The sequence below is a fragment of the Amycolatopsis thermalba genome, assembly GCF_003385215.1.
GTDB lineage: Bacteria > Actinomycetota > Actinomycetes > Mycobacteriales > Pseudonocardiaceae > Amycolatopsis_E > Amycolatopsis_E thermalba.
Map to the genome: position 1 here is coordinate 1 of NZ_PQHW01000023.1, position 57,450 is coordinate 57,450.

General features: G+C 73.2%; 52 protein-coding genes (1 of these 52 only partly in view). 20 read left to right on the top strand and 32 right to left on the bottom strand.

Annotation, left to right across the window (positions count from 1 at the left end):
* Positions 1–285 precede the first annotated feature (285 nt).
* Entirely contained in the window at positions 286–624 is a 339-nt protein-coding gene (locus tag D0D15_RS12275) for a cupin domain-containing protein (RefSeq protein ID WP_094008646.1), read from the top strand.
* A gap of 182 nt (positions 625–806) precedes the next feature.
* Here the strand turns inward: D0D15_RS12275 and D0D15_RS12280 are convergent, their stop codons facing one another.
* Positions 807–1,211 (bottom strand): winged helix-turn-helix domain-containing protein, encoded by a 405-nt coding sequence (locus tag D0D15_RS12280; protein ID WP_094008647.1) that lies wholly within the window; start codon positions 1,209–1,211, stop codon positions 807–809.
* Positions 1,212–1,302: 91 nt separating this feature from the next.
* On the opposite strand from D0D15_RS12280, the gene D0D15_RS12285 reads away from it, so the two are divergent.
* The 3 genes from D0D15_RS12285 to D0D15_RS12295 all read left to right on the top strand — a co-directional run bounded on the left by D0D15_RS12285 (position 1,303) and on the right by D0D15_RS12295 (position 4,280).
* A complete protein-coding gene (locus D0D15_RS12285) occupies positions 1,303–2,064 on the top strand; it encodes an IclR family transcriptional regulator (protein ID WP_162830561.1) in 762 nt (253 codons plus the stop codon).
* 72 nt (positions 2,065–2,136) lie between these two features.
* Complete coding sequence (locus tag D0D15_RS12290; RefSeq protein ID WP_476726861.1) at positions 2,137–3,078, top strand: PDR/VanB family oxidoreductase; 942 nt, start codon at positions 2,137–2,139, stop codon at positions 3,076–3,078.
* Positions 3,079–3,092: 14 nt separating this feature from the next.
* A complete protein-coding gene (locus tag D0D15_RS12295) occupies positions 3,093–4,280 on the top strand; it encodes a cytochrome P450 (protein WP_094008650.1) in 1,188 nt (395 codons plus the stop codon).
* On the opposite strand, the gene D0D15_RS12300 is transcribed toward D0D15_RS12295, so the two are convergent.
* The 3 genes from D0D15_RS12300 to D0D15_RS12310 form a co-directional block, all read right to left on the bottom strand.
* On the bottom strand, positions 4,261–6,105 hold the full coding sequence (locus D0D15_RS12300) for an FtsX-like permease family protein (protein WP_094008651.1): 1,845 nt from the start codon (positions 6,103–6,105) through the stop codon (positions 4,261–4,263). The two genes, D0D15_RS12295 and D0D15_RS12300, sit on opposite strands and share 20 nt — an antisense overlap.
* Positions 6,106–6,107: 2 nt before the next feature.
* Positions 6,108–6,878: an ABC transporter ATP-binding protein gene (locus D0D15_RS12305; RefSeq protein ID WP_094008652.1), complete on the bottom strand. Its 771-nt coding sequence runs from the start codon at positions 6,876–6,878 to the stop codon at positions 6,108–6,110.
* Positions 6,879–6,962: 84 nt separating this feature from the next.
* Positions 6,963–7,817, bottom strand: a complete 855-nt coding sequence (locus D0D15_RS12310) for a universal stress protein (RefSeq protein WP_115944437.1) — start codon at positions 7,815–7,817, stop codon at positions 6,963–6,965.
* Positions 7,818–7,874: 57 nt separating this feature from the next.
* On the opposite strand from D0D15_RS12310, the gene D0D15_RS12315 reads away from it, so the two are divergent.
* Positions 7,875–8,816: a zinc-binding dehydrogenase gene (locus D0D15_RS12315; RefSeq protein WP_115944438.1), complete on the top strand. Its 942-nt coding sequence runs from the start codon at positions 7,875–7,877 to the stop codon at positions 8,814–8,816.
* Positions 8,817–8,846: 30 nt separating this feature from the next.
* Here the strand turns inward: D0D15_RS12315 and D0D15_RS12320 are convergent, their stop codons facing one another.
* From D0D15_RS12320 to D0D15_RS12335, 4 genes are read right to left on the bottom strand one after another with little or no spacing between them, the layout of a single operon-like run.
* Positions 8,847–9,881 carry a DNA polymerase IV gene (locus D0D15_RS12320; protein ID WP_115944439.1) on the bottom strand — a complete coding sequence of 345 codons (1,035 nt, stop codon included), beginning with the start codon at positions 9,879–9,881 and terminating at the stop codon, positions 8,847–8,849.
* Between the two features lie 10 nt (positions 9,882–9,891).
* A complete protein-coding gene (locus D0D15_RS12325; RefSeq protein WP_233157519.1) occupies positions 9,892–10,200 on the bottom strand; it encodes an AtuA-related protein in 309 nt (102 codons plus the stop codon).
* Positions 10,200–11,498: an acyclic terpene utilization AtuA family protein gene (locus D0D15_RS12330; protein ID WP_094008657.1), complete on the bottom strand. Its 1,299-nt coding sequence runs from the start codon at positions 11,496–11,498 to the stop codon at positions 10,200–10,202. Before D0D15_RS12330 ends, D0D15_RS12325 begins: the two co-directional genes overlap by 1 nt.
* Positions 11,495–12,787 (bottom strand): CitMHS family transporter, encoded by a 1,293-nt coding sequence (locus D0D15_RS12335; protein WP_094008658.1) that lies wholly within the window; start codon positions 12,785–12,787, stop codon positions 11,495–11,497. The genes D0D15_RS12330 and D0D15_RS12335 overlap by 4 nt, the downstream gene beginning before the upstream one ends.
* Before the next feature lie 99 nt (positions 12,788–12,886).
* Here D0D15_RS12335 and D0D15_RS12340 point away from each other — a divergent pair, with 99 nt between their 5' ends.
* The gene (locus D0D15_RS12340; RefSeq protein ID WP_094008659.1) at positions 12,887–13,897 is read left to right on the top strand and encodes a LysR family transcriptional regulator; all 1,011 of its coding nucleotides are present in this window, start codon (positions 12,887–12,889) and stop codon (positions 13,895–13,897) included.
* Here the strand turns inward: D0D15_RS12340 and D0D15_RS12345 are convergent.
* Positions 13,812–15,728 carry a primary-amine oxidase gene (locus D0D15_RS12345; RefSeq protein ID WP_094008660.1) on the bottom strand — a complete coding sequence of 639 codons (1,917 nt, stop codon included), beginning with the start codon at positions 15,726–15,728 and terminating at the stop codon, positions 13,812–13,814. The genes D0D15_RS12340 and D0D15_RS12345 overlap by 86 nt on opposite strands.
* Positions 15,729–15,739: 11 nt before the next feature.
* Entirely contained in the window at positions 15,740–17,140 is a 1,401-nt protein-coding gene (locus D0D15_RS12350; RefSeq protein ID WP_094008661.1) for an APC family permease, read from the bottom strand.
* A 242-nt stretch (positions 17,141–17,382) separates the two neighbouring features.
* On the opposite strand from D0D15_RS12350, the gene D0D15_RS12355 reads away from it, so the two are divergent.
* The 4 genes from D0D15_RS12355 (at position 17,383) to D0D15_RS12370 (ending at position 21,051) form a co-directional block, all read left to right on the top strand.
* Entirely contained in the window at positions 17,383–18,822 is a 1,440-nt protein-coding gene (locus D0D15_RS12355; protein ID WP_094008662.1) for an APC family permease, read from the top strand.
* Complete coding sequence (locus tag D0D15_RS12360; protein WP_094008663.1) at positions 18,819–19,565, top strand: IclR family transcriptional regulator; 747 nt, start codon at positions 18,819–18,821, stop codon at positions 19,563–19,565. The genes D0D15_RS12355 and D0D15_RS12360 overlap by 4 nt, the downstream gene beginning before the upstream one ends.
* Before the next feature lie 67 nt (positions 19,566–19,632).
* Complete coding sequence (locus tag D0D15_RS12365; RefSeq protein WP_094008664.1) at positions 19,633–20,121, top strand: pyridoxamine 5'-phosphate oxidase family protein; 489 nt, start codon at positions 19,633–19,635, stop codon at positions 20,119–20,121.
* 9 nt (positions 20,122–20,130) lie between these two features.
* Positions 20,131–21,051 carry a cobalamin-binding protein gene (locus D0D15_RS12370; RefSeq protein ID WP_094008665.1) on the top strand — a complete coding sequence of 307 codons (921 nt, stop codon included), beginning with the start codon at positions 20,131–20,133 and terminating at the stop codon, positions 21,049–21,051.
* Here D0D15_RS12370 and D0D15_RS12375 read toward each other — a convergent pair.
* Positions 21,006–21,509 carry an OsmC family protein gene (locus D0D15_RS12375; RefSeq protein WP_094008666.1) on the bottom strand — a complete coding sequence of 168 codons (504 nt, stop codon included), beginning with the start codon at positions 21,507–21,509 and terminating at the stop codon, positions 21,006–21,008. The genes D0D15_RS12370 and D0D15_RS12375 overlap by 46 nt on opposite strands.
* A 144-nt stretch (positions 21,510–21,653) precedes the next feature.
* Here D0D15_RS12375 and lysA point away from each other — a divergent pair, with 144 nt between their 5' ends.
* Together lysA and D0D15_RS12385 are read left to right on the top strand one after the other, a co-directional pair.
* Positions 21,654–22,970 (top strand): diaminopimelate decarboxylase, encoded by a 1,317-nt coding sequence (lysA, locus tag D0D15_RS12380; protein WP_115944440.1) that lies wholly within the window; start codon positions 21,654–21,656, stop codon positions 22,968–22,970.
* Between the two features lie 17 nt (positions 22,971–22,987).
* Positions 22,988–23,371: a VOC family protein gene (locus D0D15_RS12385; protein ID WP_094008668.1), complete on the top strand. Its 384-nt coding sequence runs from the start codon at positions 22,988–22,990 to the stop codon at positions 23,369–23,371.
* A 9-nt stretch (positions 23,372–23,380) separates the two neighbouring features.
* Here D0D15_RS12385 and D0D15_RS12390 read toward each other — a convergent pair whose 3' ends face one another.
* On the bottom strand, positions 23,381–24,262 hold the full coding sequence (locus D0D15_RS12390) for a LysR family transcriptional regulator (RefSeq protein ID WP_167481498.1): 882 nt from the start codon (positions 24,260–24,262) through the stop codon (positions 23,381–23,383).
* Between the two features lie 87 nt (positions 24,263–24,349).
* Between D0D15_RS12390 and D0D15_RS12395 the strand changes: the two genes are divergently transcribed.
* From D0D15_RS12395 to D0D15_RS12415, 5 genes are all read left to right on the top strand, one after another.
* The gene (locus D0D15_RS12395) at positions 24,350–26,137 is read left to right on the top strand and encodes a gamma-glutamyltransferase family protein (RefSeq protein ID WP_094008670.1); all 1,788 of its coding nucleotides are present in this window, start codon (positions 24,350–24,352) and stop codon (positions 26,135–26,137) included.
* Positions 26,138–26,314: 177 nt separating this feature from the next.
* Positions 26,315–27,955, top strand: a complete 1,641-nt coding sequence (locus tag D0D15_RS12400; protein ID WP_094008671.1) for an ABC transporter substrate-binding protein — start codon at positions 26,315–26,317, stop codon at positions 27,953–27,955.
* 5 nt (positions 27,956–27,960) lie between these two features.
* Positions 27,961–28,917: an ABC transporter permease gene (locus D0D15_RS12405; protein WP_094008672.1), complete on the top strand. Its 957-nt coding sequence runs from the start codon at positions 27,961–27,963 to the stop codon at positions 28,915–28,917.
* Complete coding sequence (locus D0D15_RS12410) at positions 28,914–29,795, top strand: ABC transporter permease (RefSeq protein ID WP_094008673.1); 882 nt, start codon at positions 28,914–28,916, stop codon at positions 29,793–29,795. Before D0D15_RS12405 ends, D0D15_RS12410 begins: the two co-directional genes overlap by 4 nt.
* The gene (locus D0D15_RS12415) at positions 29,792–31,375 is read left to right on the top strand and encodes an ABC transporter ATP-binding protein (protein WP_094008674.1); all 1,584 of its coding nucleotides are present in this window, start codon (positions 29,792–29,794) and stop codon (positions 31,373–31,375) included. The genes D0D15_RS12410 and D0D15_RS12415 overlap by 4 nt, the downstream gene beginning before the upstream one ends.
* A 111-nt stretch (positions 31,376–31,486) precedes the next feature.
* Here the strand turns inward: D0D15_RS12415 and D0D15_RS12420 are convergent, their stop codons facing one another.
* The 10 genes from D0D15_RS12420 to cmk all read right to left on the bottom strand — a co-directional run bounded on the left by D0D15_RS12420 (position 31,487) and on the right by cmk (position 44,627).
* Positions 31,487–32,662, bottom strand: a complete 1,176-nt coding sequence (locus tag D0D15_RS12420) for an ROK family transcriptional regulator (protein ID WP_094008675.1) — start codon at positions 32,660–32,662, stop codon at positions 31,487–31,489.
* 45 nt (positions 32,663–32,707) lie between these two features.
* Entirely contained in the window at positions 32,708–34,138 is a 1,431-nt protein-coding gene (locus tag D0D15_RS12425; protein ID WP_115944442.1) for a sugar ABC transporter permease, read from the bottom strand.
* Between the two features lie 14 nt (positions 34,139–34,152).
* Positions 34,153–34,926, bottom strand: coding sequence for an ATP-binding cassette domain-containing protein (locus D0D15_RS12430; protein ID WP_094008677.1), 774 nt, complete (start codon positions 34,924–34,926; stop codon positions 34,153–34,155).
* A 92-nt stretch (positions 34,927–35,018) separates the two neighbouring features.
* A complete protein-coding gene (locus D0D15_RS12435) occupies positions 35,019–36,137 on the bottom strand; it encodes a sugar ABC transporter substrate-binding protein (protein ID WP_094008678.1) in 1,119 nt (372 codons plus the stop codon).
* 125 nt (positions 36,138–36,262) lie between these two features.
* Complete coding sequence (locus D0D15_RS37690; protein ID WP_338024651.1) at positions 36,263–36,454, bottom strand: cupin domain-containing protein; 192 nt, start codon at positions 36,452–36,454, stop codon at positions 36,263–36,265.
* A gap of 136 nt (positions 36,455–36,590) precedes the next feature.
* On the bottom strand, positions 36,591–37,841 hold the full coding sequence (locus tag D0D15_RS12445) for a M1 family metallopeptidase (RefSeq protein WP_094008679.1): 1,251 nt from the start codon (positions 37,839–37,841) through the stop codon (positions 36,591–36,593).
* The gene (locus D0D15_RS12450) at positions 37,829–41,689 is read right to left on the bottom strand and encodes a Pls/PosA family non-ribosomal peptide synthetase (RefSeq protein WP_115944443.1); all 3,861 of its coding nucleotides are present in this window, start codon (positions 41,687–41,689) and stop codon (positions 37,829–37,831) included. The genes D0D15_RS12445 and D0D15_RS12450 overlap by 13 nt, the downstream gene beginning before the upstream one ends.
* Before the next feature lie 141 nt (positions 41,690–41,830).
* Positions 41,831–43,255 carry a ribosome biogenesis GTPase Der gene (der, locus tag D0D15_RS12455; RefSeq protein WP_094008681.1) on the bottom strand — a complete coding sequence of 475 codons (1,425 nt, stop codon included), beginning with the start codon at positions 43,253–43,255 and terminating at the stop codon, positions 41,831–41,833.
* Positions 43,252–43,929, bottom strand: coding sequence for a lysophospholipid acyltransferase family protein (locus tag D0D15_RS12460; protein WP_094008682.1), 678 nt, complete (start codon positions 43,927–43,929; stop codon positions 43,252–43,254). The genes der and D0D15_RS12460 overlap by 4 nt, the downstream gene beginning before the upstream one ends.
* Positions 43,926–44,627, bottom strand: a complete 702-nt coding sequence (gene cmk / locus D0D15_RS12465; RefSeq protein ID WP_115944444.1) for a (d)CMP kinase — start codon at positions 44,625–44,627, stop codon at positions 43,926–43,928. Before cmk ends, D0D15_RS12460 begins: the two co-directional genes overlap by 4 nt.
* A 115-nt stretch (positions 44,628–44,742) precedes the next feature.
* Here cmk and D0D15_RS12470 point away from each other — a divergent pair, with 115 nt between their 5' ends.
* Positions 44,743–45,225 (top strand): cation:proton antiporter regulatory subunit, encoded by a 483-nt coding sequence (locus D0D15_RS12470; protein WP_026153076.1) that lies wholly within the window; start codon positions 44,743–44,745, stop codon positions 45,223–45,225.
* 4 nt (positions 45,226–45,229) lie between these two features.
* Positions 45,230–46,426, top strand: a complete 1,197-nt coding sequence (locus D0D15_RS12475) for a cation:proton antiporter (RefSeq protein WP_094008684.1) — start codon at positions 45,230–45,232, stop codon at positions 46,424–46,426.
* Between the two features lie 321 nt (positions 46,427–46,747).
* On the opposite strand, the gene D0D15_RS12480 is transcribed toward D0D15_RS12475, so the two are convergent.
* The 10 genes from D0D15_RS12480 to D0D15_RS12530 all read right to left on the bottom strand — a co-directional run bounded on the left by D0D15_RS12480 (position 46,748) and on the right by D0D15_RS12530 (position 56,679).
* A complete protein-coding gene (locus tag D0D15_RS12480; protein ID WP_094008685.1) occupies positions 46,748–47,104 on the bottom strand; it encodes an arsenate reductase family protein in 357 nt (118 codons plus the stop codon).
* Positions 47,104–48,936 carry a DNA helicase RecQ gene (gene recQ, locus D0D15_RS12485; RefSeq protein ID WP_094008686.1) on the bottom strand — a complete coding sequence of 611 codons (1,833 nt, stop codon included), beginning with the start codon at positions 48,934–48,936 and terminating at the stop codon, positions 47,104–47,106. The genes D0D15_RS12480 and recQ overlap by 1 nt, the downstream gene beginning before the upstream one ends.
* A gap of 708 nt (positions 48,937–49,644) precedes the next feature.
* Entirely contained in the window at positions 49,645–50,388 is a 744-nt protein-coding gene (locus D0D15_RS12495; protein WP_094008687.1) for a pseudouridine synthase, read from the bottom strand.
* Positions 50,378–51,079 (bottom strand): SMC-Scp complex subunit ScpB, encoded by a 702-nt coding sequence (gene scpB / locus D0D15_RS12500; protein ID WP_094008688.1) that lies wholly within the window; start codon positions 51,077–51,079, stop codon positions 50,378–50,380. The genes D0D15_RS12495 and scpB overlap by 11 nt, the downstream gene beginning before the upstream one ends.
* Positions 51,076–51,930 carry a segregation and condensation protein A gene (locus D0D15_RS12505; protein ID WP_094008689.1) on the bottom strand — a complete coding sequence of 285 codons (855 nt, stop codon included), beginning with the start codon at positions 51,928–51,930 and terminating at the stop codon, positions 51,076–51,078. The genes scpB and D0D15_RS12505 overlap by 4 nt, the downstream gene beginning before the upstream one ends.
* The gene (locus D0D15_RS12510) at positions 51,927–52,352 is read right to left on the bottom strand and encodes a cobyrinic acid ac-diamide synthase (RefSeq protein ID WP_167481499.1); all 426 of its coding nucleotides are present in this window, start codon (positions 52,350–52,352) and stop codon (positions 51,927–51,929) included. The genes D0D15_RS12505 and D0D15_RS12510 overlap by 4 nt, the downstream gene beginning before the upstream one ends.
* Positions 52,349–53,320 (bottom strand): ParA family protein, encoded by a 972-nt coding sequence (locus D0D15_RS12515; RefSeq protein ID WP_094008690.1) that lies wholly within the window; start codon positions 53,318–53,320, stop codon positions 52,349–52,351. Before D0D15_RS12515 ends, D0D15_RS12510 begins: the two co-directional genes overlap by 4 nt.
* A gap of 86 nt (positions 53,321–53,406) precedes the next feature.
* Positions 53,407–54,309 carry a site-specific tyrosine recombinase XerD gene (xerD, locus tag D0D15_RS12520; RefSeq protein WP_094008704.1) on the bottom strand — a complete coding sequence of 301 codons (903 nt, stop codon included), beginning with the start codon at positions 54,307–54,309 and terminating at the stop codon, positions 53,407–53,409.
* Between the two features lie 46 nt (positions 54,310–54,355).
* Positions 54,356–54,982 (bottom strand): NUDIX domain-containing protein, encoded by a 627-nt coding sequence (locus D0D15_RS12525; protein WP_115944446.1) that lies wholly within the window; start codon positions 54,980–54,982, stop codon positions 54,356–54,358.
* Positions 54,979–56,679, bottom strand: coding sequence for a CTP synthase (locus D0D15_RS12530; RefSeq protein WP_094008692.1), 1,701 nt, complete (start codon positions 56,677–56,679; stop codon positions 54,979–54,981). The genes D0D15_RS12525 and D0D15_RS12530 overlap by 4 nt, the downstream gene beginning before the upstream one ends.
* Before the next feature lie 97 nt (positions 56,680–56,776).
* Between D0D15_RS12530 and aroA the strand changes: the two genes are divergently transcribed.
* Positions 56,777–57,450 carry the 5' portion of a 3-phosphoshikimate 1-carboxyvinyltransferase gene (gene aroA, locus D0D15_RS12535; protein WP_115944447.1) on the top strand. The gene runs 613 nt beyond the window's last position, so 674 of the gene's 1,287 nt are visible here — the first part of the coding sequence; the start codon lies at positions 56,777–56,779; the stop codon falls past the right edge of the window.

Here is a 57,450-nt window from a genome sequence, read left to right on the forward strand (position 1 = left end):
TGGCAGCGGGCACGTCGTTCTCCGTCTATCCGGTTTCTGTTCCTCGACAGCTCAGAAACCTAGACCCAGCAACGACGTGCCCCTCCGCTACCTGGGCAGACCCACCCACACATCAGTACAAAGAGCCATTTTTTGCGGGGGTTTCCCGGAAAATGCTTCCTCCCACGATCGGGTGGGTCAACGTCCTCCCGGATCGCGGAACCGGCGTCGCTGAGCAGGCCGGAGTTTCGTTCACCGCTTGGGGAAACGTTGACAGGACGGCGGATCGGCGGTCAGGCTGCCCGGGTGACCGACTTCCAGCCGCTGACTTCCGTCGAAGGCCTCCCGCTTCTCGGCGGCTCCGGCCGTTTCCGCGTCCTGCAGAACTCCGAGCGGGGGCTGTTGCTCGAACTGGAGTACCCGGCGGGGGTGGCCTCGCCGGAGCACTTCCACGACCACGACAGCTTCGTCTACGTGCTCTCGGGTGAGGTGACCGGCACGCTGGACGGGCAACCGGTGCGGCTGGGCCCCGGCGGCACGGTGGTGCACCCACGCGGCGTGCGGCACACGATCAGCGCGGTGACGGACAGCCGGTGGCTGGAGTTCAAGGCGCCGCCACCGGAGGTGGGGCGCGTGCTCAGGTGATGTCGGCGCCGACACCGGAGCAGTGCCAGCAGATTTAGTGTGCGCGCTCATCGCACCCACTCGGCTCCCTCCGGCAGGGAAATGCGGATGTCACCGCCGTCGTGGGCACGGGCCAACCACGCCGCGCCCGCCCCACGGCGCCGGCCATCACCCAGCCTGTCTTTTCGACCGCGGGCGCGTGCTCAGGTGATGTCGGCGCGGCCGTCGAACCGGTAGCCGATCCCGCGGACCGTCGTGATCGAGAAGCGGTCGATCTTGCTGCGCAGCTTGCGGACGTGCACGTCGATCGTGCGGCCGCGGCTCGGTCCGGGCAGGCGCCACACGTGTTCGGTCAGCGCCTCGCGGTCGAAGACCCGGCCGGGGTGGCTCGCCAGGAACAGCAGCAGCTCGTACTCCAGGCGGGTCAGCTCCACCTCGGCGCCGTGCGAGCGGACCCGCCGCGACGTGGTGTCGATGCACAGCGCGGCATCCAGGGCGTCCAGCGCTTCGCCGATCACCGCGCCGATGCGGTCCGGATCGCCGTGGACGACGATGTGCAGCTCGACCGCGCCGTCCGGCCGGTCGACCCGGGTGAGGGACTGCGTCATGGACCCATGCAAGCCACGGGGCCACCGGGGGGTCAATCGCGTCCCGGTGCGTGGGCGCGGGTTGCCGCGCGCCGCGTGGCAGACTCGGGCCGTGGCAAGGCAGCCGACCGGTGAGTCCGTTCTCTCCCGCGCCGTGCGGATCTTCGAGGCCTTCACGCCGGACGAACCGGTCCTGCAGGTCTCCGAGATCGCGCGGCGGACGGGTCTGCACCTGGCCACCGCGTCCCGCCTGGTGGCCGAGCTGACCAGCCACGGCCTGCTCACCCGCGACGACGACCGCCGGGTGCGGATCGGCGTGCGGATGTGGGAGCTGGCCCTGCGCGCCTCCCCCACGGCCACGCTCCGCGACGCCGCGATGCCGTTCATGGAGGACGTCCACGCCGTCGTCGGGCACCACGTGCAGCTCGGTGTCCGCGACGGCGACGAGGTGATCTTCCTCGAACGCCTCTCCGCCCCGAAGGCGGTGATCAACTACACCCGGGTCGCCGGCCGGCTGCTGCTGCACGCGTCCTCCTCCGGGCTCGTCCTGCTCGCCCACGGGCCCGCCGACCTGCGCGAACGCGTGCTCGCCAGGCCGCTGCGGGCCTACACCGCCAACACCATCACCACACCGGACCGCCTGCGGGCCACGCTGGCCGACATCCGCAAACAGGGTTTCGCCTGGTGCCCGGGTCACATCCACGAGGAGGCGCTCGGGGTCGCCGTCCCCGTGAAGGACGCGCGCGGCATCGTCGTCGCGGCCCTGTCGGTCATCGTGCCCAACACCGCCGAGAGCAGGGCGGTCACCGGAATCCTGATGGCCGCCGCCCGCGGCATCACCCGCTCGCTCCCGGCCTCGCCTCTCATTCAGTGAGAACCCCGTCGCCACCCGGCGCCGCGGAAACGCATCCTTCGTGCCAGCAACCCAGCCGCAAGGAGGCGTCCGGTGAGCCAAGTCGTGACCCTGCAGGTCACCGCACGAGAACAACGCGCCGAGGGGGTGCTGGCGCTGACCCTGTCCCGCCCGGACGGCGGCCGGCTGCCGGACTGGACCCCCGGCGCGCACATCGACCTCGTGCTCCCCAACGGGGAAACCCGTCAATACTCGCTGTGCGGCGACCGGTGGGACGCCCACCGCTACCGCATCGGCGTGCTGCGGGAACCCGCCGGACGCGGCGGTTCGGCGTACGTGCACGACCACCTGCGCGTCGGCGACCGCGTCGGCGTCGGCGGGCCGCGCAACAACTTCCCGCTCGTGCCCAGCGACCGCTACCTGTTCGTCGCGGGCGGCATCGGCATCACCCCGCTGCTGCCGATGATCCACCAGGCCGACCTGCTCGGCGCGGACTGGACACTGCTCTACGGCGGCCGCCGCCGCGCATCGATGGCCTTCACCGACGAGCTGGCCGGGTACGGCGACCGCGTCCACCTGGTGCCGGAGGACGAGCACGGCCTGCTCGACCTCGCGTCCTGGCTGGGCACCCCGCGCCCGGGCACCAGGGTCTACTGCTGCGGGCCCGCTCCCCTGCTGGCCGCCGTGGAAACCGCTTGCCAGAGCTGGCCGCCGCACTCGCTGCACGTCGAACGCTTCACCGCGCGTGAGCAGGCCCCGGTGCGGGACGAGCCGTTCGAGGTCGAGCTGCGGCGGACCGGCGCGACCGTCACCGTCACCCCGGAGGTCTCGGTGCTGGACGCGGTGCGCGGCGCGGGCGTGGACGTGCTGTCCTCGTGCCGGCAGGGCACCTGCGGCACGTGCGAAACCGGTGTGCTGGCGGGGATTCCGGACCACCGCGACTCGATCCTCGCCGACCACGAGCGCGCGGACGGCGATTGCATGTTCGTGTGCGTGTCCCGTTCCCGCACCGACCGCCTGGTCCTCGACCTGTGACCCGGAGGCCCCCAATGATCACCGACGACACCGACCCGTTCGCGCCCGAGGTCCTGGCCGAACCGGAACCCCTGCACGCGAAGCTGCGTGACGCCGGCCCGGTCGTGTACCTGAGCCGCTACGACGTCTACGCCCTCGCCCGCTACGAACACGTGCACGCCGCGCTGGTGAACTGGCAGGACTTCTCCTCCGCCGCGGGCGTCGGACTGGCCAACTTCCGCGTGGAGAAGCCGTGGCGCCCGCCGAGCCTGCTGCTCGAGGCCGACCCGCCGCACCACGACGCCCCGCGTCGTGTGCTGTCCGGGATCCTCGGCCCGCGCGCGCTGCGGAAGCTGCGTCAGGACTGGTTCGCCGCGGCCGACGACCTGGTCGACAGCGTGCTGGACACCGAACTGGACGTCGTCCCCGCGCTCGCCGAGGCGTTCCCGCTGCGCGTCTTCCCGGACGCGGTCGGCATCGGCCGCGAGGGACGCGAGAACCTGTTGCCCTACGGCAACTTCGCCTTCAACGCGTTCGGCCCGCGCAACGAGCTGGTCACCGCACTGGCCGCCGACATGCCGAAGTGGTCGGCGTGGGTGAACGAGCAGTGCGCCCGCGACCGGCTCACCGGCGACGGGTTCGGCGCGGCGATCTGGGCCGCCGCCGACCGCGGCGAGATCACCCACGAGCAGGCTCCGCTGGTGGTCCGGTCGCTGCTCACGGCCGGGGTGGACACGACGGTGCACGGGCTGGCCGCCGCGCTCTACGCCTTCGCCACGCACCCCGGCCAGTGGGACCGGCTGCGCGCGCAGCCCCAGCTGGCCCGGGCCGCCTTCGACGAGGCGGTGCGGTGGCAGTCGCCGGTGCAGACGTTCTTCCGCACCGCCACGCGGGACATGCCCATCGCGGACGTGACCGTCCCGGCCGGGCACAAGATCCTGATGTTCCTCGGCGCCGCCAACCGGGATCCGCGCCGCTGGGCCGATCCGGACGTGTTCGACCTCGGCCGCGACCCGTCCGGCCACGTGGGGTTCGGGATGGGCCTGCACCAGTGCGTCGGCCAGCACGTCGCCCGGCTGGAGGCCGAGGCGCTGCTGACCGCGCTGGCGAAGCGGGTGCGCCGGTTCGAACTGCTCGGCCCGGGCACCCGCCACCTGAACAACACGCTGCGCGCGTGGCGGTCGCTGCCGATGCGGCTGCACCTCAGTCCGCCGCGGCGGTGAGCGACACCGGGGTGGGCCGGGTCGCGGACAGCGCCGTCCACGCGCTGGTCACCCCGACCACCGCGAACGCGCCCAGCACCAGGACGGCGACCAGCGGCCACGGCACCACCAGGACGGACTGCCCGGTGATGCGGCCGGCCGCCGACGAGATGCCGATCAGCGTCGCCGACGCGGCCAGGCCGCCCAGCACCAGGCCGATGCCGGTGACCGCGCCGGACTCGAGCACCGCGGCCCGCACCACCTGAGCGCGGGTCAGGCCGGTCACCCGCGCCACGGCGAACTCGCGGCGGCGGTCGGCGGCGGCGATCACCACGGCGTTGATCACCGCGATCAGCGCGTACAGCCCGGCCAGGCCCATGATCACGGTCATGATGCCGGTGCTGACGTCCTGCTGCCGCGAGCTGGCGACGGCGATCCAGTCGTCCACTGTGGTCAGTTCGCCGCGGCCGGCCAGTGCGCTCGCGTCGGCGCCGGGTTCCAGTCGCACGATGGACTCGGTGGGTGCGCCTGCCAGCAGCGCGGCGGGCACGATCTCGCGCGGCACCAGGAACTCGGCGCCGCCGCCGAGGGATTCCGGCAGCTCGGCCACGACCCGCAGGTCCAGTTCGGACTCGCCGATCCGGGCGGTGACGGTGCTGCCGACCGGGGCGAAGCCGTCGGCGACGGCGATGGCGGGTCCGGTCAGGTCGGCGAGCGAGCCGCTCGCCGGGCCGCGGGTGTGGGTCGCGGCGTAGGCGGCGGGGTCGACCACGGTCGCGACGCCCTGTTCGGTGTCGGTGTCGTCGTCGGAGTAGGTGACGACCGAGACCGGCACCCGGGCCTGCGGGGACACCACGGCCACCCCGGGAACGTCCAGATCGGACGGTCCGGTGGTGGTGACGACGAGGTCGCCGCGGATGTCGGCGCGCTGCTCGATCTCGGCGCCCTTCCCGATGGTGGCGAGCGTGCCCGCCTGGGCAACCAGCAGCGCGACCAGCACGATCAGCGGGGCGGCGGTGGAGGCGCTGCGGCGGACCCCGTCGCGCAGGTTCGCCTCGGCCAGCCGTCCCAGCGGGCCGCGCAGCACCAGCCCGGCCGCGCGTCCGGCCAGGGGCACGACCAACGGGCTGAACGCGGTCAGCGCGACCGCGGCGGCGATGGCGGTGTTGATCGACAGCGCGATGGCGCCGTCGGGCGGGGCGAACGCGGACACGATGGCCATGGCGACCGCCCCGGCCAGGAACAGCACCCCGAAGAACCAGCGGGCGCCGGTCATCACGCGGGCCGCGGCGCCGGTTTCGCGCAGGGCTTCCAGCGGGCGGACCTGCGCGGCCCGGCGGGAGGCGGCGAGCACCCCGGCGACCGAGACGCCGAGCCCGATGCCCGCGGAGACACCAAGGATCCAGTCCTGCCAGCGCGGGGTGAACGTGGGCGGGACGAACCCGAGGTCACGCAGCAGCCAGGTCTGGATCCGCATCACCAGCAGGCCGAGCGGCGCGCCGACGGCGGTGCCGAGCACCCCGAGCAGCAGGGCCTCGGACAGCAGCAGGCGGCGGACCTGGCCGCGGCCGCCGCCGACGAGCCGCAGCAGCGCCAGGTCGCGGCGGCGCTGGGCGACGGTGAAGGCGAAGGTCGAGCTGACGATGAACACCGCGAGGAACGCCGAGATGCCCAGGGTCAGCGCGAGCAGGGTGATCGCTTCGACGACCTCGCCGCCGGCGGTCGCCGCGGAAACCAGGATCAGCAGGGACGACTGGACGAGCGCGACCCCGAGGCACACGGTGAGGATCGCGCCGAGGAACAGCGTCCAGCGGTCGGTGAAGGTGTTCCAGGACAGGCGCAGCATCGTCAGGCCTCCAGGCGGGCGAGGCGGTCGGCGACCTCGCGGGCGGTCGGGGCGGCGGCGTGGTCGACGATGCGGCCGTCGCGCAGGAACACCACGGAGTCGGCGGCGGCCGCGGCGGCCGGGTCGTGGGTGACCATGACGATGCTCTGGCCCGCGGTGACGAGTTCGCGCAGCAGGCCGAGGACCTTGCGGGCCGCGGCCGAGTCGAGGGCGCCGGTGGGTTCGTCGGCGAACAGGACGCGGGGCCGGGTGACCATGGCCCGGGCGATCGCGACGCGCTGCTGCTGGCCGCCGGACAGCTCACGCGGCCGGTGCCGGCGGCGGTCGTCGAGCCCGACGGCGGTGAGCACCGCGCGGACGTCCTTCGTGGACGGTCGTGCCCCGGCGAGCTTGAGCGGGAGCGCGACGTTCTGCTCGGCGGTGAGGGAGCCGATGAGGTTGAAGCTCTGGAAGACGAAGCCGATCTCGCGGCGGCGCAGCGCGGTGAGGTCGGCGTCCCCGGCGGTGGTGATGTCCTGGCCGCCGAGCAGGACCTGCCCGCTGGTGACGCGTTCCAGGCCGGCGGCGCAGTGCAGCAAGGTGGACTTGCCGGAGCCGGAGGGCCCCATCACGGCGGTCCAGGACCCGGCCGGGAAGGCGACGCTCACGCCGTCCAGGGCGCGAACCTGCTGCGGCCCCGCGGCGTAGGTGCGGGTGACGGCGCGGAGTTCGACGGCGGGCAGCCCGTGCTGGTGATCCGCGGCGGTCAGCACGGATTCCCGAGGTGTTGTCATGGATCAAATCCCATCGCGGAACGCCTCGGCGGTCAGCGGTGCCGACCACCGGATCCGCGGTGGGGCTGGCCCTACCCCCGGCCGTCAGGCGGATCGCGGGCGCACCACCAGCACGGGACAGCCGGCGTGGTGGATCAGCGCCTGGCTCGTCGACCCCAGCACCAGCCCGCGGAACCCGCCGCGGCCGCGGCTGCCGACCACCACCAGCTGCGCGTTCCGGCTGCGGGCCAGCAACTCGTCCCGTGGGCGGTCCCGCACCACGACCCGCTCCACCCGCACGTCCGGGTACCGCTCGTGCCAGCCGGCCAACCGCTCGGCCAGCAGGCGCTGTTGCTCGCTCTCCACCTCGGCCCAGTCGAGGTCCGGGGCGGGCAGCGGGACGCCGTAGTCGGCGTCGCTCCAGGCGTGGACCGCCACCAGCGGCACCTCCCGCCACGCGGCCTCGTCGAACGCGACCGCCAGCGCCTGCTCGCTGGTCGGGCTGCCGTCGACGCCCGCGACCACCGGGCCGGTGGCGTCCGGGCGCCCGCGCACCACCGCGACCGGGCACGACGCGTGCGCGCTCACCGACACGGCCGTCGACCCGGCGAGCATCCCGGTGAACCCGCCCCGCCCGGACGAGCCGAGCACGATCATCCGGGCCGCGCGCGAGCACTCCAGCAGCAGCGACGCCGCCGGTTCCAGCGGCATCTCGGTGGACACCGGCACCTCGCCCGCCACCGCCGCCGCCTCGGCGAGCTGCTGCTGCCCGGCGCGCTGCAGCTCGTCGAAGAAGCTCTGCGGCACCGGCAGGCCGCCGTCGAACCGGCCGCCGGTGACGTCGGCCGCGTAGACCAGCCGCAGCGGCAGCTTGCGCAGTGCCGCCTCGCCCGCCGCCCACCGGACGGCGTCCAGCGCCGCCGGCGAACCGTCCACTCCGACCACGATCTCCTCCGCCATGCCTGCCACGCTACTCACGCTTGACCTCCAGCGCGGTGGAGGTTGCAGCCTGGGTCCATGCGAGTGATCGAGGTGGAGCGGTTCGGCGGTCCCGAGGTGCTGCGGGTGAAGACGGTGCCCGACCCGCACCCGGGGCCGGGGCAGGTCGTGATCGAGGTGAAGGTGGCGGGCGTGTTGTCGATCGACACGGTGATCCGCCGGGGTGAGGCCGGGCACCTGTTCCCGGTGACGCCGCCGTACGTGCCCGGGGTGGGGGCGGCCGGTCAGGTCACCGAGATCGGCGAGGGGGTCGACCCGTCGTGGTGCGGGGAGTGGGTGCTGGCCGACGTCGACGGCGGCGGGTACGCCGAACAGGTGGTGGCGACGCCGGATCAGCTGATCCGCATCCCCGCCGGGGTGGGGCTGCGGGAGGCGATGGCGCTGCTGCACGACGGGTCGACGGCGCTGGCGGTGTTCGAACGGGTGGCCGTCCAGCGCGATGAGCGGGTGCTGGTGCAGCCGGCCGGGGGTGGGCTGGGCAGCCTGCTGGTGCAGCTCGCGCACGCGGCGGGCGCGCGGGTGATCGGCGCGGCGCGGGGCGCGGAGAAGCTGGAGACGGTGCGGGCGCTGGGTGCGGACGCGGTGGTGGACTACAGCGAGCCGGGGTGGGCTTCGCGGGTCGGCCCGGTGGACGTGGCGTTCGACGGCGTGGGCGGCGACCTGGGCCGGGCAGCCGCGGAGCTGGTCGTGCCCGGTGGCCGGTACTCCAGCTACGGGTGGGCCGGGGGCGCGCCCGTCGCGGTGGACGAGGTGAAGCCGGACGTGACGGCCTACGGGCTGGAACAGCTGCACGACTACGCGCCCGGCCGCCACGACCGGGCGGAACGGATGCTGCGCCTGGCCGCCCGGGGCGCCGTGCGGACGGTCATCGGGCAGACCTTCCCGCTCACCCACGCCGCCGACGCGCACCGGGCGCTGGAAGACCGCGCCGCGAAGGGGAAGACGCTGCTGCTGATCTAGCCACGGCGGTGACGCCTGCACCGGCCGGGCTCACTCGTCGCGGTGGAACTCCGCTCGCACGCCCAGCAGCCGCACCGGGCGGGTCCACTCGAAACGGTCCAACAGGGACAGTGCGGCGCGCTCGATCTCGGCGTGGTCGCTCGTCGGCGCGGGCAGGGTGACGCTGCGGGTGTAGGTGAGGAACGGCTTGAACCGCACCTTGACCCCGATCCGCACCGCCGGGCGGCCCTCGGCCAGGACGTCCTCGGCGACCCGCGCCGCCAGCACCGACACCTGCGCCTCCACCGACGCGCGGTCCTCCAGATCCGTCTGGAAGGTCGTCTCCCGGCTGCGTGAGCGCGCCAGGTACGGCGTCGCCGTCACCTCGGTGTCGCCGGCGCCCTGGGCGAGCAGCCGGTACCACGGCCCCATCGTCGGCCCGAAGCGCGCCGCCAGCTCGTCCGGGTCGGCGGTGCCCAGGTGCCGCACGGTGGTCAGCCCCGCCGCCGCGAGCTTCTTCGCCGTCTTGCGCCCGATCCCCCACAGCGCGTCGGTCGGCCGGTCGGCCATCACCTCGACCCAGTTCGCGCGCGTCAGCCGGTAGATCCCGCCCGGCTTGGCGAACCCGGTCGCGATCTTGGCCCGCACCTTGTTGTCGCCGATCCCGACGGCGCAGGACATCCCGGTCCGCTCGGCCACCCGCTGCTTGACCTCCGCCGCCAGCGCCTCCGGATCGCCGGTCCGGGCCCCCAGGAACGCCTCGTCCCACCCGATCACCTCGACGACCACCGGGAAGGTCCGCAGCGTCGCCATCACGCGCTCCGAGACCTCTTCGTAGGCCTCCTTGTCGACCGGCAGGAACACCGCGTCCGGGCACCGCCAGGCCGCCAGCCGCAGCGGCATGCCCGACTGGATGCCGAACTCGCGGGCCTCGTACGAGGCGGTGGCCACCACGGCCCGCTCGGCCGGGTCGCCGGATCCGCCGACCACCACCGGCTTGCCGCGCAGCTCGGGGTGCCGCGCGACCTCGACCGCCGCGATGAACTGGTCCAGGTCCACGTGCAGGACCCAGTTGTCCGGGCACACGCGGTCCAGGCTAGCCGGACAGCTCGATCTCCAGCGACAGCAACCGCGAGCTCAGCCCCTTGCCGTGGGTGTCCAGCGCGAGCGACGTGGTGACCCCGCCGCCGAGCGCCTGCCGGCACCGGAACTGCAGCGCGCACAGCTTCGGCAGCGCGTACCGGACGACCTCGCCGCGCACCTGGCCGGCCAGGTGCTCCCGGACCCGCTCCGCGGTCACCTCGCGCGCCAGGTCCGCGAAGTGCCGGTCGTCGTAGGGGAACAGCGACAGGATCGACGTGTCGCCCTTGTCGCCCGCCCGGCAGTGCGCGATCTCGTGCAGCATCACCCGCACGGCGGACCTCCGAACACGGTCACCGCGGGCTCCACCCGGTCCCGGTCGATCAACGTGGACACGATCCCGATCACCTCCGTCACCGCCGTCCGGACGCCCCCGCCGCCGGCCGGCCCGTTCGTGTAGAGCGCCTCCACCTCGTGGCAGACGACCTCGGCCCCGGCCCGGTCCGCGGCCGACGCGGCGACCCGCAACCGGCACTCCGGCGACCCCTCCGCGCCGAGCACGTCGGCCCGGACCCGCACCGGCGCGCCCGCGAGCCGCCGCGCGACCACCTCCCCGGCCAGCTCGGCGCGGGCCCGGGCGCCCGGACCCTGGTAGGAGATCCCGGCCTCGGCCCGCCACCCGGCGCGGTAGCCGACGCTGACCTTCAACCGCTCGGGCCGCGCCCGGCCGGCCGCGCCGCGCACCGCCACCCGGTCCGGCCCGGTCTCGGTGACCGTCACCTCGCGCAGGTCGAGCGTGACGTCCGGGGTCAGGTAGGCGGTGGGGTCGGTGACCTCGTAGAGCAGCTGTTCCCGCACCGTCGCCCGCGACACCAGGCCGCCGGTGCCTGCCGGCTTGGACACCTCGACACCGCCGTCGGCACGCACGTCGGCGAACGGGAAACCCAGCTCGGCCAGGCCGGGCACGTTCTTGCGGCCGGGGTCGGCGAAGTAGCCGCCGGTGAGCTGGCCGGCGCACTCCAGCAGGTGCCCGGCCACGGTCCCGGCCGCCATCGCCGCCGGATCGCGCAGGTCCCAGCCGAGCCGCTGGGCCAGGGGCGCGGTGAACAGCGACGGATCGGCGACCCGGCCGGTGAGCACCACCTGGGCGCCGGTGTCCAGCGCGGGCAGGATCTGCTCGGCGCCGAGGTAGGCGTTGGCGGACACGAGCTCACCGTGCGCGGCGAGCGGACGGCCGGTCTCCAGGGCGGGGGCGGCCGGGTCGATCCGGTCGAGCACGTCGTCCCCGGTCAGCACCGCGACACCCAGCCCGAGCCCGAGGCGGTCCGCCAGATCCGCGGTCACCCGGCCGGCGGCGAGGGGGTTCGCCGCGCCCATGTTGGTGATCACCCGCACGCCGCGGGCGGCGGTGATCGGCAGCAGGCGTTCGAACCGGGCCACCAGCCGCGGATCGTAACCGGCTGACGGGTCGGCCAGCCGGCGCTGCTGGCCGAGCGCGATCGTCCGTTCCGCCAGGCACTCCAGCACGAGGTCGGCCAGGTCCCCGTCGCGGGCGAGCGCCTCCGCGGGCTCGAACCGGTCCCCGGCGAACCCCGCTCCCCCACCGATCCGCACGCAGTTCATGCACTCCCCTGGATCGCGCCCGTGGCGAGGGCGACGGCGGTCATGACGACAGTCGTGCCGAACGCCCACTTGAAGACGAACCGCTGGTGCTCGCCCAGATCCACGCCCGTCAAGCCGAGCAGGATGAACGTGGACGCGGTCAGCGGGCTGAGCGGGAACCCGGTGGTCATCTGCCCGAGCAGCGCGGCGCGGGCGATCTCCGCCGGATCGCCGCCGAGCGCCGCGCTCGTCTCGGCGAGCACCGGCATCACCCCGAAGTAGTAGGCGTCCGGGGTGAACACCAGGCTCAGCGGCATCCCGGTCAGCGCGGTGAGCACGGGCAGCGCGCCACCGGCCCAGTCCGGCACGACGCCCACCAGCGCACGCGCCATCGCCTCGATCATCCCGGTGCCGGACAGGACGCCGGTGAACACCCCGGCGGCGAAGATCATCGTGGTCACCAGCACCACGTTGTGCCCGTGCCGCTCGAACAGCTCCTGCTGCCGGCTCCGCTTCGGATGGTTGACCAGCAGGGCGAGCACGAACGCGCCGACGAACAGCACCTCCAGCTTCGCCACCTGGGCCAGCAGGGCGGCGACCAGGGCGAGGGTCAGCACGACGTTGGCCCAGTACCGCACGCGATCGGCGCGGGTGCGCTCCACCGAAGCGGCCGGGATCTCGCCGTCGAGGTCGAGCACGCCGATCCGCCTGCGCTCGGCGCGGCCGATCAGCCACGCGGCGAGGAGCACCCAGGCGATCCCGGCCAGCATCGCGGGCAGCAGCGGCAGGAAGATCCGCCCGCTGTCGGCGTTCAGCGCCGCCATCGCCCGCGCGGTCGGGCCGCCCCACGGGACCAGGTTCATCACGCCGGCGCCGAGGGCGACGACCCCGGCGAGCACCAGCCGCCGCATCCCGAGCCGCTGGTACAGCGGGAGCAGCGCGGACACGGTGATCAGGAACGTCGAGGCGCCGTCGCCGTCGAGGGCGACCAGCACGGTGAGCGCGGCGGTGCCGACCGTGATCTTCAGCGGATCACCCTTCGCCCACCGCAGGATCCGTCGCACGGCCGGGTCGAACAGGCCGGCGTCGATCATCAGGCAGAAGTACAGGACCGCGAAGGTGATCATGATCGCGACCGGGGCGACGGTGGTGAGCCCCTTGCCGATCAGCTCGCCCAGACGCGGGGCCGCGCCCACGGCGAGCGCGGCCACCACCGGGACCACGGTGAGCGCCAGCAGGACCGAGACGCGGCGCGAGAGCACCCCGGCGAGGAACACGCCGATCGTCAGAAAGCCCGCCAGGGCAAGCATCTCGGGGACCTCCAGTGCGCTGTCGACGATGACGCCTGCCGACTCTGCGGCATCACAGCTATCGAGGTCAAACAAGAGTTCCGCATAGACTCATGCGTCATGCGCATGGATCTGACGGTGCAGCAGCTCCGGGCCGTGGTCGAGGTGGCCGACGCCGGCGGGTTCACCACGGCCGCCCAGCGGCTGCACCTGGCCCAGTCGTCGCTGAGCCGCACGGTCGCCGAGGTCGAACGCAAGGTGGGCGTGCCGCTGTTCGAGCGCACCACCCGGCGGCTGGTGCCCACCGCCGAGGGCGTGGAGTTCACCCGGATCGCCCGGGAGGTCCTGGTCTCGTTCGACGCCGGGCTGCGGCACTTCACCGGATTCCTCGCCGGCACGCGCGGGCACGTCCGGGTGGCGACCCTGCCGTCGCTGGCCGCGATCCTGCTGCCGCCGGTGATCGCCCGCTACCGGCGGGAGCTGCCGGACGTCGAACTGTCCATCGAGGACTGCCTGTCCGACGAGGTGCTCACCCGGGTCCGCTCCGGCGCGGTGGACCTCGCGGTCACGGTCGCCGGCGAGCCGCCCGGCGACCTGGAGGTGCGGCCGCTGGCGGCCGACGAGTGCTGCTGCGTCTTCCCGCCCGGCCACCCCTTCGCGGACGCGGAAACGCTGACCTGGCAGGACATCTCCGGTGAGCCGTTCATCGCGTTCTCCCCCGGCAGCAGCATCCGGCCGCTGGTGGACCACGCGCTCGCCGGGGCCGGGGTCGTGCCCGGCCGCACCATCGAGGCACGCAACATCGCCGCCGTCGCCGGGCTCGCCGCGGCCGGGCTGGGCGTGTCCGCGATCCCCGGCCTGGTGCTGCCGCTGGTCGCCTTCGCCGGGCTGCGCCACCGGCCGCTGGACGGGCCGCGCGCCGAGCGCACGATCGCCCTGGTGCGCGACCCGTCCCGGCCGCGGCCGCCGGCCGTCGCCGCGTTCACCGAAGCCCTGCTGCGGGCCCGGGACCGCGGCGACGGCCTGCCGGATCACGCGTGCTGGCTCACCCGCCGTGGCAGTGGCCCTGCGCCGAGGGCGGCACGTCCAGCGTCGGGTTCCGGTCGAAGAAACCGACCGGCTTCAGCTTGAACCCGGTGTAGTCCACGGGCATCACCGGCCAGTCCTCCGGGCGCGGGAAGTGCGTCAGCCCGAAGGTGTGCCACAGCACGATGTCCTCGCCGTCGATGTCCCGGTCGGCCGCCGTCCACGCGGGCAGCCCGGCCCCGCCGGGGTTCTGGTTCACCAGGTCCCCGGCCGGATAGCGCTCGGCGGCGTCGTAGCGGGTCACCCACAGGTGCTTCGTCGCGAACGTCGCCCGCGCGTGCACCGACGACGACTCGTCCGCCAGCAGCGTCGGCTGCCCCTCCGGGTACAGCACGTACGCCGGGTTGCGGCCGAAGCGGTTCCGCCGCTCCGGGTTGACGATGTGCCACACCCGGCCACGGGTGTTGTCGGCCGCACGCGCCGCCTCGGACTCCCGGGCCAGCCGCGTGCGGGCCTCGCGGAAGGCGTTGCCGTACGGGTTGGCCTCGCTCACCGGCACCCGCACCGCGTCGACCTCGTCCACCGCGTTGCGGTCACCGTCGACGCTGACGTCCAGCCGCGCGCAGAACAGGTGCTGGTGGTAGGGCGCGCCCAGGCCGGGCGCCATCTCGGTCGCGTACTCGTGCCCCTCCGCCGGGTAGGCCGAGGTGAACGTGATGCCGGTGGCCTTCGCCTCCAGCTCGATCGTGCCGTCGAGGTAGAAGTACCAGTAGAAGCCGTAGTCGTAGTTGCCGATCGTGGTGAAGAACGACACCACCAGCCGCCGCTGCCGCCGCGTCTCGTGCGAGCCGGCGAACATGTCGCTGTGCTTCCACAGCACGCCGAAGTCCTCTTCGTGCATGCAGATCGCGTTGCGGATGGTGCGCGGCTCGCCGAGGTCGTCGGCCACCACGGCGTCGAAGTAGCGGATCTCGCCCAGGCAGTCGCAGCCCAGCTCCAGCGAGTTGGTGTAGCGGGCGAACATGTACTCGCCGCAGTCGAAGTAGTTCTGCCAGAACCGCACCGGCGACGGGTCGGCGTAGGGCACCACCATCTCGGCCACCGACGCCCGGTACAGCACCGGCCGCTCGTGGAACGCGATCTGGTGCAGGGTCAGGCCTTCCCGCTCGTTGAAGCCCAGCCGCAGGTCCCAGTTCTCCCACCGCACCCGGCTGCCCTCGACCGTGAAGCTCGGGCCCTCGGGCTGGGTGATCTCGATCGGCTTGAGCGTGGTGCGGTGCGGCCCGGTCTGCGCCGGGTCGTCGAAGTTGCCCGGCTCGGCCGGCACCGGCAGGTCCCGGTGGTCGATCACCCGCGTCACCGCGCGGGCGGTCAGGTCGACGTAGGCGACCAGCCCGTCCACCGGGTGCGCCCACGGGTGGTCCTTGGCGTGCAGCTGCTGGAAGCCCAGCGCCCGCACCACGCGCCGCCCGGTCTCCTCCGGGTGGTCGTAGGCGCCCGCGGACAGCGGCACCGCGCGCACCGTGGCGGGGTCGAGGCCGCGCCTGCGCAGCGCCTCGGTCCACCGCGGTTCGGCGTTCAGGATGTCCTCGATCAGCTCGAACTCGGTGTCGATGATCGGCGGCTGGCCGTCGGTGACCGGGTCGATCTCCCGCAGCTCGTCCACAGTGGACCGGGTGACCGACACGACCACGTCCGTCGACGTGCCGTCGGCCAGGTCGAGCAGGATCGCCCGGAACCGGCGGTCCACGTCGTCGCCCGGCTGGTGGGCGCGCACCGCCGCCTTGTCCGGCTCCTCCAGCGCGAGGAAGGCGAACCGGGCGGATTCGCCCAGCAGCCCGGCGGCGGCGAGGATCTCGCGGACGGCGCGCACCTCCCCGGCGGTCATCGGGTCCAGCGGGTGCGCGGTGGTGATGCGTTCTTCGGCGAGTGTCATCGGCGATCCTTTCAGGCGAGGGCGGGTTCGGTGGCGGGCGAGCGCAGGACGGCCGAGAGCACGGCGCCGAGGGCGAACGCTCCGGCGAGCACGGCGAAGATGACGGCGGCCAGGCCGGACGAGCCGCCGATGAGCGTCGGGAAGTTGAGCACGGTCAGCACCAGGCACGTGCCCAGCCCGGCCAGGCCGAGCACCGGCGCGGCGAACGTGTGCCAGGCGCGCCGGTCCACCCGCGTGCGGCGGAAGAACACCACCACAGCCAAGCACGTCAGCGTCATCAGCACGAGCACGCCGAGGGTCGCGGTGCCGGCCATCCACGAGAACACCTGGGTCACCGGGTCCATCCCGGCCAGGGCGAACACCGCGATCAGCGCGACCGCGCTCGCCGACTGCGCCAGCGACGCGACGTGCGGCGAACCGTGGCGGGCGTGGCTGCGGCCGCACGCGGCGGGCAGCGCCCCGGAGTTGCCGAGCGAGAACGCGTACCGGGCGAGGACGTTGTGGAACGACAGCAGCGCGGCGAACAGGCTCGTGACCAGCAGGACCTGCACCACGTCGGCGCCGGCGGTGCCCAGGCAGCGGCCGACCGTGGTGATCAGCATGCCGCCCGGGTCGGCACCGGCCTGCTCGACCGCGCCCGCATCCCCCCACGCGGACACGACCGCCCAGCTGGACAGCGTGTAGAACCCGGCGATGAGCAGCAGCGACAGGTAGGTGGCGCGCGGGATCGTGCGGGCCGGGTCGCGGGCCTCGTCCCGGAAGACCGCGGTGGCCTCGAACCCGATGAAGCTCGCGATGGCGAACATGATCGCGATGCCCACCGAGCCGGAACCGATCTGCGCGGGCTGCAGGAACGCCGTGGACAGCCCGCCGTCCCCGCCGCGCACGGTGACGACCGCGTCGAAGACCAGCACGATCCCGGCCTCGCACAGCAGCAGCACGCCGAGCACCTTGCTGCTCAGGTCGATGTGCCGGTAGCCGAGCACGCCGACCACCGCGAGCGGTGCCAGCGACCACACCCACCACGGCAGCGCGGGACCGCCGTAGTGCTGGACCAGGCCGTCCAGGGCGGCGCCGAGGTAGCCGTAGACGGCCAGCTGCACCGCGGTGTAGGTGACCAGGGCGAGGAACGCCGCGCCGAGGCCGGGCGCGCGGCCCAGGCCCTCGCGGATGTAGGCGTAGAACGCCCCGGCGTTGGGCACGTGACGGCTCATCGCGCAGAACCCCACCGCGAACAGCAGCAGGACCACGCAGCACAGCACGAAGGTGGCGGGGAAGGCGGCGCCGTTGCCGAGCGCGACGCCCAGCGGCACGCTGCCGGCGACGACGGTGAGCGGCGCGGCGGCCGCGACGACCATGAAGACGATGGAGCCGGCGCCCAGTGAACCGGTCAGCGACCGTGGCGTATCCATGAGACCTCCGGGGGCTCATCGGGGATTTCCGGTGACGGCTGCACAGCGTTGAGCAGCAACGTTGCGCAGCCGTCAGCCCCGGGTCAAACCCCGGTCTCCGGCACCGGGAACTCCCGCGGCGGCGTTCTCCCAACGCGGGAACGGGCCGGGGAAAATTCTCATTCGGCGTCACGAGGCGTGTGCCGCGGCGTGACCCCGGAGTTACAGTGCCAGGCTACCGTCCACAGAGGAGGAAGAGCCGGATGTCCCTGCCACCCCGGGTGCTGCCGCCGCTGCGGCGTGAGTCGCCGATGTCCGGGCTCGACCGCCGCAACCTCGGCCCGCTCCAGGTGTTCGCGCAGTCGATCTCGGCGGCGGCGCCGTCGGCGGCGATGGCGGCCGCGCCCGCGGTCGCCGCGGCCGGAGCCGGCACCGGGGTGCTGTGGTCGTTCGTCGTGGCGACCGTGCTCGCGCTGCTCATCGGCCTGGGCATCGCCCAGTTCACGCGCCGCATGGCCGCGGCCGGGTCGCTGTACAGCCTGACCGCGAAGGGGCTCGGCCCGATCGCGGCCTTCGCGTGCGGCTGCGCGCTGCTGGTCGGCTACGGCCTGCTGACCATGGCCGCGCTCACCGGGTCCGGCGTCTACCTGCAGGACCTGCTGCGGCGGGCCGGGGCGGACCCGGGCTGGGGCCTGGTGGCGGTGCTGGTACTCGTGCTGGGCGCGCTGGCCACGGCGTGCGTGCTGCGGGGCGTGCGGTTGTCGGCCACGGTCGTGCTCGTCACCGAGGCGGTGTCGATCTCGCTGATGCTGGTGGTGTTCGGGCTGCTGCTGGCCCGCGTCGGGCCGGAGCTGGCGCCCGCCGCGCCGGACCGCGGCGTCGGCGGGATCGCGGCCGGGGTGCTGCCCGCGCTGGGCGCGTTCATCGGCTTCGAGGCGGCCGCGTCGTTCGGGGTGGAGGCCCGGCGGCCGTTCCGCACGGTGCCGCGCGCGGTGCAGGGCACGGCGGCGCTGTGCGGGGTGCTGTACCTGGTGGCGGCGTACACCCAGGTCGTCGGGCTGGGGGCGCTGCCGGGCGGGCTGGCGGGGCAGGCCGAGCCGGTGAGCACGCTGGCCGCGCGGCAGCAGCTGCCGTGGCTGTCCTACCTGCTGGACCTGGGCATCGCGGCGTCGTTCCTGGCGTGCACGCTGGCGACCGGCAGCGCGCTGGTGCGGGTGCTGCTGTCGATGGGGCGCGAAGGTGTGGCCCCGGCGGCGCTGGGCCGGACGCACCCGCGGTACCGGACGCCGCACGTGGCGATCCTGGCGGTGCTCCCGCCGGTCGCGGTGGTGCCGGTGGTGCTGATGGCGGCCGGGATGAGCACCACGTCGGTGTTCGTCACGCTGCTCAACGTCGCGGTGTTCGGGTACCTGGTGGCGTACTTGCTGGTGTGCGTGGCGGCGCCGGTGTTCCTGTACCGGATCGGCGAGCTGACGCGCGGGGTGCTGGTGGTCAGCGCGATCACCGCGCCCGCCCTGCTGGCGGCGCTGGTGGTGTTCACGGCGGACAACCTGGGCGGGCCGTACCCGGCGGTGTTCGGGCTGTTCGCGCTCGGCGGCCTGGCGTGGTTCGCCTGGTTGCGGCGACGGCGGCCGCGGCAGCTGGCGCGGATCGGCATCTACGACGAGACCTCCGAGGCCGATCTGCTGGGCGGTGCGCGGTGAGCCCGGAGACGCCGCTGTCGGGCCGCCAGCCGAAGGCGGTCCGCAGCGCGCTGGCCGTGCTGGAGGAGGTCGTGGCGTCCGGGCCGGGCGTGACGGCGAAGGAGATCTCGGCCGCGCTGAAACTGCCGCCGGCAACGACCTATCGGCTGCTGAACCTGCTGGTCGGCGAGGAGTACCTGGTGCGGTTGCCGGACCTGCGGGGGTTCGCGCTGGGCCGCCGCGCCGGACGGCTGGCGATGCCGGTGACGGTGCGCCCGCCCGCGGCGGCGCGGGCGATCGTGGAGCACCTGCGGCAGCGGGTGCGGTGGGGCGTGCACCTGGCGTCCTACCGGACGGGGCGGCTGACGCTGGCCGACCCGGACCCCGACCACCCGCCGTCGGACGGGGCGCTGCTCGCGCGGTACCCGCACGTGTCCGCGCTGGGCAAGCTGCTGCTGGCCGAGCAGGCCGACTGGCGGGCGGTGGTGCGGGAGCTGCGGTCGTTCACCGAGCGCACGATCGTCGACGCCGACCGGCTGGACGCCGAGCTGGCGGAGGTGGCGCGCAGCGGGATGGCGCGGCAGTGCGGTGAGCTGCTGGAGCGCAAGGGGTGCCTGGCGGTGGCGATCCGGGACGTGGTGACCGGCGAGCTGGTCGCCGGGCTGGCGGTGAGCGGCCCGGCGGAGCGGGTCGCCGAGCCGAACGCCGAGCTGGTGGCGCTGGTGCGCGACCACGCCGGGCAGCTGGCGCCGCTTCTGGCGTGAGCGATGTCGAGAACGCGGGGCCGGGTCCGTCCCTGGCGTGACACACCCCGAACCGGAGGAGACGGACATGGATGTCACCGCTGAACTGGCCAAGCCGATCGCGCGGGAGCTGCTGCGTTCGGACATCCCGGCGAGGCTGGCCTACGACGGGCTGGACGGTGTGCCGCGGGTGATCCCGATCGGCTTCTGGTGGGACGGTGAGCACCTGGTGATGGCGACCCTGCCGGCGTCGGCGAAGGTGGCGGCCCTGCGACGCAACCCGCGCGTGGCGATCACCATCGACCGCATGGCCCCGTGGCCCCCGCGCGTGCTGCTGATCCGCGGCACGGCGCGCCTGGAGCTGGTCGGCGGGGTGCCGGAGGCCTACATCGAGGCGTCCCGGAAGGTGACGCCCGCCGAGGTGTTCGAGTCCTGGGAGCAGAGCGTGCGCGCGCTGTACGAGCAGATGGTGGTCATCACGGTCACCCCGGACTGGGCGAAGCTGCTGGACTTCGAGACGACCCTGCCCAAGGCGGTCGAGGACCTGATCCGGGCGCGGAGTGCCGGCCCCGCCTAGGCTCGAACCGTGCGGATCGTGTCGTTGTTGCCCGCCGCGACGGACCTCGTGGCCGAGCTGGGGCTGCTCGGGGACCTCGTCGGCCGGACGCACGAATGCGACTGGCCGCCGGGCATCGAGGACGTGCCCGTCGTGACCGGCAGCGGTCTGGACACCACGATGAGCAGCCGCGAGATCTCCCAGGCCGTCGGGGGCGCGCACGCCGGCTCCGCGCTCTACGCCCTCGACGCGGCGAAACTCGCCGAGCTGCGGCCCGACGTCGTGCTCACCCAGGACCTGTGCGACCTCTGCGCGGTCTCCTACCGCCACGTCTCCGGCACCCTGCGCCTGATGGACGCCGGCCCCCGGGTGCTCAGCCTGGAACCCCGCACCCTGCCCGAGGTCCTGGACTGCGTGCGCCAGGTCGGCGACGTCCTCGGCGTGCCGGAGGTCGCCCGCGCCAAGCACGAGGAACTCCGCGCCCGCCTGGCGACCCTCCAGGAGCGGACCCGGCGCCTGCCCCGGCCGCGCGTCGCCGCGATCGAGTGGCTCGATCCGCTCTGGCCGGCCGGTCACTGGGTGCCCGAGCAGATCACCGCCGCCGGCGGGGAGCCCCTGCTCGCGCGCCCCGGCGAACACACGAAAGCCATCAGCTGGGCCGAACTGACCGCCGCCCGGCCGGACGTCCTCCTGCTGCTCCCCTGCGGCCTGCCGCCGGACCGCACCGAAGCCGAACTCGGCCTGCTCACCGGCCGCCCCGGCTGGAGCGACCTGCCCGCCGTGCGCGGCGGCCGGGTGTGGATCCTCGACGGCCCGTCCTACTTCAACCGTCCCGGCCCGCGCGTCGTGCGCGGCGCCGAAATCCTCGCCCACGTGCTGCACGGCATCGGGACCGTCGAGCCGGATCAGGCGAGGCGCACCTCGATCTCCGGTGGCGTCCGCAACGTCTGATACACCACGCAGTACCGCTCGGTGAGCTTGCGCAGCGTCGCCAGCTCGTCGGCGGAGGCGTCGGTGTCCAGGTCGAAGGACAGCCGGATCGACCGGAACCCGACCGGCGCCGTCTTGTCGACCCCGAGCGTGCCGCGGAAGTCCAGGTCGCCCTCGGCGCGCACGGTCCCGCCGCGGATCTCCAGCCCCAGCGACGTCGCGACCGCCCGCAGTGTCACCCCGGAGCACGCCACCAGGGCCTCCAGCAGCATGTCGCCGGAGCAGGCGAGGCTGCCGTCCCCGCCGGTGGCCGGGTGCAGGCCCGCCTCGACCACCGCCCGGCCGGTCTCGACCTTGCACGAGATGCCCAGGCCGTCCAGTTCCGCGTTGGCGCGCAAGGTGATCAGCGCCCGTGACGGGTCCTCCCGGTAGCGCTCCTTGAGCGGCGCCTGCAGTTCCCTGAGTTCGGTCGCGTCCATGCCGCCAGTATGGCCGCGTGAACGGGGTCACGCCGGTGTCAAGGCCGGATCAAGACCGCGCCCGCGCGAGTCATGGCCGCGTCAGCCCCGGCCCCGCGCGAGCCGCCGCGGCGATCTCCTTCAGGGAAACCGAAGGAGGACGTCATGACACTCGCCGAGGTGCTGCCCAGCGTGGGCCTCGCCGGTGAACCGCCGCTGGACGAGGGCCTGTGGCCGCGCACCACCCGTCTCGCCGAGGGCGGTGACCTGACCTGCGGCGGGGTGAGCCTGTCCCGGCTCGCCGCGCGGTTCGGCACGCCGGTGCAGGTGCTCGACGAAACCGAGATCCGGCACCGCGCCGAGACGCTGCGCGCCGCGTTCCCGGGCGCCGAGATCGCCTTCGCCACCAAGGCACTGCCCGTGCGCGGGGTGCTCCGGCTGCTGGGCTTCAGCGCGGACGTCTGCTCGGCCGGGGAGATCGCGATGGCGCGCTCGGCGGGCGTGCCGGGCGACCGGATCCTGGTGCACGGCAACGTGAAGACCCCGGAGGACCTCAAGGCCGCGTTCACCGCGCGCGCCGGCCGGATCGTGGCCGACTCCGGCGACGAGATCGACCAGCTCGCCGCGCTCGCCCCCGCCGGGCAGCGGGTCCTCGTGCGGGTCACCCCGGGCGTCGACGCGCACACCCACCGCGCGCTGGCCACCGCCGTCGACGGCCAGAAGTTCGGGTTCTCCCTCGCCTCGGGCGCCGCGCTGGACGCCGTGGGGCACGTCCTCGCCCAGCCGGGCCTGCGGGCCGCCGGGCTGCACTGCCACCTCGGGTCGCAGGTCCGCGACACCGGCGCCTACGCCGAAGCCGTACGGCGCATGGTGCACCTGCTCGCCCAGGTCCGCGACCGGCACGGGGTGACGCTCGACCAGCTCGACCTCGGCGGCGGGTTCGCCGTGCCCTACCGGCCGGGCGAGGCGGCCTTCGACCTGACCGGCGCCGCCCGCCGCATCCTGGGCACGCTGCGCCTGGAGTGCGACCGCCACCGGCTCGGAGTCCCGGCCCTGGTGCTGGAACCCGGCCGCTGGCTCGTCGCGACGGCCGGAATCACGCTGTACCGGGTGGCCGCGGTGAAGGACGGCTTCGTCGCGGTGGACGGCGGCATGAGCGACAACCCGCGCCCCGCGCTGTACGGCGCGCGCTACACCGCCCGGCTCGTCGGACGGCACACCAGGGCGCCCCGCCGCCCGGTGACCATCGCCGGCCGGCACTGCGAGGCCGGGGACATCCTGGCCGAGGACGCCCCGCTGCCCGCCGACGTCCGCCCCGGCGACCTGCTGGCGGTGCCGGTGAGCGGCGCCTACCACCACGCGCTGGCGTCGAACTACAACCTGACCGGCCGCCCACCACTGGTCGCCGTCGCCGCCGGCGCGGCGCGGGTGCTGGTGCGCCGGGAGACCGAGGAGGACCTGCTGCGCCGCGACGTGGGCTGATCCGGGAAGCTCGGCACATGGTCTCGGTATTGCAGAACGTCGCGATCGACTGCGCGGACGCCTACGAGCTGGCCCGGTTCTGGAGCGGGGTGACCGGCCGTCCGCTCCACCCGGACGACCGGCCGGGCGATCCGGAGACGCAGGTGCTGCTCGCGGAGGGCCCGGTGCTGCACTTCAACCAGGTGCCCGAGCCCAAGACGATCAAGAACCGGATCCACCTGTGCCTGCGCCCGGAGACCTCGCGCGACGAGGAGGTGGCGCGGCTGCTGGGCCTCGGCGCCACGTTCGTCGCCGACCGCCGGAACCCGGACGGTTCCGGCTGGGCCGTCCTCGCCGACCCCGAGGGCAACGAGTTCTGCGTGCTGCGCAGCGAGTCCGATCGGGCCGCGGGGGAATCCTGACGCGCCGGGTCAGTTCCGCGCCGCCAGTGTCGTGTCGATGAACGCGCGCGTCGCGGCGGTGACCGGGCCGCTGCGGTGCACCAGCCACTGCGGCAGCCGCTCCGGCGGGTCGAACCGGTAGACGTCCGCGCCCGCCCGGACGGCCAGGTCCGACCAGCCGTCCGGCATCAGCCCCGCCCCGATGCCCTTCAGCACCATCGGCAGCACCACGCCCCGGTCCCCGGCCTCGGCCGCGATCGTCATGTCCCCCACGGTCGCCGCCAGCCGGTCGAACAGCGCCCGCACCGCCGTGGCCGGCTTGGTGACCACGAACCGCATGCCGCGCAGCATCTCCGGCGCCACCGCGGGCCCCGGCACGCCGAGCGCGCCGGGCGGCACGACCAGCAGGAACTCCTCGTCCCGCAGGTGGTGCGTCACCAGCCCCTGCCCGGACGGCCGCTCCGCGCTGCCGCACACCCCGACCTCGCACCGGCCCTGCAGCACCATCGCGACCACCTCGGCCGCCGACATCGCCGACGTCGTGCTGACCGTGACCCCCGGATGCCGCCGCGCCAGCTCGGCGATCACGCTGGTGACCGGTTCCAGCCCGGACGACGAGGTCGCGGCGACGTCCACCAGCCCGGCCGCGCCGTCCCCGATCGCGCCCGCCGCGGCCCGCAACGCGTCCAGGTCCCGCAGCACCAACCGGGCCCGGCCGGTCAGCGCCTCGCCCGCGGTGCTCAGCACGGCGTGGCGGCCGACCCGGTGGAACAACGTGACGCCCAGCTCGTGTTCGAGCTTGCCGATCGCGCGGGACAGCGACGGCTGCGCGACGTGCAACGCCTTCGCCGCCGCGGTGAACCCGCCGTGCTCGACGATCGCGACGAAGTACTCCAGCTGGCGGCGTTCCACCACGGCTCCCATCGATAGCGAACGGCTATGGGGATGGTGTCACACATGTCTTGGACGTTCACCCGTTCGAGGGTGTCTACTCGATCCGTGTTCACCACCCGTCCCACGCTGCAGGGCACTCACGGCATGGTGTCGTCGACCCACTGGCTCGCCTCCGCCACGGCGATGGCGGTGCTGGAGGACGACGGCAACGCCTTCGACGCGGCCGTGGCCGCCGGGTTCGTGCTGCACGTCGTCGAACCGCACCTCAACGGTCCCGGCGGCGAGGTGCCGATCATCCTCGCGCCCGCCGGCCAGGCGCCGCGCGTGCTGTGCGGGCAGGGCCCGGCCCCGGCGGGGGCGACGGTCGCGCACTACACCTCGCTCGGCCTGGACCTGGTGCCCGGCACCGGCCCGCTGGCCGCCGCCGTGCCCGGCGCGTTCGACGCCTGGATGCTGCTGCTGCGCGACCACGGCACCAAGACGCTGGCCGAGGTGCTGCGCTACGCCATCGGCTACGCCGAGCACGGGCACCCGGCGGTCGAGCGGATCGGCTCGACCATCGCCAGCGTGCGGGAGCTGTTCGAGACCGAGTGGACCAGCTCCGCGGAGATCTACCTGCGCGACGCGCGCCCGCCGAAGCCCGGTGAGATGCTGCGCAACCCGGCGCTGGCCGCGACCTGGCGCCGGGTGATCGCCGAGGCCGAAGCCGCCGGCGCGGGCCGGGAGACCCAGATCGAGGCCGCCCGCCGGATCTGGCGCGAGGGCTTCATCGCCGAGGCGATCGCCGAGGCCGCCGCCCGCCCCACCCTGGACACCTCCGGCGAACGCCACGCCGGCACCCTGACCGCCGACGACCTCGCCGCGTTCGAAGCCGGCTACGAGGACCCGGTCACCTACGACTGGCAGGGCTGGACGGTCGCCAAGTGCGGCCTGTGGAGCCAGGGGCCGTCGTTCCTGCAGCAGCTCGCCCTGCTGCCGGACGGTCTCGAGTACGGCACCCCGGACTACCTGCACACGCTGATCGAGGGCACCAAGCTCGCCATGGCCGACCGCGAGGCGTGGTACGGCGACAGCACCGGCGTCTCGCTGGACACCCTGCTGTCCGCGTCCTACAACGACTCCCGCCGCGCCCTGATCGGCGAGCGGGCGTCGGCCGAACTGCGGCCCGGCTCGCCCGACGGCCGTCAGCCGCGGCTGAGCAAGCAGGCCGAACTGGCGCTCAGCGGCGCGGTCCCGCCGCCGCCCGCCGCGGGCGCCGGTGAGCCGACCGTCGCCAAGGACGGCGCCACCCGCGGCGACACCTGCCACCTCGACGTGGCCGACCGGTGGGGCAACCTGATCGCGGCGACCCCGAGCGGCGGCTGGCTGCAGTCCAACCCGGTCATCCCGGCCCTCGGCTTCCCGCTGGGCACCCGGCTGCAGATGGCCTGGCTCGACGAGGGCCTGCCCAACTCCCTGGTACCCGGCCGCCGCCCGCGCACCACGCTGTCGCCGTCGATGGCGCTGCGCGACGGGGTGCCGGTGATGGCGTTCGGCACGCCCGGCGGGGACCAGCAGGACCAGTGGAGCGTGCATTTCTTCCTCGCCGTCGCGCTGCGCGGAACGGTACGCGGAAGCCTCGACCTGCAGGGCGCGATCGACGCCCCGAACTGGCACACCGACAGTTTCCCGAGTTCGTTCTACCCGCGCGCGATGAAACCGGGCAGCGTCACCGTCGAATCGCGCATCGGCGATTCCGCGATAACCGAACTGCGCCGCCGTGGGCACGATGTCGAGATCGCCGACCCGTGGTCGGAGGGACGGCTCTGCGCGGTCGCCCGCGACCCGGAAACCGGTGTGCTGTCAGCGGGTGCGAACCCGCGCGGCATGCAGGGCTACGCCGTCGGACGCTAGCCCGCGACATTTCCGAAAACGGAAATCAGCGGTCCGATCCATCCCCCCGGACCGCTGTTTTTCCTGCCCGCGCGGCGACCGTGATTCGTTACCGGAATTAACTCGCCGGAAATCGATGACAAACCGCGGGAAACTACCGTAGGCTGCGCACACATTCGAACGCGCTGGAGTTTGCCCATGCCCCACGAGAAGTCCCGGTGGCGCGTTTTCGCGTCACTCGCGGCGGTCACCGTGGCGCTCACCGCGTGCGTGCCGGTTCAGCACGTGGCGAGCACCGCCGAGCACACCGACGACTACGGCACGCCGGTCGGCGCCCAGGCCGTGCAGGCCGGGGGCGAGCTCGTGATGGGCCTGTCGTCCGAGCCGGACCGGCTCGACCCGACCACGTCCAGCTCGCTCTACACGCGGTACGTGATGAGTTCGATCTGCGAGAAGCTCTACGACCTGGATGCGTCCGGGCAGATCGTGCCGCAGCTGGCCACCGCGCTGCCGGCGCTGTCCGCGGACGGCCTCACGGTCACCATCCCGGTGCGCACCGGCATCACGTTCGCCGACGGCACCCCGTTCGACGCCGCCGCCGTCCGCACCAGCCTGCAACGCCACCTCACGCTCAAGGGCTCGCAGCGGGCCAGCGAGATGGGTCCCGTGCAGAGCGTCGAGGCGCCCGACGCGACCCACGTCGTGCTCACCTACAAACGCCCGTTCGCGCCGATCACCGCCGCGCTGGCCGACCGCGCCGGGATGATCCTGTCCCCCGCCGCGCTGGCGGCCGATGGCGCGAACTTCGGCGACCACCCGGTGTGCGTGGGGCCGTTCAAGTTCGTCAAGCGCGTGCCGCAGACCTCGATCGAGGTCGAGCGCGACCCGCTGTACTACGACGCGGCGCACGTCCACTTCGACCGCATCCTGTACCGGATCATGCCCGACGCCAACATCCGCGCCGCGAACCTGCGCTCCGGTGACATCCAGGTCGCCGACCTGATCTCGCCGCAGGACGTCGACGCGCTGGCCAAGGACCCGGACCTGAAGGTGCTGCAGTCCCCGTCGCTGGGCTACCAGGGCGTCACCATCAACACCGGCAACGTCGACGGCGCCGGCACCCCGGCCAAGCCGATCGACACCCCGATCGCGCGCGATCGGCGGGTGCGGGAGGCGTTCGCCGCGAGCATCGACCGGCAGACCCTGGTCGACACCGTCTTCAACAACTGGTTCGACGTGGCCTGCTCCCCCATCGCGCCGCAGTCGCCGTACGCGACACCGGCCAGCAACGCCTGCCCCGCCTTCGACCCGGCGCGGTCGCGGCGGCTGCTGGCCGAGGCCGGCGTGCCGGTGCCCTACACCGTCACGCTGCAGGTGTCCAACAGCCAGGACCAGCTGCGCTACGCCCAGGCGCTGCAGGCCAGCGTCGCCGAGGGCGGGTTCGACCTGAAGATCGTCCCGGTCGAGTACTCGACGCTGCTGGACGTGCAGAAGCGCGGCGCGTTCGAGGTGCTGCAGCTGGGCTGGTCGGGCCGCATCGACCCGGACGCCAACACCGCGCGGTTCCTGTCGTCGGGCTCGGCCGGCAACTACGGCGGGTTCGCCTCGCCCGAACTGGACGATCTGCTCGCCAGGGCCGCCCGCACCACCGACACCGCCGCCCGCGCCGAGCTGTACGGCCAGGCCACGCGGGTGATCCAGCGGGAGAACCCGATCGTCTACACCTACCGGCTGCGCAACCTCACCGTCCACTCGGCCCGGGTGGCCGGGGTCGAGGTGTACGCCGACGGCGTGGTCCGGCTCGGCAAGGCCGCCTTCCGCGCGGGCCAGGAGGGCTGACGACCATGCTGCGTTACCTGTTCCACCGGCTCTGGCAGTCCGCGGTCACGCTGGTGCTCGCCTCGATCGTGGTGTTCGCCGGGGTGCGCGCGCTGCCCGGCGACCCGGCGCTGGCGATGGCGGGCGAGGAGGCCGACGCCGAGACGCTGGCCGCCGTGCGCGCCCAGCTCGGCCTCGACCAGCCGCTGCCGGTGCAGTACTTCAAGTTCCTCGGCAACGCGGTGACCGGCGACTTCGGCCGCTCGACCCGCACCGGCACGCCGGTGACCGAGATGATCGGCACGACCCTGCCGGTCACCGTGCAGCTCGCGGTGTACGCGATGCTGATCGCGGTGCTGGCCGGCGTGCTGCTCGGCGTGCTCGCCGCGGTGTTCCGCGGCCGCTGGCCGGAGTGGGCCGCCAACGGGTTCTCGCTGTTCGCCCTGTCGGTGCCGACGTTCTGGCTCGGCATCCTCGCCGTGGTCTACCTGTCCGTCCAGCTGGGATGGTTCCCGGCGTCGGGATACGTGTCCCCGCTGAAGGATCCGCTGCGCGGCGTGTACTACCTGACGCTGCCCGCGGTGATCCTCGGCCTGTCGCACGCCGCGGTGGTGCAGCGCCAGACCCGCGCCTCGATGACCGGCACGCTGACCGCCGACTTCGTGCGCACCGCGCGGGCGAAGGGCCTGGGCCGCGGCGCGGTGATCTTCCGCTACGGGCTGCGCAACAGCCTCATCGTGGTCACCACGATCGTCGGCCTGCAGCTGGGCGGGCTGATCGCCGGGGCGGTGGTCACCGAGCGGATCTTCAGCCTGCCCGGCATCGGCAAGCTCACGCTCGACTCGGTGTTCAGCCGGGACTACCCGGTGATCCAGGCCGTCGTGCTGGTGATCACCTTCGCCTACATCGTCATCAACCTGCTGGTCGACGTCCTCTACACGGTCATCGACCCGCGGGTCCGGGTGTCTGGGAGGGCCGCATGACCGCGCCCGAGGTCACTGCCGAAACCACGCTCGCTCCCGGGCGGGTCCGCGGCCGGGTGTGGCGCAACCTGCTGCGCAACCCGATGGGCATCACCGGCGGCGTGCTGCTGCTGATCGTGCTCGTCGCCGGGATCTTCGCGCCGTGGCTGGCGCCCTACGCACCGTCCGAAGTGCACTTCACGACGCCGTTCCAGCAGCCGGCGACGGTCGGGTTCGCCCTGGGCACCGACGACCTCGGCCGCGACGTGCTCTCCCGCGTGCTGTACGGGACGCGGACCTCGCTCGAGGTCGGGCTGCTGTCGGTGCTGCTCGCGATCGTCGTGGGCGTCCCGCTGGGGCTGCTGGCCGGATACTGGCGGTGGCTCGACGCGATCGTGTCCCGGCTGACCGACCTGATGCTGGCGTTCCCGTTCCTGCTGCTGGCGGTCGGGCTGGCCGCGATCAACGGCGGCGGGCTGACCAACGCGGCGATCGCGCTGGGCATCGCCAACATCCCCACGATGATCCGCGTGGTGCGGGCGGAGACGCTGCGGCTGAAGGACAGCGATTTCGTGCTCGCGGCGCACACCATGCACGCCGGGCCGCTGCGCGTGCTCGGGCAGCACATCCTGCCGAACGCGATGTCGGCGATCATCGTGCAGGCGACGGTGATCATGCCGGCCGCGGTGCTCGGCGAGGCGATCCTGTCGTTCCTCGGGCTGGGCATCCAGCCGCCCGAGCCGAGCCTGGGCATCATGCTCTCCGACGCGCAGCAGTACCTGTTCCGCACCGTGTGGCCGGGGGTGTTCCCGGGCATCGCGCTGGCCCTGATCTGCCTGGGGTTCAACCTGTTCGGCGACGCGCTGCGCGACGCACTCGACCCGAGGAGCTCCCGATGACCGAACCGTTGCTGCGGGTCGAGGACCTGCGGGTGTCCTTCGGCGGCACCGAGGTCGTGCACGGCGCGGACCTGACGATCATGCCCGGGGAGCGGGTCGCCGTGGTGGGCGAGTCCGGGTCCGGCAAGTCGACGACGGCGCACGCGGTGCTGGGCCTGCTGCCCGGATCCGGCCGGGTGACCGGCGGGCGGATCGTGGTGCGCGGCGAGGACGTCACGCACGCCGGCGAAAAGCGGATGCGGCGGCTGCGCGGCCGGGAAATCGGCCTGGTGCCGCAGGATCCGATGACGAACCTGAACCCGGTCGCGCGGGTGGGCAGGCAGGTCGCGGAGACGCTGGTGACGCACGGGCTGGCGAACCGGCGGGAGGCGATGGCGCGGGCGGTGGAGATCCTCGGCGAGGCGGGGCTGCCCGATCCGGCGCGGCGCGCGCGGCAGTACCCGCACGAGTTCTCCGGTGGCATGCGGCAGCGGGTGCTGATCGCGATCGGGCTGGCGTGCCGGCCGGACCTGCTGATCGCCGACGAGCCGACCTCGGCGCTGGATGTCACGGTGCAGCGGCAGATCCTGGACCACCTGGACGGGCTCACCCGCGAGCTGGGCACGGCGATGCTGCTGGTCACGCACGACCTGGGGCTGGCCGCGGACCGGGCCGACCGGGTGGTGGTGATGTCGCAGGGCCGGGTCGTGGAGTCCGGTCCCGCGCGGCGGGTGCTGACGGCGCCGGAGCACGAGTACACGCGGCGGCTGATCGCGGCCGCGCCGTCGCTGAAGGAACCGCTGCCGGTGGCGGCCGCGGCCGCGCCGGTGCTCGAGGTCTCCGGGGTGTCGAAGGAGTACCGGATCCGCGGCGGCGGGGGCGTGTTCAAGGCGGTGGACGACGTGTCGTTCACGGTCGAGCGCGGCCGCACGACGGCGATCGTCGGCGAGTCGGGGTCGGGCAAGACGACGACGGCGCGGATGGTGCTCGGGCTGGTCCCGGTGACCGCCGGCACGATCCGGCTGGACGGGGAGGACGTGCTGGGCCTGCGCGGGGCGCGGCTGAAGGCGGCGCGCCGGGCGATGCAGCCGGTGTTCCAGGACCCGTACGCCTCGCTCGACCCGCTGTTCACGGTGGAGCGGCTGATCAGCGAGCCGTTGCGGGTCTTCCGGATCGGCGACAAGGCGAGCCGCGCGGCGAAGGTGCGGGAGCTGCTGGACCAGGTGGCCCTGCCGTCGTCGGTGGCGCACCGGCACCCGAACGAGCTGTCCGGCGGCCAGCGGCAACGGGTGGCGATCGCGCGGGCCCTGGCGCTGGACCCCAGGCTGGTGGTGTGCGACGAGGCGGTGTCCGCGCTGGACGTCCTGGTGCAGGACCAGATCCTCACCCTGCTGCGGCGCCTGCAGGAGGAGCTGGGGCTCAGTTACCTCTTCATCTCGCACGACCTGGCCGTGGTGCGCGCCATCGCGCACGACGTGGTGGTGATGCGCGCCGGGCGGGCGGTGGAGCAGGGCCCGGTCGGGAAGGTGCTGGCCGCCCCGGAGGAGCCCTACACGCAGGCCCTGCTGGACGCCATCCCGGGAACGGGCGTGTTCGCCTGACCGGTGCGCGCGGACCGGCCGACCAGCGCGACGAGTCAGCTCCGCGGTCGGCCGGGCGTCCTTGCGCCGCGCCACCGTCCAGGCCCCGCGGCGCGCCGCCGGGGCATGCCCTCAGCCGTCCGCGAGCACCGTCTCGAACGCCAGCTCCGCGGCGCCCAGCAGCTTCGCGTCCGTGCCCAGTGCCGAGGTCGCCACCCGGGTGCCGGCCAGGGCCCGGCTCACCAGGCTCCGCTCGCGCACCGAGCGCTCCACCTGCTCGACCAGCACCGGCGGCAGCGCGGTCAGCAGGTCGCCCAGCACGACCAGCTGCGGGCACAGCAGGTTGACCACGTTGCCGAGCCCGAGCGCGAGCCAGTCGGTGAACTCGGCCAGCTTGTCCAGCGCCGCACCGTTCGCCGACAGCAGCCGCAGCTCGTGCACGATCGCGCCGACCGGGCTGTCCTCGTCCAGCCCCAGCGCCCGCGCCAGGGCCCGCTCCCCCACCTCGGTCTCCCAGCAGCCGCGCGAGCCGCAATAGCACTGCCGCCCCCGCGGCCGCACCACCATGTGCCCGACCTCGCCGACGTGGTGCCCGCCGGCGCCGCGCATCGACACCCCGTTGGAGATCACGCCGCCGCCGACGCCGACGTCCGCGCTGATGTAGACCAGGTCGTCGAACCCGCGCGCCACGCCCCGCAGGTGCTCGGCCAGCGCGCCCAGCTCGGCGTCGTTGCCCATGTGCACCGGCAGGTGCAGCGCGCGCGACAGCCACGCGCCGAGCGGGATGTCCGTCCAGTGCAGGTTCGGCGCCTCGTGCACGAACCCGTCGGCGTGCCGCACCACACCCGGCACCGACACCCCGGCCGCGACCGGCTGGACGCCCAGCTCGTCGATCAGCGGGCCGGCCGTGTCGACGATCTTGGTGAACACCTCGCGCGGGTCGTTGGTGGTGGAGCGGATGTTCCACCCGCCCCGCCCGAGGATCTCGCCGCCGATCCCGACCAGCGCCATCCCGGCCCGCTCGACCCGGATGTCGATCGCCAGCACCACCGCGGCCTGCGGCTGCGGCAGCACCAGCAGCGACGGGCGGCCGGCCCCGCTGCGCTGGGCCGGCACCCGTTCCTCGACGAGCCCGTCCTCGGCCAGCCCGTCCACCAGCGCCTTGATCGTGCTGCGGTTCAGCCCGAGATCGGTGGCGAGACTGGCCCGTGTGGACGGACCATGGACGTGCAGCCGGCGCAACAGGGCGGCCCTGTTGTGCCGGCGCACGTCGTCCGGGCGCGTGCCCGCGGTCGGTGTGGTCGTCACCTGCGCTTCCCTGCTGGCCTGTGATCGGCGGTCCTCACCCGTGCCTCAGCGCGCCACCGCGGCACGCTTGCGGGAGAGCGCGTCGACGGCTGCCGCCACCAGTAGGACCAGGCAGGTGATGATGTTAACCGTTGCCGCCTGGAATCCGAGCAGGCCGAGGCCGTTCTGGACGGTCGCCAGCACCAGACCACCGATCACCGCGTCCCGCAGCAGGCCGCGGCCGCCGAACAGCGACGTGCCACCGATCACCGCCGCGCCGACGGCGAACAGCAGCGTGTTGCCGCCACCGGAGTTGCCGTCCACCGCGCCGACCTTGGAGCTGTAGACGATCCCGCCGATCGCGGCCACCGCCGAGCAGATCAGGAACACGCTCATCCGGATCTTGTCGACCTTGATCCCGGCGCGCCGCGCGGCCTCCTTGTTGCCGCCGACCGCGTAGATGTGCCGCCCGTAGCGGGTGCGGTCCAGCACGAACGTGCCGGCGACCAGCAGCACCAGCACGATCGGCACGACGTAGGGCACGCCGGCGATCGTGGTCAGGTCCGGGTTGGGCGAGCGGTTGGTGTTGAGCAGGTAGGTCGCGACCGCGCCGATCACCAGCACCGCGGCGGCCTTGACGAGCACGATCGTCGTCGGCTGCGCCACCAGCCCGCGGCGCAACCGTCCGAAGTGGCGGGTCAGGACGACCGCGGCGTACCCGCCCGCGGCGACGGCGAACATGATCCAGCCGCCCAGGATGGACAGGTTGCCGTTGGCCACCTGGTAGAGCACGTCGCTCTGCCGGATGGAGATCGTGCCGCCCTCGCCGACCAGCTGCAGCAGCAGGCCGTACCAGCCGATGAACAGCGCCAGGGTCACCACGAACGACGGGATGCCGATCTTGGCGACGATGGTTCCGGTCAGCGCGCCGATGACGACGCCGACGCAGATCGCCAGCACGATCTCGATCCACGGGTTGGCCGCGAACCCGGCGAGCATGACGACCGGCACGACGAGCGAGAGCGCCGCGCCGATCCAGACGCGCATCCACACGCACAGCGCGGCCGCCACGATCGACCCGGCGATGAACCCGTAGAACACCGTGCTGCCGAAGTTGCCCAGCAGGTTGCCGTTCTGCGTGAAGTGCAGCGCCATCACCGACGCCGCGAGCCCGGAGGCGGTGCCCGCGGACAGGTCGATCTCGCCGAGCAGCAGCACCGGCACGATGCCCATCGCGATGATGGTCTGCCCGGCGCCCTGCGCGAACAGGTTCGCGATGTTGTTCAGCGACAGGAAGGTGTCGGACAGCCCGGTGAAGACCAGCACCAGCACGAGCAGGCCGAGCAGCGCGGGCAGGGCGCCCAGCTCGCCGCCGCGCAGGCGCCCGAAGTAGTCACCGATCGCCTCGCGGGTGGACCGCGAGGTGGTGTCGATGCCGAAGTCCGAGATCGCCGCCGGGGGCCGGCCCGAGCCGGGCTTGGTGGGGGTTTCAGTCATGGCCACTTCTTTCCTCACACGGCCGCGGTCTCGGGGCGGGCCAGGCCGAGGTCGCCGGACCGGCCCGCGGTGATCAGTTCGACGACCTGGCTGTTCGTGACGTCCTTGGTGGCGACGTCGGCGGCCAGCCGGCCGAGGTAGAGGGTCGCGATGCGGTCGGCCACCTCGAACACGTCGTTCATGTTGTGGCTGATCAGCACCACACCCAGGCCCTGCTCGGCCAGGCGCCGGACCAGGTCGAGCACCTGCCGGGTCTGCGCCACGCCGAGCGCGGCGGTCGGCTCGTCGAGCAGCACGACCTTGCTGTTCCACAGCACGGCCTTGGCGATCGCGACCGTCTGCCGCTGCCCGCCGGACAACGACGACACCGGGGTGCGCACCGACTTGACCGTGCGCACCGACAGCGACGCCAGAGTCTTGCGCGCGGCCAGCTCCATCGCCGCCTCGTCGAGCAGGCCGCGCTGGTTGCGCTCGCGGCCGAGGAACATGTTCTGGACGATGTCGAGGTTGTCGCACAGCGCGAGGTCCTGGTAGACGACCTCGATGCCCAGCGCGGCGGCGTCGCGCGGGTTGTGGATGTGGACCGGCTCGCCTTCGAAGACGATCTCGCCGCTGTCGATCGGGTGGATGCCGGCGATGCACTTGACGAGCGTGGACTTCCCGGCGCCGTTGTCGCCGACCAGCGCGGTGACCTCCCCCGCGCGCACCTGGAAGTCCACGTCGTGCAGGACGTGCACCGGCCCGAAGCTCTTGTTGACGCCTCGCAGCGCGAGGACGGGCTCGTTCATGGCAGAACCTCCGCTATCAGTGGCGTGACGCGCGTGCGGGGGACGCGCGGCCGGGGTCACCGGTCCGCGCGTCCCCAGCTCGATGCGCGCCGTCAGGAGATACCCAGCTGCTGGCAGACCGCGGCGGTGTCGCCGCCGCAGATCTCGCTCGCCTTGACGTAACCCTGGTCGACCACCATCTTCACGTTCTCCTTGGTGATCGAGAACGGCTGCAGCAGCACCGACTTGACCGTGCGGTTGCCGGTCGGGTCGGTCGAAGTCTGCTTGGCGATCGCGTCGGCGCCGGCGGTGTCGCCCTTGACCAGCGCGGCGGCCAGCTGCGCGGTGGCGTCGGCCTCCTGCTGGATCGGCTTGAACACCGTCGAGTACTGCTGGCCCTGCAGGATGGACTTCAGGCCGGCGGCGCTGGCGTCCTGGCCGGTGACCGGGACCGAACCGGCGAGGCCGTTCTTCTGCAGCACCGTGATCACGGCACCGGCCATGCCGTCGTTGGCGGCCAGCACACCGTCGACCTTGCCGCCGTTGGCGGACAGGAACTGCTCGAACGTCGCGCCACCGACCGCGTTGTCCCACTTGTCGATGCGCTGGCTGGCGACCTTCTTCAGCGCGCCCGAGCTGTAGAGCGGGCCGAGGACCTCCTGCTGCCCGTTGTAGAACAGGGTCGCGTTGTTGTCCGTCGGCGAGCCCTCGATCTCGATGACCTGGGCGCCGGGCTTGTTCTTCAGCGCGTCCGCGAGCGCCTGGCCCTGCAGGCGGCCGACCTGGACGTTGTCGAAGCTGACGTAGTAGTCGGCGCTGCCACCGAGGTTGAGGCGGTCGTAGTTGATGACCGGAACGCCCTGCTGCTTGGCCTTCTGCTCGACGGTGGCGCCGACGTCCCCGCTGGGCGCGGCGATGATCAGGACCTTGACGCCCTGGCTGAGCATGCTGTCGGCCTGCTGCGCGAACCGCTGGTTGTCGCCCTGGGCGTTCTCGATGATCGGGCTGAGCCCGGCCTTCGTCAGCGCCGACTGGAGCATCGGCTGGTCGAAGCCGGCCCACCGGGCCGAGGTCGCGGTTTCGGGCAGGATCACGCCGACCTTCGGGCCGCCGTTGTCGGACCCGCCGCTCCCACCGCTTTCGTTGTTGGCGCTGTTCGCACCGCACGCGGTCAGCGCCAGGACGAGCCCGGTGCCCGCGGCGGCCAGCGCGAGGGTCTTTCTCCGCTTCATTGCGTCCCCTTGGCAGGAATGTTGTGGCTCACAACATTTGAATGTTGTGGCCGACAACATACGTCGTAACCGCGTGTGAGGGAAGCCCGCTCCGACACGTTCCGGTAACAAAAGGGCCGCGATCCTCAAGTCTCGGACGGACGGGCAGGCCTTCCGGCCCTACCGGGCAAAACGGGGTGGGCACCGGCGTAGCCGCCCCAGTCGATCACCGCGCACGGCACGTCGCCGACCACCCAAGCGTCGTGGCCGGGCGGGCAGATCATGACGTCCCCGGGCCCGAAGCCGGCCTGGTCGCCGTCGTCCATGCGGATCGTCATCCGTCCGGACAGGACGTAGCCGGTGTGGTTCGCCTGACAGCTCTCCGTACCCGCGATCGGTTGATGTGCTGGGACCACCGCCAGCCCGGGTGGAACGTCGCGCGACCCGCGGCTACGCCGGCTACGCCAAGCGGCGCTAGCCCAGCCAGGCGGCGAAGTCGTCGCGCAGCGAGACACCCGCCACGCGCTCCGCGTGCGCGACGAACTCCTCGGTCGTGACCGTGCCGTGCGCGTGCCCGGCCACCCACGACCGCAGCAGGCCGAAGAACACCTCGTCGCCCACGCGGGCGCGCAGCCCGTGCAGCACCAGGGCCCCGCGCTTGTACACCTGCTCGTCGAACAGGCGCGCCACCCCGGGGTCGCCGATCGCGACGTCGGTGCCCACCCGCGCCCGCCAGTCACGCGCCAGCGCCGCTGCGGACGCGCCGCCGGAGGCCTCCGACCACAGCCACTCCGCGTAGGTGGCGAAGCCCTCGTTGAGCCAGATGTGCCGCCAGCCGGCGACCGTGAGGCTGTTGCCGAACCACTGGTGCGCCAGCTCGTGCACCACCAGCCGCTCGAACGTGCGACGGCCGTCGACGTGGTTGGCGCCGAAGATCGCCATCCCCTGCGCCTCGATCGGGTCGTCCAGGTCGTCGTCGGTGACCACCACGACGTACTCGCCGAACGGGTACGGCCCGAACCACTCGGTCAGCCGCGCCATCATCTCCGGCTGGCGGCCGAAGTCGTGCGCGGCCGCCGCACGCAGCCGCCGCGGCACCGCGAGCCGTTGCCCCGCGCCGAGTTCCAGCTCGTCGTACCGTCCGATCTGGACACTCATCAGGTACGGCGCGGTCGGCTCGCGCCGCTCGAACACCCACGTCGTCGCGCTGCCCCCGGCCCGCCGGGCGACCAGGTCCCCGGTCACCAGCACGGTGTAGGCCGACGCGGTGGTCAGCGACACCCGGTAGGCCGCCTTGTCGCCGGGCCGGTCGTTGCACGGGAACCAGGACGGCGCCCCGGTCGGCTGGCTCGCCACGAGCGCGCCGTCGGTCAGCTCGTCCCACCCGATCTCGCCCCACCGGCTCGCGACCGGACGCGGGTTGCCGGCGTAGCGCACCTCGACGGTGAACTCGCCGCGCACCGGGCGGGCCGGTGCGACCACGAGCTTGCCGCCGCGGTGGGTGAACCGCGCGGTCCGCCCGTCGACGCGCACGCCCTTGACGCTGAACCCGGCCAGGTCGAGCGGGATCCGGTTCAGCTCGTCCACCGCGACGGCGGACAGGACCGCCCGCGCGCTCAACCGGTTCGGCCCGATCTTGTAGTCCAGCTCCAGGTCGTAGTGCGTGACCCGGTAGCCGGTGCTGCCGTGGCCGAGCGTGTAGTCCGCGCGGCTCACGCCCGCCACGCCGCGATCGGGTTGCCCAGCCAGCGGCTGTCGGCCGGGACGGCGTCGCCGCGGGTCACCAGCGAACCCGGGCCCACGGTGGTGCGCGCGCCGATGCTGGCGCCGGGCAGCACGATCCCGTGCGGGCCGACGGTCGCGCCCCCGGCCACGGTCACCTCGCTCATGCGCATGATCCGATCATGGAACAGGTGGGTCTGCACGACACAGCCGCGGTTCACGGTCGCGCCGTCGCCCAGCCGCACCAGGTCCGTCTCCGGCAGCCAGTAGGTCTCCAGCCACACCCCGCGGCCGATCTTCGCGCCCATCGTGCGCAGCCAGCACGGCAGCAGCGGCGTGCCCGCGCTCCAGCCCACCAGCCACGGCACGGCGAGCGTCTCGACGAACGTGTCGGCCAGCTCGGTGCGCCACACGAACGAACTCCACAGCGGGTGGTCCACCGCGCGGAACCGGCCGGTCAGCGCCCACTTCACCGCCGTGGTCACCGCACCCGCCACCAGCCCGGCGCCGAGCAGCACGACCGGCGCGGCGAGCGCGGCCACGACCAGCCCCGCCGCCGACCGCACGGCCGCCAGCGCCGCGAGCACCAGCACCGCGAGCGCGACCGCGCACATCACCGGCACGATCCGGCACAGCTCGACCGCCGCCCGCGCGACCTTCAGCCGCGACGGGGGCGCGAACGTGCGGCTCGCATCCGCCGTCTCGACCGCACGGCGCAGCGGCATCGGCGGCATGCCGAGGTAGGACGAGCCCTTCTTCGCCTTGCGCGGCGCGGAGGACAGCACCCCGACCAGGCCGCGCTTGGGCACCGCGCGCCCGGCCGCGGCCATGCCGGAGTTGCCGAGGAACGCCTGCTTGCCGATGCGCGTCGGGGCGACGTGCAGCCAGCCGTGGCCCAGCTCGTAGGTGGCGACCATGGTGTCGTCGGCGAGGAACGCGCCGTCGTCGACCTGCGTCATCCGCGGCACCGCGAGCACCGTCGAAACCTCCGCGCCGCGGCCGACCTTCGCGCCCAGCAGCCGCCGCCACACCGGCGTGAACAGGCTCGCGTACAGCGGGAACAGCACCTGGCGGGCCAGGTCCATCAGCCGCTCGGTGGCCCACACCTGCCACGCGATCCGGCCGTGCACCGGGTGGTAGCCCTGGTGCAGGCCCAGCCCGAGCAGCCGCACGGACACCAGCACCAGCAGCGCGTACGTGCCGAACGCGGCGAGCGTCGCCACCGGCACCGCCAGCAACGCGGCACCCAGCGCGGCGCCGATGGTCGTCGAATCCGCGACCGCGGCGCCCAGCACCAGCAGGCCGGGCACGGCGGCGAGCACCGGGAACAGGCCCAGCACGAACGACGCGGCGCCGTAGGCGAAGGCCCAGAACCGCGACCGCGGCGGCCGGCTGGACGGCCAGCGCAGCGCGCCCTTGCCGTCGCGGCGGGCGGGCGAACCGGCCCAGCGCTGACCGGCCGGCACCGCGCCCAGCACGGTCGACCCGGCCGCGATCTCCGCGCCCTTGCCGATCCGCGCCCCGGGCAGCAGCACGCTGCGCGCGCCGACGCGGGCACCGGCGCCGATGCGGATCTTGCCGAGGTGCACGACGTCGCCGTCCACCCAGTGCCCGGACAGGTCCACCTCGGGCTCCACGGCCGCCCCGCGGCCCAGCTTGAGCAGCCCGGTGACCGGCGGCGGGGTGTGCAGATCGACGTCCTTGCCCACCTTCGCGCCCAGCGCGCGGGCGTAGAGCGTCATCCAGCTCGCGCCCGAAATCCCGGCCGCACCGGCGGCCTCGGCGAGCCGTTCGGCCGCCCACAGTCGCAAGTGGACCCGGCCACCACGCGGGTGGGTGCCCGGGCGGACCCCGCGCAGCAACAGCCGGGCGCCGCCCGCCGCGATGCCGATGCGGCCCGGCGGGCTGAACAGCACCAGCCACGCCAGGGCGAGCGACCACCACGGCACCGCGGGCGCCCACGCGACACCGGTCATCGAGAGCACAGTGGACAGTGCGGCCAGCGCGGTCAGCCAGCGCAGGCCGGTCAGGGCGAGCACCGGCACGGCCAGCACGGCCTGGACGGCTCCCGCCCGGCGCGGCACCGGACGGACATCGCGCCGCCGGGCGGTTTCCCCCTCCAGGCCGTCCAGCAGCGCGGCGAGCTGCCCGAGCTTCGGGTGCCGGTAGAGGTCGGCGACCGAGACCTGCGGGTGCCGGGTGCGGATGCGCGCGACCAGCTGCGCCGCGGTGAGGCTGCCACCACCATTGGTGAAGAAGTCCGCGCCCGGATCGGTGACCGGCACGCCGAGGATCTCGGCCCAGCCCTCGGCGAGCCACGACTCGGTGGGCGTCAACGCCGCCACACTGTCCACTGTGGCCAGCGGCCAGGGCAGCGCGGCGCGGTCGACCTTGCCGGAGGTCCGGGTGGGCAGATCGTCCACGACCGCGAGCAGCGGCACCAGCGCGGCGGGCAGCCGGTCCCGGAGCAGAGCCGACGCCTCGGCGGTGCCGAACTCGCCCTGCGGCACGACGTAACCGACGAGGACCTGGTTGCCCGCCTTGGTGGTGCGGATCGCGGCGGCGGCTCCGGCGACGCCGGGCAGCGCCTGCAGCGCGGCGTCCACCTCGCCCAGCTCGATGCGGCGGCCGCCGAGCTTGACCTGCTCGTCGGCTCGGCCCAGGAAGACCAGCCCCGCGGGCTCGGCGCGCACCAGGTCGCCGCTGCGATAGGCGCGCTCCCAGCCCAGCGCGGGCAGCGGCGCGAACTTCTCGGCGTCCTTCACCGGATCCAGGTAACGGGCCAGGCCGGCGCCGCCGATCACCAGCTCACCGGACTCCCCCATCGCCACCGGCTCCCCGGCCGCATCGACGACCACGAGGTCCCAGCCGGCCAGCGGCAGCCCGATCCGCACCGGGCCCTCACCGGTCAGCGGCGCGGCGCAGGCGACCACCGTGGCCTCGGTGGGGCCGTAGGTGTTCCACACCTCGCGGCCCTCGACGGCGACCCGCCCGGCCAGCTCCGGCGGGCACGCCTCGCCGCCGAAGATCAGCAGCCGCACGTCCTCCAGCGCCTCGGCCGGCCACAGCGCGGCCAGCGTCGGCACGGTGGACACGATCGTGATGCGCTGCGCGACCAGCCACGGCCCCAGGTCCACCCCGGTGCGCACGAGCGCGCGCGGTGCCGGCACCAGGCACGCGCCGTGCCGCCAGGCCAGCCACATCTCCTCGCACGAGGCGTCGAAGGCGACCGACAGCCCGGCCAGCACCCGGTCACCGGGCCCGATCGGTTCCTCGGTGAGGAACAGCCGGGCCTCGGCGGCGACGAAGGCGGCCGCCGAGCCGTGGCTGACCGCCACCCCCTTGGGTTTGCCGGTCGAGCCGGAGGTGAAGATGATCCACGCGTCGTCCTCCGGCGCGGGCGGCCCGGTGCGGCGGCCGGGCTCGGCGAGCATCGTCAGCCCGTCGTCCATCAGCACCGCGCACACCCCGGCCTCGCCGAACACCAGCTCGGCCCGCTCGTCCGGGTCGTCGGCGTCGACCGGCACGTACGCCGCGCCCGCGGCGAGCACGCCCAGGATCGCGACGTAGAGGTCGGCGGTGCCGGAGGAGATCCGCACGCCGACGCGGTCACCGCGGCCTACGCCCTCGGCGGCCAGCCGCCGGCCCAGCGCCTGCGCCTCCTCGGACAGCCTGCGGTAGCTCAGGACCCGCGCACCGTCGTCGAGCGCCGCCGCGTTCGGGTGCCGCGCGGCGGTGGCGGCCAGCACGTCCAGCAGCGTGCGCCGGGCCGCGGCGGGTCCACCCGGGAACAGGGCCCGCTCCGGGGCCAGCACCCCGGGCAGCATCGGATCGAGAACGGGCGCGCCCATGGAGTTCACCTTCCGCCAGCGGCCGGGCCGGAACTCGCGAAAAGAGTGAGGCGCCCGCGCGGGACGATCACTCTACCCGAGGTGAACACCGGGTGACCGGGCGGTCTCACCGGGGTGTCGCCGCCGTCACACCTCGTTGCGTCACTTGCCCTTCTTGCCGGGCCGGGGCTTCTTTTCCCGCACCCGCACGTTGATCCGCACCGGGCTGCCCTCGAAACCGAAGCGCTCGCGGAACTTCCGCTCGATGAACCGGCGGTACCCGGCCTCCAGGAAGCCGGTGGTGAACAGCACCAGCGTCGGCGGGCGGATGCCGGCCTGGGTGGCGAACAGCACCTTCGGCTGCTTGCCGCCACGCACCGGCGGCGGGGTGGCCGCGATCAGCTCGGACAGCCACGAGTTCAGCTGCCCGGTCGGCACCCGCTGGTCCCACGACGCGAGCGCGGTCCGCAGCGCCGGCGCGAGCTTGCGCACCGAACGACCGGTGAGCGCGGAGATGTTGACCCGCTCGGCCCACGTGACGCGCACCAGGCCGCGGTCGAGTTCCTTCTCCAGCTGGTGGCGGCGGTCCTCGTCGACGAGGTCCCACTTGTTCAGCGCGAGCACACAGGCCCGGCCGGACTCCACGACCGACGTCAGCACCCGCAGGTCCTGTTCGGACAGCGGCTCGCTGGCGTCCAGCAGGACGATGACGACCTCGGAGGAGTCGATGGCCGCCTTGGTGCGCAGCGACGCGTAGTACTCGGTGCCGCTCGCGGTGTGCACCCGCTTGCGCAGACCGGCGGTGTCGACGAACCGCCACACCTGGCCGTCCAGCTCGACCAGCGAGTCGACCGGGTCGACCGTGGTGCCGGCGACCGAGTCCACGACGGACCGCTGCTCGCCGGTGAGCTTGTTGAGCAGGCTGGACTTGCCCACGTTCGGCTTGCCGACCAGCGCGACGCGGCGCGGCCCGGCCACGGCCTCGCGCTCCCGCGGCGCCTCCGGCAGCGCCTTGATGATCGCGTCGAGCAGGTCGCCCGAGCTGCGGCCGTGCAGCGCGCTCACCGGGTACGGCTCGCCCAGGCCGAGCGACCACAGCGAGGCCACGTCGGACAGCAGCCGCTCGTCGTCGACCTTGTTGGCGGCCAGCAGCACCGGCCGCTTCGACCGGCGCAGCACCTTGGCCACCGCCTCGTCGGTCGCGGTCGCGCCAACCGAGGCGTCCACCACGACCAGCACCGCGTCCGCGGTGTTCATCGCGAGCTCGGCCTGCGCCGCGACCGCGGCCTGCAGGCCGGTCGCGCTCGGCTCCCAGCCACCCGTGTCGACCACGGTGAACCGGCGCCCGGCCCACTGCGCGTCGTAGGCCACCCGGTCCCGGGTCACACCGGGGGTGTCCTGCACGACCGCCTCGCGACGGCCCAGGATCCGGTTGACCAGGGTGGACTTGCCCACGTTCGGGCGCCCGACGACGGCCAGCACGGGCTGGCTCAGCTCGGCTTCCTCCTCGGACGCCGCGTCGTCGGCCTGGTTGTCGAGCGCGGTGAACTCCGCCTCGTCCGACCAGGTCCCGTCAAGCTCCGTCATAATTCCGCTTTCTTCCCGCGCACGGACTCGCCCTGCGCTGCACGCCATTCGTCGAGGGTGCGGACCAGGCCCGCGAGCTCGTCCCGCAGCCGCCCGGTCGCCTCGTCCAGCCCGGCCCGGCCGCGGCCGACCTCGAGCGTGAACGGTTCACCCACCAGGATGTCCACCCGGGGCCGGAACCGCCGCCCGCTGCCGGCGGGACGCCGCGTCCCGCGCACCGCGATCGGCAGGACCACCGCGCCCGAGGCCCGGACCAGCCAGGCCGCGCCGCGTTCGGCGCTGGCCACGTCACCGTCGCCGCGGGTCCCCTCCGGGAACACCGCGACCACTCCGCCGTCGGAGAGCACGTTCGCCGTGGTCAGCAGGGGCGCCCGGCCGGGTTCGCCCCGGCGCACCGGCACCTGGCCGATCCGCCGGAGGAACCACCCGACGGCCCCGGTGAACATCTCCTCCTTGACGAGGAACACCGAACGCCGCGGCAACATTCCGAAGATGATCTGCGGTTCGACCATCGAGCTGTGGTTGGCCACCACCAGCACCGGCCCGGTCCGCGGCACGCGCTCCAGCCCGCGGATCCGCAGCCGGTAGGCCGGCTTGAACAGGTGCGTCCCGACGAACCGCGCGGCGTCGTGCAGCCACGCCGACGCACCCGCAGGCAGACCGGCAGGGCTCACCGCGTGACCTGCGCGCACTCGCCCAGCAGCCCGCGGCGCCCGGCCAGCTCGGACAGGGCGACCAGCACCTGGTCGATGGACAGTTCGGTGGTGTCCAGGTGCACGGCGTCGTCGGCGGCCTTCAGCGGCGCGACCGCGCGGGTCGAGTCGAGCCGGTCCCGCCGGTCGACCGACGCCAGCGCCTCGGCCTGGCTGCTCTGCCGCCCGGCCGCGGTGTCCTGGGCGCTGCGGCGCGCGGCCCGCACCGCCGGGTCCGCGGTCAGGTAGACCTTGAGCGGGGCGTCCGGCGCGACGACCGTGCCGATGTCCCGGCCCTCGACGACGATGCCGCCGACCTCGCCGAGCACCTCGCCGATGATCCGCCGCTGACGGGCCACCAGCAGCTCGCGCACCTCCGGCACCGCCGAGACCGGCGACACCGCGTGGTTGACCTCGGCGCCGCGGATCTCGGCCGCCACGTCCTCACCGGCCAGGTGCACGCTCGGCGCCGACGGATCGGTGCCCAGGGTGAAGTCGGTGGTGCGGGCCAGCTCGGCGACCGCCGGGCCGTCGGCCGGGTCGACGACCGCGTGCAGCACGGCCAGCGTCACCACCCGGTACATCGCACCGGTGTCGAGGTACCCGGCCGACAGCCGGCCGGCGAGCTTGCGCGCCACCGTGGTCTTCCCGGTTCCCGAGGGTCCGTCCAGAGCGACCACGCCGCGTAGGGCTCCCGCCACCGATGCTCTCCTCGCCGTCTCGATCGGTCCGTACCTGCGGTTCTCCATTGTGCCTGGCCCGCCAGGTGGCGGCCGCACCGGTACCGTGGCGGTCGTGAACGTGGAAGTGACACCCCTGCCGGGCATCGGCGTGCGGAAGGACTTCGCGACCCGGAACGGCCGCCGCATCGGCGTCGTCACGCACCGGGACGGGCAGATCGAGCTGATCGTGTCCAAGTCCGACGACCCCGACGCGTGCCTGGCGTCCCTGCCCCTGACCGCCGACGAGGCCGGCGCACTGGCGAACCTGCTCGGCGCCCCGCAACTGGTCGCGCAGCTCACCGAGGAGCACCGCGAGGTCCCCGGCATCAACACCAAGCAGCTGCCCATCAAGGCGAACTCACCGTTCGACGGCCGCACCCTCGGCGACACGGCGATGCGGACCCGGACCGGCGTGTCCGTGGTCGCCGTCATGCGCGCCGGCCAGGTGCACCCCTCCCCCACCCCGGACTTCACGTTCACCGCCGGTGACGTGCTGGTCGCGGTCGGCACGTCGGAAGGCCTGGAGGGCGCCCTCAAGATCCTGAAGAACGGCTGAGCCCTTGGAGCACACCGCACTGGCCCTGATCGAACTCGGGGCCGTCTTCTTCGTGCTCGGCGTCCTGGGGCGCCTCGCCGGGAAGATCGGCCTCTCCCCCATCCCGCTCTACCTCCTCGGCGGCCTGGCCTTCGGGCAGGGCGGCCTCATCCCGCTCGGCGACATCGGCGACTTCACGCACCTGGCCAGCGAGATCGGCGTCGTGCTGCTGCTGTTGCTGCTGGGCCTGGAGTACTCGGCGGCCGAGCTGTTCACCGGGCTGAAACGCTCGTGGATGGCCGGGCTGCTGGACATCGTGCTCAACGCCGCACCCGGCGCGGCCGTCGCGCTGCTGCTCGGGTGGGGCCCGATCGGCGCCATCGTGATGGCCGGCGTCACCTACATCTCCTCGTCCGGGATCATCGCGAAGGTGCTCGGCGACCTGGGCCGGCTCGGTAACCGGGAAACCCCGGTCGTGCTGTCGATCCTGGTGTTCGAGGACCTGGCGATGGCGCTGTACCTGCCGATCCTGACCGCGCTGCTGGGCGGCGTGAGCTTCCTCGGCGGGCTGGAGGCCGTCGGCATCTCGCTGCTGGTGATCACCGTGGTGCTGGTGATCGCGCTGAAGTACGGCCGGTACGTGTCGGCGATCGTGGACTCCGACGACCGCGAGGTCTTCCTGCTCAAGGTGCTGGGCGCGGCGCTGCTGGTGGCCGGGCTCGCCTCGGCGATGCAGGTGTCCGCCGCGGTCGGCGCGTTCCTGCTCGGCATCGCGATCTCCGGGTCGACCGCCCACAACGCGACCCGCCTGCTGGAGCCGCTGCGGGACCTGTTCGCCGCGGTGTTCTTCGTGGTGTTCGGGCTCAACACCAACCCGGCGTCCATCCCGCCGGTGCTCGGCTGGGCGGTGCTGCTGGCCGTGCTGACCACCCTGACGAAGGTGGCGACCGGCTGGTGGGCCGCGCGGCGGCAGGGCGTCGGCAAGCTGGGCCGCGCCCGCGCCGGTGCGGCGCTGGTGGCGCGTGGTGAGTTCTCGATCGTCATCGCCGGGCTGGCCGTGTCGGCCGGCGCCGTGGTCGACGAGCTGGCCGCGCTGGCCACCGCGTACGTGCTGCTGATGGCGATCCTCGGCCCCATCGCGGCCCGGGTGGTGGAGCCGCTGGCGAAGGGCATGCAGCGGCGGCGCGGGCACGGTCACGAGCCCGCCACCACCGCGAGCTGAGCGCTCCGGCGACAGTGTGGTCGCCGGGCTTTTCGTGGCTGCGCGGCTTCAAAGATCAAGGGATTGTCCTCGCCGGACGGGCAGGCTCCGGGATGACCTAGGGGTGCCTCGGCTCACCTCGGGTGGGTGGTCGCTGGGTGGTCATCCCGTCGCCTTCCGGTTTGTGCCTATCACCTTGAGCCAGGGCCGCAAGGTTGACATCTCCGGCCGGCGGTTGGCGGCCTGGGTTGCGGCCCTGGCTCAAGGTGATCGTTCCGGTGTCAGGCGACGGGATGACCACCCGGCTACCTTGGGTTCAAAGAAGCGTGGCGCGGTGCGCCGTCAGGGCAGAACCGAGCGCACCGCCTCTGCCGTCCGTCCCACCACCGTCGTTCCGTCGTCGGCGGTGATGATCGGGCGCTGGATCAGCTTCGGGTGCTCTGCCAGCGCCTCCAGCCAGCGGCCGCGGGTCGCCTCGTCGCGCGGCCAGCTCTTGATGCCCAGTTCGGCCGCCTCGGGCTCCTGCAGGCGCGCGATGTCCCACGGGTCCAGGCCCAGGCGCTTCAGCACCGCGTCCAGCTCGGCGACCGTCGGCGGCTCCTCCAGGTACCGGCGCACCTCGTAGGACACGCCGGCCTCGTCCAGGATCGACAGCGCCGAACGGCACTTCGAGCACCGCGGGTTGACCCAGATCTCCACTACTCGCCTCCCGCCAGTGTCGCCAGCACCTGCTCGCCGTACTTGGCGAGCTTGTTCTCCCCGACCCCGCTCACGCCGGCCAGTTCGTCCAAGGTGGACGGCTGTTCGGTGGCGATCTGCCGCAGGGTGGCGTCGCTGAAGACGATGTAGGCCGGCACGCCCTGGTTCTTCGCCTCCTCGAACCGCCAGGCGCGCAACCGCTCGAACACCGGGCGCGCCTCCTCCGGCATCTCCGCCGCCGGCTTGCGCTTGGCCGCCGCGGCGGCACGGGCGGCGCGCTTGGGCTCGCGGCGCATCCGCACCTCGCGCTTGCGGCCCAGCACCTCGGCGCTGGCCTCGGTCAGCAGCAGCGTCCCGTAGTCGCCCTCGACGGCCAGCAGCCCCTGCGCCAGCAGCTGCCGCACCACGCCGCGCCACTCGCTCTCCGACAGCTCCTGCCCCACGCCGAACACGGTCAGCTGGTCGTGCCGGTGCTGCGTCACCTTCGGGGTCTGCTTGCCCAGCAGGATGTCGATGACCTGCCCGGCGCCGAACTTCTGGCCCCGCTCGTGCTGCAGCCGGTACACCGCCGACAGCAGCTTCTGCGCGGCGATCGTGCCGTCCCACGACTCGGGCGGCGTCAGGCAGGTGTCGCAGTTGCCGCACGGCTGCCCGGACTGGCCGAAGTAGTTCAGCAGCTGCACGCGACGGCACTCGACGGTCTCGCACAGCGCCAGCATCGCGTCCAGGTGCTGCGACAGCCGGCGGCGGTGCGCGTCGTCGCCCTCGGAGGTCTGGATCATCCGCCGCTGCTGCACGACGTCCTGCAGCCCGTAGGCCAGCCACGCGGTGGACGGCAGCCCGTCGCGGCCGGCGCGGCCGGTCTCCTGGTAGTAGCCCTCGACGGACTTCGGCAGGTCCAGGTGCGCCACGAACCGCACGTCCGGCTTGTCGATGCCCATGCCGAACGCGATGGTGGCGACCACGACCAGCCCGTCCTCGCGCAGGAACCGCGCCTGGTTGCGCGCGCGGGTGCGGGAATCCAGGCCCGCGTGGTAGGGCACCGCGCTGATCCCGTTGGCCACCAGGAACTCGGCGGTCTTCTCCACCGAGTTGCGCGACAGGCAGTACACGATGCCCGCGTCGCCGGGGTGCTCGGTGCGGATCAGGTCGAGCAGCTGCTTCTTCGGCTCGGCCTTCGGCGCGATGCGGTACTGGATGTTGGGCCGGTCGAAGCTCGCCACGAACTGGCGGGCCTCGCCGAGGTTGAGCCGGGACACGATCTCGGCGTGCGTGGCCTTCGTGGCGGTCGCGGTCAGCGCGATGCGCGGCACGTCCGGCCAGCGCTCGTGCAGCTCGGACAGGCCCAGGTAGTCGGGCCGGAAGTCGTGGCCCCACTGGGACACGCAGTGCGCCTCGTCGATCGCGAACAACGCGACCTTCCCGCGGTCCAGCAGGTTCCGGGTGGACTCCATGGACAGCCGTTCCGGCGCCAGGTACAGCAGGTCCAGCTCGCCCGCGACGAACGCGGCCTCGACCTCGCGGCGCTGCTCGAAGTCCTGCGACGAGTTGAGGAACCCGGCGCGCACGCCGACCGCCAGCAGCGCGTCGACCTGGTCCTGCATGAGCGCGATCAGCGGCGAGACGACCACGCCGGTGCCCGGGCGCACCAGGGACGGGATCTGGTAGCACAGGGACTTCCCGCCGCCGGTGGGCATCAGCACGACCGCGTCACCACCGCCGATCACGTGCTCGACGATCGCTTCCTGGTCACCGCGGAAGGAGTCGTAGCCGAAGACGCGCCGCAGCGCCTGCAGCGCGTCGCTCACGGGGATGGTTTCAGCGGATGCCACGCCGCGATCCTAGGGGCTCGCCGCGACCGCCGGGCGCCGCCACACGAGATGCCCGGTCACGCGGCCCGGAGCGTTCATTCTCACCGGGCTGGCGCGCACTACCCGAGAAACTGCACGGCCCAGCCCATCGAGTGGAGATCACGTCATGTCTTTCCCCCAGGTGGAGGCTGGGCTCGGCAGCCCTGAGCCGGATCATCACGGCCACTACACCTGCCCCACAGGAGTGGCTGGTGGTGCTGACCGGGCTGTTCGCAGTGGCCGTCACCGCGTCGACATTCCTGTCGATCACCACCGGGCAACGCCAGATCCTGCTCGACGTCAACGTGCTCGGTACGAGCATCCACGAGGCTGGGCATGCGCTCGTCAGCTGCCCGACCGGGGGCGGAGTTTACCGATTCACCATCCTCGGGCCCGGCTCAGGGGTGGTGCACACCTGGTACGGCTCACGGTTCTCGGACATCGCCGGTGATGGGCTCGTCCAGCTCCGGGTCGATCACGGTGTCCAGCGCGCTACGGTGGTCACCCTCGCCCTGCGGTGGGGCACCGGTTGGTTGCCGAACCTGGTCGCTTACACGAGACCCGGCTACTGCTCACCAAACCGACCGCGACGACGCCGGGGACCCTTGCCGATTCCACCCGCATCCCGGATCTCATCTGGATCGGCGGCTGGTACGCCCTCATCGGGTGGGGAGTCGCGTTGCCCGGTCGCTACAGGCCGACGCGCCGGTACAGGCTGCCGACCTCGTCGCGGTTGAGCTTGCGGATCGTGCCCGGCTTGCCGTTGCCCAGCTGGACGTCGCCGATCGCGGTGCGCACCAGCTTGCGCACCGGGAACCCGACCTCGGCCAGCAGGCGCCGCACGATGTGCTTGCGGCCCTCGTGCAGCACGATCTCCAGCAGGGTGCGCCCGCCCATGCTGTCCTTGACCCGGAACGCGTCGACGCGCACCGGACCGTCCTCCAGCACGATGCCGTCCTTCAGCTCCTTGCCCAGGCCGCGCGGCACCTTGCCGTCGACCTCGGCCAGGTAGGTCTTGGGCACGTGGTAGGAGGGGTGCATCAGCCGGTGGGCGAGGTCCCCGTCGTTGGTGAGCAGCAGCAGGCCCTCGGTGTCGGCGTCCAGGCGGCCGACGTGGAACAGGCGCTCGCTGCGGTCGCGCACGTAGTCGCCGACGCACGGGCGGCCCTGGTCGTCGTACATCGTGGTGTGCACGCCGCGGGGCTTGTTGAGCGCCAGGTGGATCAGGTCCTCGCGGAGGATGACCCGCGTGCCGTCGACGTGGATCACGGCGCTGTCCGGGTCGACGCGCCGGCCGAGCTCGCGGACGACCTTGCCGTCGACGCTCACCCGGCCCTGCACGATCAGCTCTTCGGCGGCGCGGCGCGAGGCCACGCCCGCCTTGGCGAGCACCTTCTGCAGGCGCACGCCCTCGGCTTCGGGCTCAGATGTCATCGATGGAGTCCACTTCCGGCAACAGGGGGGCGATCGGCGGCAGGTCGGTCAGCGAGGACAGGCCCAGCCGCTCGAGGAACAGTTCGGTCGTCACGTACAGGGTGCCACCCGTCTCCGGGTCGGCGCCGCTCTCCTCGATGAGTCCGCGGGCGAGCAGGGTGCGGATCACACCGTCGACGTTGACCCCGCGCACGGCCGCGACGCGGGAACGCGTGACGGGCTGGCGGTAGGCGATCACGGCGAGGGTTTCCAGGGCGGCCCTGGTCAGCTTGGCGCGCTGCCCGTCGAGCAGGAGCTTCTCGACGAACGGCGCGTAGGTGTCGCGGGTGAACAGGCGCCACCCCTCGCCGACCCGCCGCAGGTCGATGCCGCTGCCGCGCTCGGTGAGCTCGGCGGCCATGACCTGCAGCGTCTGCGTGACGCGGGCCTCGGGCTGGTCGAGCGCGCCGGCGAGCGCTTCTTCGCTGACGGGCGAGTCGACGACCAGGAGGAGGGCTTCCAGCGCCGCGGCCAGCGCGGAGTGCTCGGAGAGATCCGGCAGCCCATCGCCCACGGCGACGAGGTCTTCGGGCTCGTCCAGTTCGTCCGGGACCGGCACCTCCGCCGCGGCAGGCGCCTCCACCGCGGGCGCCTCCCGGGTCCCGGGCACCTCGGCGGCCTCGGTCTCGACCGGCTCCTGTTCGGGGCTCACCCGTACTCCTCTTCCTCGACGCGGGCCCGCTCCATCTCCGCGGCGGCCTCGGCCTCCGAGACCGACCCGCCGATCCACCGCACCCGCAACATGGTCAGCGGCTCGTCCTGCTCGAACTGCACGCTGGACTCCCGGTAGAGCTCCAGCAGCGCCAGGAACCGGGCCACCACCTCGACCGTGTGCTCGCAGTCCTCGACCAGCTCGGTGAACGTCGCGTCGCCCCGCTCGGCCAGCTTCAGCCGCAGCAGCGCCGCGTGTTCCCGCACCGACACCCGGTGCGCGTGGATGTGGTCCAGCGACACCGTCGGCGGCGGCTTGGGACGGAACACCGCCAGCGCGATCTCCGCGAACTTCGCCGCGTCCACGCCGAGCATCACCTCGGGCAGCAGCCCGACGAACCGCTCCTCCAGCGACACCGACCGCGGGTAGCGCCGCAGCGCCCCGGCCTCCAGCTCCGCGAACAGCGCCGCGACCTGCTTGTACGCCCGGTACTGCAACACCCGGGCGAACAGCAGGTCCCGTGCCTCGAGCAACGCCAGGTCGTCCTCGTCCTCGACCTCGGCGGCGGGCAGCAGCCGCGCCGCCTTCAGGTCGAGCAGCGTCGCCGCGATGACGAGGAACTCGGTCACCTCGTCCAGGTCCCACTCCGGCCCCAGCGCCCGCGTGTAGGCGATGAAGTCGTCGGTGACCTGGTGCAACGCGACCTCGGTGACGTCGAGCTGGTGCTGCGAGATCAGCTGCAGCAACAGGTCGAACGGCCCCTCGAAGTTGTCCAGCCGGACCTTGAACTTCGGCGCCGCCGATTCCTCGACGGGCTGGGCCCCGTCGACCGGAGCCCCGTTCTCGCTCACGGCCCGGCGGCTTCCTCGGAGTCGAGGCCGCCCTCGCGCAGCCGGCGCACCAGCACCGAGTCGGCGCCGTGCTCGTCGAAGTCCGCCAGCAGCACCGCCACCGCCTCGCGCACGAGACGGCCGCGGTCGATGGCCAGGCCGTGCTCGGCCCGCAGGCTCAGCCGGGCCTGCTCCATCGCGACCAGCTCGTCACCGGAGACGTAGACGGTGATCTTCGAGTCGTGCTTCTGCCGTCCGCTGCCGCGGCGCCCGGCGGCGCTGCGCTCCAGCTGCTCGCGGTGCCCGGAGTTCTGCCCGTGGCCCGGCCGCTGCGCCTCCGGGCGCTGCGGGGCGGGCGTGGGCGGCGCGGGCACGTCGAGGGCCGGGCTGCTGGTCAGGCGGAAGAGTTCCGAAGCCCCGGGGAGGGAGGCTCGCCTGCTCACCGAGCGATCACCTCGCGGGCCAGCGCGCGATAGGCCTGCGCGCCGGCGGATTTGGGGGCCCAGCGGGTGATGGGCTCACCGGCCACGGTGGTCTCCGGGAACCGCACGGTGCGGTTGATCACCGTGTCGAACACGGTGTCGCCGAAGGCCTCCACGACCCGTGCCATGACCTCCCGTGAGTGGAGGGTCCGCGGGTCGAACATGGTGGCCAGGATGCCGGTGATATCCAGTTTGGGGTTCAAGCGTTCGCGTACCTTCTCGATCGTGTCGATCAACAAAGCCACGCCACGCAAGCTGAAGAACTCGCACTCCAGCGGGATGATCACGCCGTCGGCGGCCGTGAGCGCGTTCACCGTGAGCAACCCGAGCGATGGCTGGCAGTCGACCAGAACATAGTCGTACTCCGAGATGAGGGGTTGCACGACCCGGAGCAACGTGTGCTCGCGGCCCACCTCGGCGACCAGCTGCACCTCGGCGGCCGACAGGTCGATGTTGCTCGGCAGCAGGTCCATGCCCTCGACACTGGTGTGCCGCAGGATGTCCTGGGCGGTCACGGAGCGCTCCATGATCGCGTTGTAGACCGTCTGGTCCAGCTCGTGCGGCTGCACGCCGAGCCCCACCGACAGCGCGCCCTGCGGGTCGAAGTCCACCAGCAGCACCCGTCGGCCGTACTCGGCGAGCGCGGCGCCCAGGTTGATCGTCGACGTGGTCTTGCCGACGCCGCCCTTCTGGTTGCACATCGCCAGCACCGTGGCCGGGCCGTGCTTGTCCAGCAGGGGCGGTTCGGGAATCTCACGCAACGGTCTGCCGGTCGGGCCGAGCCTGGGCTTGCCGTTCGCTTCGGCGCCCACGGCCACGACAGAGTCCACGGTGTCGGGCTCCCCCTCGGTCGCGATGGTCAACTGGTCGAGGTTCGCGGCAGCCGATGCGGCTGTGACCGATCTGGTCGAGGGCTGCGGTGTCGACATGGCGCGAAACTCCTCGTTCGACGGGTTGGCCGCAGCCTATTCGGCGAGCCGTTTGTCGCCAAAGCAACTCGCCGGAGGCGATCAGGTCAACCCAGCGCCCGAGGATGCGCCGTAGCATATACCTCACGCAGAGTGTTCATCGTGACCAGGGTGTACACCTGCGTCGTCGTCACCGAAGCGTGGCCGAGCAGCTCTTGGACCACCCGGACGTCCGCCCCGCCCTCCAGCAGGTGGGTGGCGAAACTGTGACGCAGCGTGTGCGGGGACACGGCGGTGGAGATCCCGGCGCGCTCGGCGGTGGTCTTGAGCACCTGCCACGCGCTCTGCCGGGACAGCCGCGTGCCGCGCGCGTTGAGGAACAGCGCCGCGGTGCCCCGGCCGCGCCGCGCCAGCACCGGGCGGGCCCGCACCAGGTAGGCCTCCAGCGCCTCGACCGCGGGGCGGCCGATCGGCACCAGCCGCTGTTTGCCGCCCTTGCCGTCGAGCAGCACAGTGCGCTCCTCGCGGTCGACGTCGTCGAGGTCGAGCCCGACCGCCTCGGAGATCCGGGCCCCGGTGGAGTACAGCAGCTCCAGCAGGGCCCGGTCGCGCAGCGGCCGCTCCCCCTCGGCGGGCGGCACGGCCAGCAGCCGCAGCACGTCGTCCACCGGCAGCGCCTTGGGCAGCCGCTTGGCCGCCGCCGGGGGCCGCACCTCGCGGGCCGGGTCGTCCTCGATCAGCCCGTCGAGGTGCGCGAAGCGGTGCAGCCCGCGCACGGCCACCAGCGCCCGCGCCGCCGAGGACGCCGCCAGCGGCGGGTGCACCTCGTCGCCCTCGCGCAGCGCGGCGCCGAACCCGGTCACGTGGGCCTCGGTGATCCGCCGGAAGTCCCGGATCCCGGCCTGCTCCAGGTACCGCAGGTACCGGCGCAGGTCGCGGGCGTAGCTGTCCAGGGTGTTGCGTGCCGTCCCGCGCTCCACGGCGAGATGATCGAGATAGGCCGTGACCACCTCGGCAGCCGGCAGAACGTGCACGCCGACACCCTAGAGCGTGACGTCAGGAAATGCGATCGGCGAACCTCGTCGGCCGGTCCCGCCACGGCGCGTCCGCCGGCCGCGAGGGGGCGCCGTCGTGCACGACCGCGTGCGCGGCCAGCACCCCGCCCACGGTGGCGCCGTTGACGATCTCCCCGGACAGCGCCATCCGCACCGCCTCGGCCAGCGGCACCCGGTGCACCACCAGGTCGGCCTCCTCGTCGCCGAGGACCTCCCGGTCCACCGGGGTCAGGTCGCGCGCCAGGAACACGCGCACCACCTCGTCGGTGAACCCGGGCGAGGCGGCCACGTCGACCAGCGTCTCCCACCGCCCGGCGGCGAGCCCGGCCTCCTCGGCCAGCTCGCGCCGCGCGGCCTCGACCAGGCCCTCCCCGGCGTGGTCGAGCAGCCCGGCGGGCAGCTCCCAGATCCGCCGCCCCAGCGGGTGCCGGTACTGGTGGACCAGGGTGACCGTGCCGTCGGTGTCCACGGCGGCGACGGCGACCGCGCCGAGGTGCTCGACCACTTCGCGCCTGGCGGTGCCGCCGCCGGGCATCGCGACCTCGTCGATCCGCAGGCCCACCACGCGTCCGATGTGGACGTCCTTGGTGGACACCACCCGGAAGTCGTGCTCGCCGGGCGCGGTCAATGCGCGCTCACGGTGGGCTCGGGCAGCTCGACCGGCAGCCGGTCGGCCGTGCGGTACCGGACGACGGCGTCGATGAACGCGTCGAACAGCGGGTGCGGCCGGGTCGGGCGGCTCTTGAGCTCCGGGTGCGCCTGGGTGCCCACGAAGAACGGGTGCACCTCGGCGGGCAGCTCGACGAACTCCACCAGCCGGTCGTCCGGCGAGGTGCCGGAGAAGACCAGGCCGGCGTCGGACAGCCGCTTGCGGTAGGCGTTGTTGACCTCGTAGCGGTGCCGGTGCCGCTCGGACACGTCGGTGCTGCCGTAGGCCTTCGCGACCTGCGAACCCGGCTTGAGCTTGGCCGGGTAGGCGCCCAGCCGCATGGTGCCGCCCATGTCGCGCTCACCGGCGACGACGTCCTTCTGGTCGGCCATCGTGGAGATCACCGGGTGCTCGGTGGCCTCGTCGAACTCGGCCGAGTTCGCGCCTTCGATGCCGGCCAGGTTGCGCGCCGCCTCGATGACCATGCACTGCAGGCCCAGGCACAGCCCGAGCACCGGGATGCCGCGGGTGCGGGCGTAGTGGATGGCGCCGATCTTGCCCTCGATGCCGCGCACGCCGAACCCGCCCGGCACCAGGACGCCGTCGACGTCGCCCAGCGCGGCGGCCGCGCCGGCGGGGGTGGTGGCGCGGTCGGAGGCGACCCACACGATCTCGACCTTGGCCCGGTGGGCGAACCCGCCGGCGCGCAGGGCCTCGGTGACCGACAGGTAGGCGTCGGGCAGGTCGATGTACTTGCCGACCAGCGCGACCCGGACCGTCTCGGACGGGTTGTGCACGCGGTCGAGCAGGTCGCCCCACACCGTCCAGTCGACGTCGCGGAAGGGCAGGCCGAGGCGGCGCACGACGTAGGCGTCCAGCGCCTCGCGGTGCAGCACCTTGGGGATGTCGTAGATGGACCGGGCGTCCGGGCAGGCGATGACGGCCTCGTTGTCCACGTCGCACATCAGCCCGATCTTGCGCTTGAGGTCCTCGGGCAGGTCGCGGTCGGCCCGGCACACCAGCGCGTCGGGCTGGATGCCGATGTTGCGCAGCGCGGCGACCGAGTGCTGGGTCGGCTTGGTCTTCAGCTCGCCCGAGGGCGCCAGGTAGGGCACCAGCGACACGTGCAGGAAGAAGCAGTTGTCGCGGCCGATCTCGTGCCGCACCTGGCGGCAGGCCTCCAGGAACGGCAGCGACTCGATGTCGCCGACCGTGCCGCCGACCTCGGTGATGACCACGTCGGGCTGCTGCCCGGTGCCGTCGGATTCCGCGACCGCCATGATGCGGCGCTTGATCTCGTCGGTGATGTGCGGGATGACCTGCACGGTGTCGCCGAGGTACTCACCGCGGCGCTCCTTGGCGATCACCTCGGAGTAGACCTGGCCGGTCGTGACGTTCGCCGAGCCGGAGAGGTCCCGGTCCAGGAAGCGCTCGTAGTGGCCGATGTCCAGGTCGGTCTCGGCGCCGTCCTCGGTGACGAACACCTCCCCGTGCTGGAACGGGTTCATCGTGCCCGGATCCACGTTGAGGTAGGGATCCAGCTTCTGCATCGTGACCCGCAGGCCGCGAGAGGTGAGGAGCTGGCCCAGGCTGGAGGCCGTCAGGCCCTTGCCCAGGGAGGAGGCGACGCCCCCCGTGACGAAAACGTACTTGGCTGTCCGCGGCTGAAGTCCCACGGGCTTCCACCTTATCGCACCGGCCCCCGGACGCTCGCCCGCCGCGCCCACGTAGTTCGATAGGTCACGTCAGACGTTCGCGCGTGAAAGAGGCACCGTGTCCCAGCCCACCGCTTCCCAGCCCACCTGGACCGCTCCGGTCGCGTCCGGCCCGCTCGACGCGACGGTGCGCGTCCCCGGCTCCAAGTCGATCACCAACCGGGCGTTCGTGCTGGCTGCGCTGGCGGACGAGCCGACGCTGGTCCGCGCCCCGCTGGACTCCCGCGACGCCCGGCTGATGCTCGGCGCGCTGGAGGCGCTCGGCGGCGGCTCCGAGCGGCGCGGCGACGACGTGCTGGTGCGCCCGCTGGTGCACGGCTCCACCGAACCGGCGTCAGTGGTGCTGGGCAACGCCGGCACGGTCGCGCGGTTCACCCCCGCGCTGGCCGGGCTGGGGTCGGCGCCGGTGACGTTCGACGGGGACGAGGCGATCCGCCGCCGCCCGATCGCGCCGCTGCTGGCCGCGCTGCGCGAGGCGGGCGCGGACATCGACGACGCGGGCCGCGGCGCTCCCCCGTTCACCGTGATCGGGCACGGTGGCCTGCCCGGCGGGAAGGTCGATCTGGACTCGAGCGCGTCCAGCCAGTTCCTGTCGGCGCTGCTGCTGGCCGGCCCCGCGTTCGAGGCCGGGGTGACGGTGCGGCTGACCGGCGGGACCCCGCCGAGCGAGCCGCACATCGCGATGACCCTGGACATGCTGAAGCGGTTCGGCGCGGCGCCGGAGCGGGACGG

Bases quoted from the DNA above. Each gene is read 5' to 3' on its own strand.
- D0D15_RS12295 (WP_094008650.1), top strand. From the start codon at position 3,093: ATGATCACCGACGACACCGACCCGTTCGCGCCCGAGGTCCTGGCCGAA.
- der (WP_094008681.1), bottom strand. From the start codon at position 43,255: ATGACGGAGCTTGACGGGACCTGGTCGGACGAGGCGGAGTTCACCGCG.
- D0D15_RS12325 (WP_233157519.1), bottom strand. From the start codon at position 10,200: ATGCTGCACGAGATCGCGCACTGCCGGGCGGGCGACAAGGGCGACACG.
- D0D15_RS12330 (WP_094008657.1), bottom strand. From the start codon at position 11,498: ATGAACTGCGTGCGGATCGGTGGGGGAGCGGGGTTCGCCGGGGACCGG.
- D0D15_RS12340 (WP_094008659.1), top strand. From the start codon at position 12,887: ATGCGCATGGATCTGACGGTGCAGCAGCTCCGGGCCGTGGTCGAGGTG.
- D0D15_RS12335 (WP_094008658.1), bottom strand. From the start codon at position 12,787: ATGCTTGCCCTGGCGGGCTTTCTGACGATCGGCGTGTTCCTCGCCGGG.
- D0D15_RS12495 (WP_094008687.1), bottom strand. From the start codon at position 50,388: ATGACATCTGAGCCCGAAGCCGAGGGCGTGCGCCTGCAGAAGGTGCTC.
- D0D15_RS37690 (WP_338024651.1), bottom strand. From the start codon at position 36,454: ATGACGATCCGCATGGACGACGGCGACCAGGCCGGCTTCGGGCCCGGG.
- D0D15_RS12280 (WP_094008647.1), bottom strand. From the start codon at position 1,211: ATGACGCAGTCCCTCACCCGGGTCGACCGGCCGGACGGCGCGGTCGAG.
- D0D15_RS12350 (WP_094008661.1), bottom strand. From the start codon at position 17,140: ATGGATACGCCACGGTCGCTGACCGGTTCACTGGGCGCCGGCTCCATC.
- D0D15_RS12345 (WP_094008660.1), bottom strand. From the start codon at position 15,728: ATGACACTCGCCGAAGAACGCATCACCACCGCGCACCCGCTGGACCCG.
- D0D15_RS12515 (WP_094008690.1), bottom strand. From the start codon at position 53,320: ATGTCGACACCGCAGCCCTCGACCAGATCGGTCACAGCCGCATCGGCT.
- D0D15_RS12405 (WP_094008672.1), top strand. From the start codon at position 27,961: ATGCTGCGTTACCTGTTCCACCGGCTCTGGCAGTCCGCGGTCACGCTG.
- D0D15_RS12415 (WP_094008674.1), top strand. From the start codon at position 29,792: ATGACCGAACCGTTGCTGCGGGTCGAGGACCTGCGGGTGTCCTTCGGC.
- D0D15_RS12425 (WP_115944442.1), bottom strand. From the start codon at position 34,138: ATGACTGAAACCCCCACCAAGCCCGGCTCGGGCCGGCCCCCGGCGGCG.
- D0D15_RS12355 (WP_094008662.1), top strand. From the start codon at position 17,383: ATGTCCCTGCCACCCCGGGTGCTGCCGCCGCTGCGGCGTGAGTCGCCG.
- D0D15_RS12450 (WP_115944443.1), bottom strand. From the start codon at position 41,689: ATGGGCGCGCCCGTTCTCGATCCGATGCTGCCCGGGGTGCTGGCCCCG.
- D0D15_RS12400 (WP_094008671.1), top strand. From the start codon at position 26,315: ATGCCCCACGAGAAGTCCCGGTGGCGCGTTTTCGCGTCACTCGCGGCG.
- lysA (WP_115944440.1), top strand. From the start codon at position 21,654: ATGACACTCGCCGAGGTGCTGCCCAGCGTGGGCCTCGCCGGTGAACCG.
- D0D15_RS12385 (WP_094008668.1), top strand. From the start codon at position 22,988: ATGGTCTCGGTATTGCAGAACGTCGCGATCGACTGCGCGGACGCCTAC.
- D0D15_RS12430 (WP_094008677.1), bottom strand. From the start codon at position 34,926: ATGAACGAGCCCGTCCTCGCGCTGCGAGGCGTCAACAAGAGCTTCGGG.
- D0D15_RS12410 (WP_094008673.1), top strand. From the start codon at position 28,914: ATGACCGCGCCCGAGGTCACTGCCGAAACCACGCTCGCTCCCGGGCGG.
- D0D15_RS12375 (WP_094008666.1), bottom strand. From the start codon at position 21,509: ATGGACGCGACCGAACTCAGGGAACTGCAGGCGCCGCTCAAGGAGCGC.
- D0D15_RS12305 (WP_094008652.1), bottom strand. From the start codon at position 6,878: ATGACAACACCTCGGGAATCCGTGCTGACCGCCGCGGATCACCAGCAC.
- D0D15_RS12365 (WP_094008664.1), top strand. From the start codon at position 19,633: ATGGATGTCACCGCTGAACTGGCCAAGCCGATCGCGCGGGAGCTGCTG.
- D0D15_RS12300 (WP_094008651.1), bottom strand. From the start codon at position 6,105: ATGCTGCGCCTGTCCTGGAACACCTTCACCGACCGCTGGACGCTGTTC.
- D0D15_RS12310 (WP_115944437.1), bottom strand. From the start codon at position 7,817: ATGGCGGAGGAGATCGTGGTCGGAGTGGACGGTTCGCCGGCGGCGCTG.
- D0D15_RS12435 (WP_094008678.1), bottom strand. From the start codon at position 36,137: ATGAAGCGGAGAAAGACCCTCGCGCTGGCCGCCGCGGGCACCGGGCTC.
- D0D15_RS12315 (WP_115944438.1), top strand. From the start codon at position 7,875: ATGCGAGTGATCGAGGTGGAGCGGTTCGGCGGTCCCGAGGTGCTGCGG.